The sequence below is a fragment of the Streptomyces sp. NPDC102406 genome (assembly GCF_044765725.1).
Taxonomy (GTDB): Bacteria; Actinomycetota; Actinomycetes; order Streptomycetales; family Streptomycetaceae; genus Streptomyces.
Map to the genome: position 1 here is coordinate 748841 of NZ_JBIWKP010000002.1, position 56486 is coordinate 805326.

General features: G+C 72.6%; 49 protein-coding genes and 1 riboswitch (1 of these 50 cut by a window edge). Of the genes, 18 read left to right on the top strand and 31 right to left on the bottom strand.

Going from position 1 to position 56486, the window contains the following annotated elements; translation table 11 throughout:
• The first annotated feature begins 323 nt into the window (after positions 1-323).
• The 7 genes from rhaI (at position 324) to ACIRF8_RS12050 (ending at position 9310) form a co-directional block, all read left to right on the top strand.
• Positions 324-1490 carry an L-rhamnose isomerase gene (gene rhaI, locus ACIRF8_RS12020; protein ID WP_404213630.1) on the top strand — a complete coding sequence of 389 codons (1167 nt, stop codon included), beginning with the start codon at positions 324-326 and terminating at the stop codon, positions 1488-1490.
• Between the two features lie 52 nt (positions 1491-1542).
• Positions 1543-3588: a bifunctional aldolase/short-chain dehydrogenase gene (locus ACIRF8_RS12025; RefSeq protein ID WP_404213632.1), complete on the top strand. Its 2046-nt coding sequence runs from the start codon at positions 1543-1545 to the stop codon at positions 3586-3588.
• 116 nt (positions 3589-3704) lie between these two features.
• On the top strand, positions 3705-5150 hold the full coding sequence (locus ACIRF8_RS12030; RefSeq protein WP_404213634.1) for a rhamnulokinase family protein: 1446 nt from the start codon (positions 3705-3707) through the stop codon (positions 5148-5150).
• 72 nt (positions 5151-5222) lie between these two features.
• Positions 5223-5996: a (Fe-S)-binding protein gene (locus tag ACIRF8_RS12035; protein WP_404213635.1), complete on the top strand. Its 774-nt coding sequence runs from the start codon at positions 5223-5225 to the stop codon at positions 5994-5996.
• Entirely contained in the window at positions 5993-7471 is a 1479-nt protein-coding gene (locus ACIRF8_RS12040) for a LutB/LldF family L-lactate oxidation iron-sulfur protein (protein ID WP_404213637.1), read from the top strand. Before ACIRF8_RS12035 ends, ACIRF8_RS12040 begins: the two co-directional genes overlap by 4 nt.
• Entirely contained in the window at positions 7468-8124 is a 657-nt protein-coding gene (locus ACIRF8_RS12045) for a lactate utilization protein C (protein ID WP_404213639.1), read from the top strand. Before ACIRF8_RS12040 ends, ACIRF8_RS12045 begins: the two co-directional genes overlap by 4 nt.
• Before the next feature lie 22 nt (positions 8125-8146).
• Complete coding sequence (locus ACIRF8_RS12050) at positions 8147-9310, top strand: ABC transporter ATP-binding protein (protein WP_404213640.1); 1164 nt, start codon at positions 8147-8149, stop codon at positions 9308-9310.
• Positions 9311-9381: 71 nt separating this feature from the next.
• On the opposite strand, the gene ACIRF8_RS12055 is transcribed toward ACIRF8_RS12050, so the two are convergent.
• The 4 genes from ACIRF8_RS12055 to ACIRF8_RS12070 form a co-directional block, all read right to left on the bottom strand.
• Positions 9382-10542, bottom strand: coding sequence for an NAD(P)/FAD-dependent oxidoreductase (locus ACIRF8_RS12055; RefSeq protein ID WP_404213642.1), 1161 nt, complete (start codon positions 10540-10542; stop codon positions 9382-9384).
• Between the two features lie 84 nt (positions 10543-10626).
• Positions 10627-11580 carry an ABC transporter substrate-binding protein gene (locus ACIRF8_RS12060; protein WP_404213643.1) on the bottom strand — a complete coding sequence of 318 codons (954 nt, stop codon included), beginning with the start codon at positions 11578-11580 and terminating at the stop codon, positions 10627-10629.
• Positions 11577-12251 carry an ABC transporter permease gene (locus tag ACIRF8_RS12065; RefSeq protein WP_404213645.1) on the bottom strand — a complete coding sequence of 225 codons (675 nt, stop codon included), beginning with the start codon at positions 12249-12251 and terminating at the stop codon, positions 11577-11579. Before ACIRF8_RS12065 ends, ACIRF8_RS12060 begins: the two co-directional genes overlap by 4 nt.
• Positions 12248-12943, bottom strand: a complete 696-nt coding sequence (locus ACIRF8_RS12070) for an ABC transporter permease (RefSeq protein WP_404213647.1) — start codon at positions 12941-12943, stop codon at positions 12248-12250. Before ACIRF8_RS12070 ends, ACIRF8_RS12065 begins: the two co-directional genes overlap by 4 nt.
• Positions 12944-13097: 154 nt before the next feature.
• Here ACIRF8_RS12070 and ACIRF8_RS12075 point away from each other — a divergent pair, with 154 nt between their 5' ends.
• Entirely contained in the window at positions 13098-14063 is a 966-nt protein-coding gene (locus ACIRF8_RS12075; protein ID WP_404213649.1) for a pirin family protein, read from the top strand.
• 68 nt (positions 14064-14131) lie between these two features.
• On the top strand, positions 14132-14821 hold the full coding sequence (locus ACIRF8_RS12080; RefSeq protein WP_404213651.1) for a TetR/AcrR family transcriptional regulator: 690 nt from the start codon (positions 14132-14134) through the stop codon (positions 14819-14821).
• Here ACIRF8_RS12080 and ACIRF8_RS12085 read toward each other — a convergent pair.
• The 7 genes from ACIRF8_RS12085 to ACIRF8_RS12115 form a co-directional block, all read right to left on the bottom strand.
• On the bottom strand, positions 14783-16423 hold the full coding sequence (locus ACIRF8_RS12085) for an FAD-dependent oxidoreductase (protein WP_404213652.1): 1641 nt from the start codon (positions 16421-16423) through the stop codon (positions 14783-14785). The two genes, ACIRF8_RS12080 and ACIRF8_RS12085, sit on opposite strands and share 39 nt — an antisense overlap.
• Positions 16424-16478: 55 nt before the next feature.
• Entirely contained in the window at positions 16479-17447 is a 969-nt protein-coding gene (locus ACIRF8_RS12090) for a diiron oxygenase (RefSeq protein WP_404213653.1), read from the bottom strand.
• Positions 17448-17522: 75 nt separating this feature from the next.
• Positions 17523-19058, bottom strand: a complete 1536-nt coding sequence (locus tag ACIRF8_RS12095) for a flavin-containing monooxygenase (RefSeq protein WP_404213655.1) — start codon at positions 19056-19058, stop codon at positions 17523-17525.
• Between the two features lie 235 nt (positions 19059-19293).
• The gene (locus ACIRF8_RS12100) at positions 19294-20229 is read right to left on the bottom strand and encodes a hypothetical protein (RefSeq protein WP_404213657.1); all 936 of its coding nucleotides are present in this window, start codon (positions 20227-20229) and stop codon (positions 19294-19296) included.
• Complete coding sequence (locus ACIRF8_RS12105) at positions 20226-20633, bottom strand: hypothetical protein (RefSeq protein WP_404213659.1); 408 nt, start codon at positions 20631-20633, stop codon at positions 20226-20228. Before ACIRF8_RS12105 ends, ACIRF8_RS12100 begins: the two co-directional genes overlap by 4 nt.
• Positions 20634-20647: 14 nt before the next feature.
• Positions 20648-23998 carry a CHAT domain-containing protein gene (locus ACIRF8_RS12110; protein WP_404213660.1) on the bottom strand — a complete coding sequence of 1117 codons (3351 nt, stop codon included), beginning with the start codon at positions 23996-23998 and terminating at the stop codon, positions 20648-20650.
• A gap of 166 nt (positions 23999-24164) precedes the next feature.
• Positions 24165-24539, bottom strand: a complete 375-nt coding sequence (locus ACIRF8_RS12115; RefSeq protein ID WP_404213662.1) for an ArsR/SmtB family transcription factor — start codon at positions 24537-24539, stop codon at positions 24165-24167.
• A 94-nt stretch (positions 24540-24633) separates the two neighbouring features.
• On the opposite strand from ACIRF8_RS12115, the gene ACIRF8_RS12120 reads away from it, so the two are divergent.
• Positions 24634-26631 carry a heavy metal translocating P-type ATPase gene (locus ACIRF8_RS12120; RefSeq protein WP_404213664.1) on the top strand — a complete coding sequence of 666 codons (1998 nt, stop codon included), beginning with the start codon at positions 24634-24636 and terminating at the stop codon, positions 26629-26631.
• A 16-nt stretch (positions 26632-26647) separates the two neighbouring features.
• On the opposite strand, the gene ACIRF8_RS12125 is transcribed toward ACIRF8_RS12120, so the two are convergent.
• The 5 genes from ACIRF8_RS12125 to ACIRF8_RS12145 all read right to left on the bottom strand — a co-directional run bounded on the left by ACIRF8_RS12125 (position 26648) and on the right by ACIRF8_RS12145 (position 33934).
• On the bottom strand, positions 26648-27433 hold the full coding sequence (locus tag ACIRF8_RS12125; protein ID WP_404213666.1) for a methyltransferase domain-containing protein: 786 nt from the start codon (positions 27431-27433) through the stop codon (positions 26648-26650).
• Positions 27434-27637: 204 nt separating this feature from the next.
• Entirely contained in the window at positions 27638-28222 is a 585-nt protein-coding gene (locus ACIRF8_RS12130; RefSeq protein ID WP_404213668.1) for a hypothetical protein, read from the bottom strand.
• Between the two features lie 305 nt (positions 28223-28527).
• Positions 28528-32409: a glycoside hydrolase family 2 TIM barrel-domain containing protein gene (locus ACIRF8_RS12135; protein WP_404213670.1), complete on the bottom strand. Its 3882-nt coding sequence runs from the start codon at positions 32407-32409 to the stop codon at positions 28528-28530.
• Positions 32410-32552: 143 nt separating this feature from the next.
• Complete coding sequence (locus tag ACIRF8_RS12140; protein WP_404213672.1) at positions 32553-33203, bottom strand: DUF6226 family protein; 651 nt, start codon at positions 33201-33203, stop codon at positions 32553-32555.
• Positions 33204-33271: 68 nt separating this feature from the next.
• A complete protein-coding gene (locus ACIRF8_RS12145) occupies positions 33272-33934 on the bottom strand; it encodes a TetR/AcrR family transcriptional regulator (RefSeq protein ID WP_404213674.1) in 663 nt (220 codons plus the stop codon).
• A 101-nt stretch (positions 33935-34035) separates the two neighbouring features.
• Here ACIRF8_RS12145 and ACIRF8_RS12150 point away from each other — a divergent pair, with 101 nt between their 5' ends.
• Positions 34036-34599, top strand: coding sequence for an NAD(P)H-dependent oxidoreductase (locus ACIRF8_RS12150; protein WP_404213676.1), 564 nt, complete (start codon positions 34036-34038; stop codon positions 34597-34599).
• A gap of 69 nt (positions 34600-34668) precedes the next feature.
• On the opposite strand, the gene ACIRF8_RS12155 is transcribed toward ACIRF8_RS12150, so the two are convergent.
• The 12 genes from ACIRF8_RS12155 to ACIRF8_RS12210 form a co-directional block, all read right to left on the bottom strand.
• A complete protein-coding gene (locus tag ACIRF8_RS12155; protein WP_404213678.1) occupies positions 34669-35754 on the bottom strand; it encodes an LLM class flavin-dependent oxidoreductase in 1086 nt (361 codons plus the stop codon).
• Positions 35751-36518 (bottom strand): ABC transporter ATP-binding protein, encoded by a 768-nt coding sequence (locus ACIRF8_RS12160; RefSeq protein WP_404213680.1) that lies wholly within the window; start codon positions 36516-36518, stop codon positions 35751-35753. The genes ACIRF8_RS12155 and ACIRF8_RS12160 overlap by 4 nt, the downstream gene beginning before the upstream one ends.
• On the bottom strand, positions 36494-37354 hold the full coding sequence (locus tag ACIRF8_RS12165) for an ABC transporter permease (protein WP_404213681.1): 861 nt from the start codon (positions 37352-37354) through the stop codon (positions 36494-36496). Before ACIRF8_RS12165 ends, ACIRF8_RS12160 begins: the two co-directional genes overlap by 25 nt.
• Positions 37351-38427, bottom strand: coding sequence for an ABC transporter substrate-binding protein (locus tag ACIRF8_RS12170; protein ID WP_404213683.1), 1077 nt, complete (start codon positions 38425-38427; stop codon positions 37351-37353). Before ACIRF8_RS12170 ends, ACIRF8_RS12165 begins: the two co-directional genes overlap by 4 nt.
• Positions 38428-38489: 62 nt before the next feature.
• Entirely contained in the window at positions 38490-39455 is a 966-nt protein-coding gene (locus tag ACIRF8_RS12175; RefSeq protein ID WP_404213685.1) for a TauD/TfdA dioxygenase family protein, read from the bottom strand.
• A gap of 280 nt (positions 39456-39735) precedes the next feature.
• Entirely contained in the window at positions 39736-39861 is a 126-nt protein-coding gene (locus ACIRF8_RS12180; RefSeq protein WP_404213687.1) for a putative leader peptide, read from the bottom strand.
• Between the two features lie 148 nt (positions 39862-40009).
• Positions 40010-41383 carry an NtaA/DmoA family FMN-dependent monooxygenase gene (locus ACIRF8_RS12185; protein ID WP_404213689.1) on the bottom strand — a complete coding sequence of 458 codons (1374 nt, stop codon included), beginning with the start codon at positions 41381-41383 and terminating at the stop codon, positions 40010-40012.
• A gap of 20 nt (positions 41384-41403) precedes the next feature.
• Positions 41404-42639 carry an LLM class flavin-dependent oxidoreductase gene (locus ACIRF8_RS12190; RefSeq protein WP_404213691.1) on the bottom strand — a complete coding sequence of 412 codons (1236 nt, stop codon included), beginning with the start codon at positions 42637-42639 and terminating at the stop codon, positions 41404-41406.
• Positions 42640-42727: 88 nt separating this feature from the next.
• Positions 42728-42838, bottom strand: coding sequence for a putative leader peptide (locus tag ACIRF8_RS12195; protein ID WP_404213693.1), 111 nt, complete (start codon positions 42836-42838; stop codon positions 42728-42730).
• A 156-nt stretch (positions 42839-42994) separates the two neighbouring features.
• Positions 42995-43654, bottom strand: coding sequence for a YceI family protein (locus tag ACIRF8_RS12200; RefSeq protein WP_404213695.1), 660 nt, complete (start codon positions 43652-43654; stop codon positions 42995-42997).
• A gap of 167 nt (positions 43655-43821) precedes the next feature.
• A complete protein-coding gene (locus ACIRF8_RS12205) occupies positions 43822-45003 on the bottom strand; it encodes an amidohydrolase family protein (RefSeq protein WP_404213697.1) in 1182 nt (393 codons plus the stop codon).
• A 91-nt stretch (positions 45004-45094) separates the two neighbouring features.
• Complete coding sequence (locus tag ACIRF8_RS12210; protein ID WP_404213699.1) at positions 45095-46912, bottom strand: flavin-containing monooxygenase; 1818 nt, start codon at positions 46910-46912, stop codon at positions 45095-45097.
• 211 nt (positions 46913-47123) lie between these two features.
• Between ACIRF8_RS12210 and ACIRF8_RS12215 the strand changes: the two genes are divergently transcribed.
• Positions 47124-48182: an SDR family NAD(P)-dependent oxidoreductase gene (locus ACIRF8_RS12215; protein ID WP_404213701.1), complete on the top strand. Its 1059-nt coding sequence runs from the start codon at positions 47124-47126 to the stop codon at positions 48180-48182.
• Positions 48183-48280: 98 nt separating this feature from the next.
• Complete coding sequence (locus ACIRF8_RS12220; protein WP_404214264.1) at positions 48281-49336, top strand: SMP-30/gluconolactonase/LRE family protein; 1056 nt, start codon at positions 48281-48283, stop codon at positions 49334-49336.
• A gap of 4 nt (positions 49337-49340) precedes the next feature.
• Here the strand turns inward: ACIRF8_RS12220 and ACIRF8_RS12225 are convergent, their stop codons facing one another.
• Together ACIRF8_RS12225 and ACIRF8_RS12230 are read right to left on the bottom strand one after the other, a co-directional pair.
• The gene (locus ACIRF8_RS12225) at positions 49341-49961 is read right to left on the bottom strand and encodes a TetR family transcriptional regulator (RefSeq protein ID WP_404213703.1); all 621 of its coding nucleotides are present in this window, start codon (positions 49959-49961) and stop codon (positions 49341-49343) included.
• Between the two features lie 94 nt (positions 49962-50055).
• Positions 50056-50664 carry a TetR family transcriptional regulator gene (locus tag ACIRF8_RS12230; RefSeq protein WP_404213705.1) on the bottom strand — a complete coding sequence of 203 codons (609 nt, stop codon included), beginning with the start codon at positions 50662-50664 and terminating at the stop codon, positions 50056-50058.
• An 85-nt stretch (positions 50665-50749) separates the two neighbouring features.
• Here ACIRF8_RS12230 and ACIRF8_RS12235 point away from each other — a divergent pair, with 85 nt between their 5' ends.
• Positions 50750-51724, top strand: a complete 975-nt coding sequence (locus tag ACIRF8_RS12235; RefSeq protein ID WP_404213707.1) for an oxidoreductase — start codon at positions 50750-50752, stop codon at positions 51722-51724.
• Positions 51725-51751: 27 nt separating this feature from the next.
• On the opposite strand, the gene ACIRF8_RS12240 is transcribed toward ACIRF8_RS12235, so the two are convergent.
• Complete coding sequence (locus tag ACIRF8_RS12240) at positions 51752-52465, bottom strand: class I SAM-dependent methyltransferase (protein ID WP_404213709.1); 714 nt, start codon at positions 52463-52465, stop codon at positions 51752-51754.
• Positions 52466-52818: 353 nt separating this feature from the next.
• Here ACIRF8_RS12240 and rho point away from each other — a divergent pair, with 353 nt between their 5' ends.
• From rho to ACIRF8_RS12260, 4 genes are all read left to right on the top strand, one after another.
• Positions 52819-53988: a transcription termination factor Rho gene (gene rho / locus ACIRF8_RS12245; RefSeq protein ID WP_404213711.1), complete on the top strand. Its 1170-nt coding sequence runs from the start codon at positions 52819-52821 to the stop codon at positions 53986-53988.
• Positions 53989-54017: 29 nt separating this feature from the next.
• Entirely contained in the window at positions 54018-54509 is a 492-nt protein-coding gene (locus tag ACIRF8_RS12250) for a GNAT family N-acetyltransferase (protein WP_404213713.1), read from the top strand.
• 118 nt (positions 54510-54627) lie between these two features.
• Positions 54628-55131, top strand: coding sequence for an inorganic diphosphatase (locus tag ACIRF8_RS12255; RefSeq protein ID WP_404213715.1), 504 nt, complete (start codon positions 54628-54630; stop codon positions 55129-55131).
• A 28-nt stretch (positions 55132-55159) separates the two neighbouring features.
• Positions 55160-55382: riboswitch (cobalamin riboswitch) on the top strand.
• Positions 55383-55413: 31 nt separating this feature from the next.
• Positions 55414-56486: the 5' portion of a HoxN/HupN/NixA family nickel/cobalt transporter gene (locus ACIRF8_RS12260; protein WP_404213717.1), read on the top strand. It continues 49 nt past the right edge of the window; the window shows 1073 of its 1122 coding nt (coding positions 1-1073); the start codon lies at positions 55414-55416; its stop codon lies beyond the right edge, outside the window.

Below are 56486 nucleotides of genomic sequence, written 5' to 3' on the forward strand. Positions count from 1 at the left end.
GGAGTGGCTGGGAGCGCCGGGTGGATCACCGGCGGTGAAATGTTTCAGTGAAGTTGCCCGGAAGCTAGCTCCGTCCTTGAGGAGAGGTCAAGAGGCCGGAGCGGACCCGTTCCACCGGGCTGCGGTCGTTCGCCCCCTTCGCCCGCCCGCCATCCCCGTGAACTGCGAGGAAAAAGCGGAGGAGACCAAGGGCGGGCCGGTAACAGCACGATTGCGTAACGCACTTGACCGCGCCCGATCCGGTGCCGGACCCCTTGACGCCCCGATCGCCCGGGGTTAACTTCCCCAGCGAAGTGAATCGATTCACGCACTCAGAGGTGGACATGCCTGACATCGCTGCCGTGAAGGCCGCACTCGCCAGCCAGCGGATCGAGACGCCGTCCTGGGGCTATGGCAACTCCGGCACCCGGTTCAAGGTGTTCGCCCAGGCCGGCGTGCCGCGCACGCCCCAGGAGAAGCTCGACGACGCGGCGAAGGTGCACGAGTTCACCGGCATCGCCCCCAAGGTGGCGCTGCACATCCCGTGGGACACCGTCGACGACTACGCGGCGCTCGCCGCCTACGCCAAGGAGCGCGGCGTCGAACTCGGCACCGTCAACTCCAACACCTTCCAGGACGACGACTACAAGCTCGGCAGCGTCTGTCACCCGGACCCGAAGGTGCGCCGCAAGGCCGTCGGCCATCTCCTCGCGTGCGTCGACATCATGGACGCCACCGGGTCGAAGGACCTGAAGCTGTGGCTCGCCGACGGCACCAACTACCCCGGCCAGGACGACATCGTGGCCCGCCAGGACCGCCTCGCGGAGTCCCTGGCCGCGGTGTACGAGCGGCTCGGCGACGACCAGCGCCTCCTCCTGGAGTACAAGCTGTTCGAGCCGGCCTTCTACACGACGGACGTCCCGGACTGGGGCACCTCCTACCTCCAGTGCCTGAAGCTGGGCGAGCGCGCCCAGGTCGTCGTGGACACCGGGCACCACGCACCGGGCACCAACATCGAGTTCATCGTGGCGCTGCTGCTGCGCGAGGGGAAGCTCGGCGGCTTCGACTTCAACTCCCGCTTCTACGCGGACGACGACCTGATGGTGGGCTCCGCCGACCCCTTCCAGCTCTTCCGCATCCTGCACGAGGTCGCCAAGAACAAGGGCTTCGAGGCCGGGACGAACGTCGCCTTCATGCTCGACCAGTGCCACAACATCGAGGCGAAGATCCCGGCCGTCATCCGATCCGTGATGAACGTGCAGGAGGCCACGGCCAAGGCGCTCCTCGTCGACCTGGACGCCCTGACCGCGGCCCAGCGCGCGGGCGACGTCCTCGCCGCCAACGCCGTCCTCATGGACGCCTACAACACCGACGTACGACCGCTGCTGCGCGACCTGCGCGAGGAGCAGGGCCTGCACCCCGACCCGGTCGCCGCCTACCACGCCTCGGGGTGGCAGGAGCGGATCGTGGCCGAGCGCGTGGGCGGCGAGCAGGCCGGCTGGGGGGCATGACCGTCCACCCTCCCCGCCCACCCCGCTCACCGAACCGGTAAAGGAACTCGTCATGGCCTCCGCCACCCCTCCCGAAGTCGCCGCGCTCCTGGAGCGCTCGAACCGCCTGGGCGCCGACCCCCGCAACACCAACTACGCAGGCGGCAACACCTCCGCCAAGGGCACCGCCACCGACCCGGTGACCGGTACGGACATCGAGCTGATGTGGGTCAAGGGCTCCGGCGGCGACCTGGGCACCCTCACCGCCGCCGGGCTCGCCGCGCTGCGCCTTGACCGCCTGCGCGCGCTCACCGGCGTGTACCCGGGGGTGGAGCGCGAGGACGAGATGGTCGCCGCGTTCGACTACTGCCTGCACGGCAAGGGCGGCGCGGCGCCGTCCATCGACACCGCCATGCACGGCCTGGTCGACGCCGCCCACGTCGACCACCTGCACCCCGACTCCGGTATCGCGCTCGCCTGCGCCGCCGACGGCGAGAAGCTGACCGCGGAGTGCTTCGGCGAAAAGGTCGTGTGGGTGCCGTGGCGACGCCCCGGATTCCAGCTCGGCCTGGACATCGCCGCGATCAAGGAGGCCCACCCCGAGGCGATCGGCTGCATCCTGGGCGGCCACGGCATCACCGCGTGGGGCGACACCGCCGAGGAGTGCGAGGCCAACTCGCTGTTCATCATCCGCACCGCGGAGACGTTCCTCGCCGAACGCGGCAAGCCGGACCCGTTCGGTCCCGCCATCGAGGGCTACGCGGCCCTCGGCGCGGCCGAGCGCCGGGCGCGGGCCGCCGAACTCGCCCCCCTCGTCCGCGGCCTGGCGTCCACCGACCGCCCCCAGGTCGGGCACTTCGACGACTCGGACACCGTCCTCGACTTCCTGGCGAGCGCCGAGCACCCGCGCCTCGCCGCGCTCGGCACCTCCTGCCCCGACCACTTCCTGCGCACCAAGGTGCGCCCGCTCGTCCTCGACCTCCCGCCCTCCGCCGAACTCGACACCGTCGCGGCCCGGTTGACGGAGCTGCACGCCGAGTACCGCGAGGAGTACGCCGCGTACTACCGGCGGCACGCGGTGGAGGACTCCCCCGCGATGCGCGGCGCGGACCCGGCGATCGTGCTCGTCCCCGGCGTCGGCATGTTCAGCTTCGGCAAGGACAAGCAGACGGCGCGCGTGGCGGGCGAGTTCTACCTCAACGCGATCAACGTGATGCGGGGCGCCGAGGCGGTCTCCTCGTACGCGCCCATCGAGGAGTCCGAGAAGTTCCGCATCGAGTACTGGTCCCTGGAGGAGGCCAAGCTCCGGCGGATGCCGAGGCCCAAGGCGCTGGCTACGCGGGTCGCGCTGGTGACCGGGGCGGGCAGCGGTATCGGCAAGGCCATCGCGCACCGCCTCGCCGCCGAGGGCGCCTGTGTCGTCGTCGCCGACCTCGACGCCGAGGGGGCGGCGGCCGTCGCCGAGGAGCTGGGCGGCCCGGACAAGGCCGTCGCCGTCACCGTGGACGTCACGTCGGAGGAGCAGATCGCGGAGGCGTTCCGCGCCGCGGCGCTCGCCTTCGGCGGCGTCGACCTGGTCGTCAACAACGCGGGCATCTCCATCTCCAAGCCCCTCCTGGAGACGACGGCCAAGGACTGGGACCTCCAGCACGCCATCATGGCCCGCGGCTCCTTCCTCGTCTCCCGCGAGGCGGCCCGCGTCATGCGGCAGCAGGGCATGGGCGGCGACATCGTCTACATCGCCTCCAAGAACGCGGTCTTCGCCGGGCCCAACAACGTCGCCTACTCGGCCACCAAGGCCGACCAGGCCCATCAAGTGCGGCTGCTCGCCGCCGAGTTGGGCGGTGACGGCATCCGCGTCAACGGTGTCAACCCGGACGGCGTCGTGCGCGGCTCCGGCATCTTCGCGGGAGGCTGGGGCGCGCAGCGCGCGGCGACGTACGGCATCGAGGAGGAGAAGCTCGGCGAGTTCTACGCCCAGCGGACCCTGCTCAAGCGCGAGGTGCTGCCCGAGCACGTGGCCAACGCGGTGTTCGCCCTGACCGGCGGCGAACTGACCCACACGACGGGCCTGCACGTGCCGGTGGACGCGGGGGTCGCGGCGGCGTTCCTGCGGTGACGTGAGGCCGGGGCGCCGGGCGACCGGTGCCCCACCGGGGGCGCGGGGAGACCGCGCGACCAGCCACGACGCACCCGCACCCGATCCACCACCCGAACGGCGCGAAGGCGACCCCCATGCCCACCACCCCCTACGCCGCGATCGACCTGGGCGCGTCAAGCGGCCGGGTCATCACGGCCCAGGTCACCCCGACCACCCTGCGCCTCAGCGAGGCGCACCGCTTCCCGAACCGGCCCGTCCGCGCCGGGGGCCACCTCCACTGGGACATCCTCCACCTCTACGCGGGCCTCCTGGACGGCCTGCGCAAGGCGGGCCAGGTCCGTTCCGTGGGCATCGACAGTTGGGCCGTGGACCACGGCCTCCTGGACGCGGACGGCGCCCTCCTCGGCAACCCGTTCCACTACCGGGACAGCCGCACGGACCGGATCGCCGAGCAGGTCTGGGCGAGCGTCCCCCCGGCCGAGCTGTACGCCGCGACCGGCCTCCAGTACGCCCCGTTCAACACCCTGTACCAGCTCGCCGCGGCCCGCGACACCGCTCAACTGCGGTCGGCCCGGCAGGTGTTGCTGATCCCGGACCTGCTCACGTACTGGCTCACGGGGGTGCGGGGCACCGAGCTGACGAACGCCTCCACCACCCAGCTCATCGACCCGCGCACGCGCGACTGGGCCCACGACGTCGCGGCCCGCACCGGCACCGACCTGAACCTCTTCCCCCCGCTGCGCCGCCCCGGCGACCCGGCCGGCGACCTGCTCCCCCACGTCCTCGACGAGACCGGCCTCACCGGACCCGTGCCGGTGACGACGGTGGCCTCGCACGACACCGCGTCGGCCGTCGCCGCCGTACCGGCCGCCGGCGGCGAGAACTTCGCGTACATCTGCACCGGCACCTGGTCCCTCGCCGGACTCGAACTCGACGCGCCCGTCCTCACCGAGGAGAGCCGCGCCGCCAACTTCACCAACGAGCTCGGCGTCGACGGCACCGTCCGCTACCTCCGCAACATCATGGGCCTGTGGCTGCTCCAGGAGTGCCAACGCGCCTGGGGCGAAACAGATCTGACGGGCCTTCTCGACGCGGCCGGACGGGCGGCGGGGCTGCGCTCGGTCGTCGACGCGGGCGACGCCACCTTCCTGCCCCCCGGCGCCATGCCGGAGCGCATCGCCGCCGCCTGCCGCGCCACAGGACAGCCCGAACCCCGCACCCGCGCCGAGACCACCCGCTGCATCCTCGACTCGCTCGCCCTCGCCCACCGCGAGGCCGTCATGGAGGCGGCGCGGCTCGCGGACCGCCCGGTCGACGTCGTGCACATCGTCGGCGGCGGCGCGCGCAACGCCCTGCTGTGCCAGTTGACCGCGGACGCCTGCGGGCTTCCGGTGGTGGCGGGCCCCGCGGAGGCAGCCGCGCTCGGCAACGTCCTCGTGCAGGCCCGCGCCGACGGCGTCCTCGGCGACCGGGCGGCGGCGCGCCGGCTCGTCGCCGGCACCCAGCCGCTGACGCGTTACGAGCCGCGCGGCGACGGTGCCGCCTGGGCGGCGGCCGGGGCCCGTGTCGCCACCCCGTGACCCGCCCTCCCCGGCGACGTACCCTGCACCCGTCCGACGTCCGACCCGAACCTCCCGACCGAAGGGGCCACGATGCGTGTCGCGCTCTTCCTCACCTGTGTCAACGACACGCTCTACCCGGACACCGGCAGGGCCGTGGTGAAACTCCTGACCAGACTGGGCGTCGAGGTCGACTTCCCCGCCGCCCAGACCTGCTGCGGCCAGGCCCACTACAACACCGGCTACCGGCACGAGGCCGAACCCCTCGCCCGTCATTTCTCCGATGTCTTCGGCCCCGGCCTCGGCTCGGGCGAGTACGACGCGATCATCACGCCGTCCGGCTCGTGCGCGGCGATGGTGCGCGAGCTGTACCCGCGCATGGGTGAACGGGCCCGCGCGGAGGGCCGCGGCACCGGTCTCGCGAGGACACTCGCGCCGGTGGTCCCGAAGACGTACGAACTGACCGAGTTCCTGGTCGACGTCCTGAAGGTGACCGATGTCGGCGCGTACTACCCGCACAAGGTGACCTACCACCCCACCTGCCACGGCCTGCGCGCCCTCGGACTCGGCGACCGGCCCACCCGGCTCCTGCGCGCCGTCCGGGGACTCGAACTGATGGAGCTGCCGGGAGCGCAGGAGTGCTGCGGCTTCGGCGGCACGTTCGCCGTGAAGAACTCCGACGTCTCGGCGGCGATGGGCGCCGACAAGGTCCGCAACGCCGAGTCGACGGGCGCGGACGTCCTGTGCGCCGCCGACAACTCGTGCCTCATGCACATCGGCGGCACGATGAGCCGGCTGCGCACGGCGCTGCGGCCGGTCCACATCGCGGAGATCCTGGCGAGCACCGAAGAGGAGCCCCTGTCATGAGCGGCACGTATCTCGGCATGCCCGCCTTCCCCAAGGCCGCGCACGACGCCGTACGCGACACCACCCTGCGCGCCAACCTGCGGCACGCCACCCACACCATCCGCGACAAGCGGGCCCGCGCGGTCGCCGAGCTCGACGACTGGGCGGGCCTGCGCGAGGCGGGCAAACAGATCAAGGACCACACGCTCCGCCATCTCGACCACTACCTCGTCCAGTTGGAGGAGTCGGTGACGGCGGCCGGCGGCACCGTGCACTGGGCGGCCGACGCCGACGAGGCCAACCGGATCGTGACCCGGCTCGTCAAGGAGACGGGCGAGTCGGAGGTCGTCAAGGTCAAGTCGATGGCCACGCAGGAGATCGGTCTCAACGAAGCACTGGAGGAGGCCGGGATCGCCGCGTACGAGACCGATCTCGCCGAACTCATCGTGCAGCTCGGCAAGGACCGCCCCTCGCACATCCTGGTCCCGGCGATCCACCGCAACCGGGGTGAGATCCGCGCCATCTTCGAGAAGGAGATGGGCCGCCTGGGCCGCCCGGCCCCGGACGGGCTCACCGACACCCCCGCCGAACTGGCGGAGGCCGCTCGCCTCCACCTGCGCGAGAAGTTCCTGCGCGCCAAGGTCGGCGTCTCCGGCGCGAACTTCATGGTCGCCGAGACCGGCACCCTCGTCGTCGTCGAGTCCGAGGGCAACGGCCGGATGTGCCTGACCCTGCCCGAGACGCTGATCTCCGTCGTCGGCATCGAGAAGATCGTGCCGACCTGGCGCGACCTGGAGGTCTTCCTCCAGACCCTGCCGCGCTCCTCGACGGCGGAGCGCATGAACCCGTACACCTCCACCTGGACCGGCACGAGCGACTCCGACGGCCCGCGCGCCTTCCACCTCGTCCTGCTCGACAACGGCCGCACCGACGCCCTCGCCGACGAGGTGGGCCGCCAGGCGCTGCGCTGCATCCGCTGCTCGGCGTGTTTGAACGTCTGCCCGGTCTACGAACGGGCCGGCGGCCACGCCTACGGCTCGGTCTACCCCGGCCCGATCGGCGCCATCCTCAGCCCCCAACTGCGGGGCACACAGAGCGAGATCGATGCCTCGCTGCCCTACGCCTCCTCGCTCTGCGGCGCCTGCTACGAGGTCTGCCCGGTCGCCATCGACATCCCCGAGGTGCTGGTGCACCTGCGGGAGCGGGTCGTCCAGGGCGGCGAGGTGACGCGGCGCGGCGCGAAGGTGACGCTGCGCCCGGCGAAGGGGCACGCGGCGGAGCGGGCCGCGATGCGCGCCGCCCGCTGGGCGTTCACCCGCCCCGGCGTGCTCGGCACCGGCCAGCGTCTCGCCTCCCGCACCCGCCGCCTCCACCCGCGTACGGTGCCGGGCCCCGGCCGCGCGTGGACGGCGACACGGGACCTGCCGCGGGTACCGGCGGAACCGTTCCGCGACTGGTGGCAGCGGACCGGCGGCGGAAAGGACGGGAACAAGTGAGCAGCAGGGACGTGATCCTGGGCCGGGTGCGACGCGCGCTCGGCGGCCCGGCCGGGGCCCCGGCGGCGTACGCCACGGCCGTCGACCGCGGCTATCTGCGCGAGCACGGGGACCGGGGCGTCGAGGAGACGGTCGCACTGCTCGCCGAGAACCTGGCGGACTACCGGGCGCTCGTGCACCGCACGACGTCCGCGGAGCTGAGCGGGAAGATCGCGCGTCTGCTGGCCGAGCGCGGCTCGCGGACGGTCGTGGTGCCGCCGGGGCTGCCGCCGGAGTGGCTGGCCGGGGCCGACGCGACCCGCGTCCACGACCGGGCCGCGAACACCCCCGCCGAACTCGACGGAGTCGACAGCGTCGTCACGGCCTGCGCCGTCGCGATCGCCGAGACCGGCACGCTCGTCCTCGACGGTTCGCCCGACCAGGGCCGCCGCCGCATCACGCTCGTCCCCGACCACCACATCTGCGTCGTACGCGTCCCCGACCAGGTCGTCTCCTCCGTGCCGCAGGCCCTCGAACGGCTCGATCCGGCGCGTCCGCTCACCTGGATCTCGGGTCCCTCCGCGACCAGCGACATCGAACTCGACCGGGTCGAGGGGGTGCACGGTCCGCGCACCCTGGAGGTGGTTCTGGTGAGCCCGGTGAGCGAGGAGTGACGGGCGCGGTTAGCGTGAGGCCATGATCCGCTTCGATCAGGTCACCAAGCGCTACGCGGACGGCACGACGGCGGTGGACGGCCTCTCGTTCGAGGTGAACGAGGGCGAACTGGTCACGCTCGTCGGGCCGTCCGGCTGCGGCAAGACCACGACGATGATGATGGTCAACCGGCTCATCGAACCGACGTCCGGCCGCATCCACGTCGACGGCGAGGACATCGCCACGCTCGACCCGGTCAGGCTGCGCCGCCGCATCGGCTACGTCATCCAGCAGGTCGGCCTCTTCCCGCACCGCACGATCCTCGACAACACGGCGACCGTGCCCGCGCTGATCGGCTGGAAGAAGGCGAAGGCGCGGGCCCGCGCCGCCGAGCTGCTCGATCTGGTGGGCCTGGACCCGAAGACGTACGGCGACCGCTATCCGCAGCAGCTCTCGGGCGGTCAGCGCCAGCGCGTCGGGGTGGCCAGGGCGCTGGCCGCGGACCCGCCGGTGCTGCTGATGGACGAGCCGTTCGGCGCCGTCGACCCGGTGGTGCGCGAGCAGTTGCAGGACGAGTTCCTGCGGATGCAGGCGGCGGTCCGCAAGACCGTGCTGCTCGTCACGCACGACATCGAGGAGGCCGTCCGGCTCGGTGACCGGATCGCGGTGTACGGGCAGGGCCGCATCGAGCAGTACGACACGCCGGGGGCGGTCCTCGGCACACCCGCGACGCCGTACGTCGCCGAGTTCGTCGGCGCGGACCGCGGCCTGAAGCGGCTGTCGGTCACCGCGATCGAGGCGGACGATCTGGAGCAGCCCGCGGTGGTCCGCCTGGACGAGGCGCCCGCGCGGGCCGCGGCCCGGATGCGGGAGGAGGCGGCGCGCTGGGCCGTGGTCCTGGACGGCAGCGGTGATCTGCACGGCTGGGTCGGCGTCGACGAGGCCACCCTGGCCGGTCCGGGCGGCCGGGTCGCGGATCTGGCGCACCGGATGGACGCCTGGGTGCCGGTCGGCGCCCCGCTCAAGCAGGCGTTCGGCGTGATGCTCCAGCACGACGCGGGCTGGGTGGCGGTCCTCGACGGCTCCCGCTTCCTCGGTGTCCTCACCCCGGCCAAGCTGCACGAGGCGCTGCGCCGCTCGGTCGACGCGGACGCGCGGGGCATCGGCCGCGACGAGGTGCGGTTCGACTCGGTCGCCGACGCCTGAGCGGCCCCGCTCCTCCCCTTCCCTTCCTTGCCCTTCCTTCCCTTCCCTTCCCCTGACTCTCACCCTGAGGTTCAGGGTGAGGCAGCGGGCCGCCGTCGGTCCATCGCGCGCAGGTTCTCGTCCTGCACGCCGCCGGGGACGGCCCGGTCCGGGCGGTAGGGGGCGAGCTCTGTGGCGGGCCGTCCGGTGGTGATCTCCCGCGCGGCGAGTCGGCCGAGGACCGGGGCCAGGGTGACCGCGCTGTGCGAGACGAGGTGGTACAGACCGGGCGCCCTGGGCATCGCGCCCACCAGGGGCAGTCCGTCGCGGGGCACGGGCCGCACACCGATCCTGGCGTCCTCGATGCGGGTCCGGGCCAGCCCCGGCAGGACCGCTCCGGCGCGCCGGTGCAGCTCCCGTGGGGCCCCGTCGGTGGCGTCGGCGCCGTCGAGCCGGGCGTCCACGTCCCAGGACAGGGCGAGGACCCCGCCGCCCGGGGTGGGCCGCAGGTCGATGTCCGGGGCGGCGACGATCGCGGTGAGCGGGGTCCCCGGCAGCGGATCGGTCTCGGTGACGAGGCCAGGGACCCGCCGCAGGGGCAGCCGCACCCCCGCGAAGGAGGCGATCCGGTCGGCCCCGGGCCCCGCGCAGTTCACGACCACGTCGGCGCTCCAGGAACGGGCTACCGCCACGACACCGGTGACCCTGCCGCCCGCCCGCGTCAGACCGGTGACGGCGACGCCGTAGTGGGCCTCGGCCCCGTGCCGCCCGGCGGCGTCGAGCAGGGTGCGCACGAAGCGCGGCGCGTCGAACCAGGCGGCGCTGTCGTACACGACGACCTCGTCCGCGGCGCAGGCGGCGGGGTCCACGGCGGGCGCCAGTTCACGCAGGACGGAGGGTGCGGCGAAGCGGCAGTCGTGGCCCCAGCCCATGGCGCGCAGGGCCCGTTCGCGCAGCGCCCGGTGTGCCGCGTCGCCGTCGGCCCACTGCACGAGCGGTGCGGGGTGCCGCCAGGCCGGTCCGTCGAGGGTCTCGGACAGCAGGCGGTGCTCCTCGGCGCCCTGCCGGTTCAGGCGGTAATAGGTGTACGGCGTCTTCAGGTGGGTCACGTCCGTGGAGAACGTGGCGCCCGACGTACCGCCGGCGGGCCGTACCCCTTCCTCCACGACGACGACCCGGACGCCCGCGCGGGCGAGGTGATGGCTGACGCAGGCGCCGAGCACGCCCGCGCCGACGACGACGGCTGAATCCATGGGCGGTCCTGTACCGGGGGGCTGGGAGCGGCGGGGCGTTCCGGGTTCCCTCGTTCCCGCCCCCGCACACCCTCGCGTACCGGTCTACTTCAGGAGCCCCTTGTCCTCCAGGTAACTCCGCGCGACGTCCTCGGGCAGTCGGCGCCAACTGTCGACCTGCTGGTTCATGGCGGCCAGGTCCCCGGTGGTGAGCACGGAGTTGAGGGCGCCGAGCGCCTTGGCGACCGAGGCGCTGCCCGCCCGCGACCGGTTGACGACGGGCACGATGTAGTCGGCGTTCTGGAGATGCTTGTCGTCGGCGAGCAGCGCGAGCCCGAAGTCGGACAGGGTCGCGTCGGTGCTCGTCGTCAGCACCATCTGGGCCTGCCCGTTCTGCACGGCCTTCTTGGACTGGGTGGTGCCGACGCCCTTCGGGTCGACGCCGGTCACGTCGATCCCGTACACCTTCTTCAATCCCGGTGCGCAGTACGGTCGTCGCACGCATTCGTCGCCCGCCGCGAGCCGTACCGCCAGACCGGCGGCGCCGAGATCGCTGAGGGTCTTCAGCCGGTGTTTCTCCGCGTACGGACCGGCGACGGCGAAGGCGTTCTGGTCGACGGCCTTGCCGGGGTCGAGGACATCGAGGCCGCGCGGCCGGGCGAGCGCGCGCAGGGCTTTCATGGTGGCGTCGAGATCGGGCGAGCCGACGGGCTCCGCGTCGGCGCCGTGGGTCTTGGCGCCCAACCAGTCGGCGAACGTGGCCGCGTACTCGGGGACGACGTCGATCTGGCCGGATTCCAGGGCGGGTTCGTACAGTTCGCGGTTGGCGACGGTCAGAATCTCGGTCCCGTGTCCGGCGTCCTTCAGCAGCAGCGCGTACATGGTCGCGAGCAGGTCGCTCTCGGTGAACCCGGCGGAGCCGACGACGAGGTGCTTGCTGTCGCCGGGCGGCGCGGTGACCTCGCCCCGGTTCTCCAGGGCGGGCCCGGTGGCGCACCCGGCGGCGAGCAGCACGAGCCCCAGGGCGGCCACGAGCCGGGTGCGCGCCCGGGCGCTCATCCGGTCCGCCCCCTGGCCCAGGCGGGCGTGAGCCGTTCGGCGATCTCGAACAGCCCCTCCACCAGGAGCGCGAACACGGCGACGAGGACAGCGCCCGCGACGACCTGGGGGGTGCTGGCGAGGTTGAACCCGGCGGTGATGATGCGCCCGAGTCCGCCGCCGCCCGCGAGGGCGGCGATGGTGGCGGTGGCCACGAGCTGCACGGCGGCGAGCCGCACCCCGTTGACGATCATCGGCAGGGCGAGCGGCGCCTCCACCCGCAGCAGCATCTGCCGCCCGGTCATGCCCATGCCGCGCGCGGCCCGGACGACCTCGCGGTCGACGCCGCGCATGCCCACGTACGCGTTGGTGAGCAGCGGCGGCACGGCGAACAGGACCAGGGCGACGACGGTGGGCCCTTCGCCGTACCGCCCGAGCGGGGTGAGGAGCAGGAGCACGAGGACGGCGAAGGTGGGCACGGCCCGCCCCACGTTGGAGATGTTGACGGCGAGCGCCCCGCCCTTGCCCAGGTGGCCGAGGACGAGGGCGAGGGGCAGGGCGATCAGGCAACTGACGACGAGGCAGACGACGGTGAGGACGAGATGCTGGCCGAGCCGGTGCCAGATGCCGTCGTCGCCCGCCCAGTGCGCGGGGTCGGCGAGCCAGTCCCAGGCGTCGGAGAGGGTCTTCACGCGCGGCTCGCTCTCGTCCAGGGGGTGAGGAGCCGGCCCACGCCGAGCAGCACCACGTCCGCGGCGACGGCGATGACGACGCACAGCACGGAGGCGGTCAGCACCTGCGCCTTGAAGTAGGTGTTCATCCCGGCGTAGATCAGGTTGCCGAGGCCGCCGTGGCCGACGATGGCGCCGACGGTCACCAGGGACACGGCCGACACGGTCGCGATGCGCAGACCGGCCAGGGCGGCGGGCAGCGCGAGGGGCAGTTCGACGGTGAGCAGCAGCCGGACAGGACCGTAACCCATGCCGCGGGCGGCCTGCCGGGTCTCCTCGGGCACGGCGCGCAGCCCGGCGAGGATGTTCCGCACGAGCAGGGTCAGGGAGTACAGCACCAGACCGGCGACGACGAGTGTGGCGGAGAGGCCGTAGGCGGGCAGCAGCAGCGAGAACATGGCCAGGGACGGGATCGTGTAGAGCACGGTGGTCAGGGCGAGCACGGGCCCCGCGGCCCACCCCCAGCGGCGGGCGACGACGGCCAGCGGTACGGCGATGACCAGGGCGATCGCCACGGCGACGAGGGTGATCCGCAGATGCTGCGCGACAGCGTCGAGGAGGATGTGCCGGCGCGTGCTCAGATAGGCGCCGCAGATCCAGTCGTTGCGGGCGAGGCAGTCGTCCGGCGGTGGGACGGCGGGCGCGGCGGTCATGAGGGGCACCCGTCCATTGCAGTGGCCGCGGCGCCGTGCGGCGCGCTGGGCTGACCCGTACGGGCGGCGGACGCCCGGGCCCCCGCGCCGCCCGTCGGGGGGACTTCCCGCCACGGGCCTGACGGGCCGCGGCGGCGCGACTAGGTTGTCCGGCATGAGCAATCTTGACCGGGCGCCCGTCCCGTCCGTGTGCGGTGGCCGTGGCTTCGTCGTCGCGGAGCCCGTCCGCGAGCTCCTCAGCCCACGCCGGGTCCGGCTCGGCGCGTCCACGGAGGTGCGCAGGCTGCTGCCGAATCTGGGCCGCAGGATGGTCGGCGCCTGGGCGTTCGTCGACCACTACGGTCCGGACGACATCGCGGACGAGCCGGGCATGCAGGTGCCGCCGCACCCGCACATGGGTCTCCAGACGGTGAGCTGGCTGCACGACGGGGAGGTGCTGCACCGCGATTCGACGGGCAGCCTCCGGACGATCCGGCCCGGCGAACTCGGCCTGATGACGTCGGGCCGCGCGATCTCCCACTCCGAACAGAGCCCGAGCTCCCACGCCCGGTTCCTGCACGGCGCCCAGCTCTGGGTGGCCCTTCCGGACACCCACCGCCACACGGACCCGCGTTTCGAGCACCACACGGAGCTGCCCCGGGTGACGGCCCCCGGCCTGAGCGCGACGGTGCTCCTCGGCACCCTCGACGGAGCGACGTCCCCCGGTACGGCCTACACCCCGATCGTCGGCGCGGACCTCGCCCTGACGCGCGGCGCCGACGCCCGTGTCCCCCTGGACCCCGACTTCGAGTACGCGGTCCTGTCGATGTCCGGCGAGGCCCATGTCGACGGTGTCCCGCTCCTGCCCGGCTCGATGCTCTACCTCGGCTGCGGCCGGACCGAACTGCCCCTGCGGGCGGAGTCGGACGCGGGCCTGATGCTGCTGGGCGGCGAGCCGTTCGGGGAGGAGCTGGTCATGTGGTGGAACTTCGTCGGGCGGTCGCAGGAGGAGATCGCCCGGGCGCGGGAGGACTGGATGACGGGGACGCGGTTCGGTGAGGTGAAGGGCTACGACGGGGAGCCGTTGCCCGCGCCCGAACTTCCGTCGGTGCCGCTGAAGCCGCGGGGCCGGGTGCGCTGATCACCGGGGGTCCGTGACGGAGCGGCGCGGGCCGTCGTCTCGTACACGTGTCCCGATATCCTGGCGGAATGGCGGACAGAACCGGCGGCGAGCCGCAGATCGACAGGCGCTCCACCCGCTGGGACGAGCACAAGGCGCAGCGTCAGGTCCAGTTGGTGGACGCCGCGGTCGCGCTCATCGAGGAGGAGGGCGCGCGCTTTCGGGTGCAGAGTCTGGCGGAGCGGGTGGGGCTGCCGCGGTCGGTGCTGTACCGGCACTTCAAGGACCGCGCCCATCTGGACGAGTTGGTCCGGCGCCGGGTGGTGGAGTCGTTCATGCGCCGGATGGAGCCCACACTCACCTTCGAGGGGACGATCGAGGAAGCCGTCGAGCGTGTGGTCGGCGCGCATCTGGGCTGGGTGGCGCAGCATCCGCGCCTGTACGCCTACATGGGCGTCGGGGAGCACGCGATGGGTGACGGGTCGCTGGTGGCGGACACCAAGACGGCCATCGCGCTGATGCTCGGCGAGCGGTTCGGCGACGTGCTCACGGCGCTCGGGGTGCGGGGGGCGCCGATCCGTTCGGTCGCGGTCGGGATCGTGGGGTTCGTCGACACGGCGGTCAACCAGTGGGTGCGCGATCCCCGACGTGAGCTGTCCGAGGAGGAGTTGCGCGCGATGCTGTGCCGTTCGGTGTGGGCGGTGCTGGACGCGACCCTGCGGGATCTGGGCGTGGAGCTGTCACCGCGGCAGCGGGTGACGGACCTGGAGCGGGCCTGAGGACGCGGTCCTGGCCGCCCGGTGCAGGGACTCGGTGTCGGTGAACTTGACGCGGGGGCGGCCCTGGGCGTCGCCCGCGGCTCGTTCCGCGCGGTCGATCGCGCGCCAGGCGTCCAGGCCGAGATCGTCCGAGCCGTCGGTGCGTCTGCGGACGTCGCGCGCCGGGGGTGTGAGACGGCCCGCGGCGAAGTCGTCCAGGAGGGACTCGACCGTCTCGTGCGCGCAGGTCTTGTTCGTCCCGATGAAGCCGGTCGGTCCGCGCTTGATCCAGCCCGCGACGTAGACGCCGGGTTCGACCCGGCCGCGCTCGTGGGGCACGGTCGCGGTGACCTCGTCGAAGGGCAGGCCGGGAACGGGCCGGGCGCGGTAGCCGACGGAGCGCAGGACGAGGCCGGTCTCCAGGGTTCGCGGGTCGCCGGTGGGCACGGCGCGGACGGTGCCGTCCTCGTCGGTGTGGAGGGCGGTGTCGGTGATCTCCAGAGCTCGTACGGTGCCGTCGCCGATGAGCCGCACCGGGCTGGTCAGGAAGCGCAGAACGATACGGCGCCGCCCCTCGACCGGTGTGCGGGCGGCCAGCCGTGACAGGAGCCGGGTCTTCTCCGTGGCGTCGGCTGCCAGGTCATCGGGCCAGCCCTCCACGCTCACGTCCACGTCCTTCAGGGCGGACAGGGCGAGGAGTTCGGGCACGGTGAACGCCGCCTGTGCGGGTCCGCGCCGCCCCAGGAGGACGACCTCGCGGACCTTGCTGCCGCGGAGCGCGGCGAGGGCGCGGTCGGAGATGTCGGTGCGGGCCAGGGCGTCCGGGTCGGCGGTGAGGATGCGGGCGACGTCGAGGGCGACGTTGCCGTTGCCGATGACGACGGCGCGTGCGGTGTCCAGGGCGGGCGCGTCGTCCGCATGGTCGGGGTGGCCGTTGTACCAGGCGACGAAGTCCGTCGCGGAGGCGCTGCCGCGCAGGTCCTCGCCCTCGATGCCGAGGCGTTTGTCGGTCGCGGCGCCGACGGCGTAGAGCACCGCGTGGTGCTCGCGCAGGAGGTCGGCGTGGGTGACGTGGGTGCCGACCTCGACGCCGAGCCGGTAGTTGAAGCCGGGCTGGGACTCGATGGTCCGGAACAGCTCGGCGACCTGCTTGGTGTCCTGGTGGTCGGGGGCGACGCCGGCCCGCGCGAGACCGTACGGCGTCGGGAGCCGGTCGAGAACGGTGACGCGCACGCCCGGGTGGCGCAGCAGTGCGTCGGCGGCGAAGAGTCCGGCGGGACCGGCTCCGACGATCGCCACCGACAACTGGCCCGCCGGGATCGCGCGTTGCCGGGGCACGACGTACATGGGCGTGCGGTCGGAGTGCGGGTTCTCCTTGTAGTAGGAGGCGTTGAGTTCGATGAACGGCAACTCCGCCTCGCCGAGGGCCGTGTGGGGCTTGAGCGCGTCGACCGGGCAGGCCGTCGTGCAGGCGCCGCAGTCCACGCAGGTACGCGGATCGACGTACAGCATCTCGGCCGTCCCGAAGCCGGGCTCGCCAGGGGCGGGGTGGATGCAGTTGACCGGGCAGGCCAGCACGCAGGAGGCGTCGGCGCAGCAGGATCGGGTGACGACGTACGGCACGGCGGGCTGGTCTCCGTTCGGGCGTTCGGTGAGAAGGCGGTGCGGGGGCGCGTGCTCAGTCGGTGAGCGCGGCGGGCTCGCCGCGGAAGCGCGCCGGGCGGCCGTCGATGCGCAGGGCCCTCCACACCGTGCGGGACGCCTTGTTCATCAGGCCGATGTCCTCGGCGAGCATCCGTACGTCGGAGAAGAGGTCGTGGAGCATCTTGCGGCCGGCGTCGGACTTCCAGAACACGTCCTTGACGACCCAGGCGGGGATGCCGACCTCGGCGGCGGACTTCCGGTCGGGGATCATGATGACGTCGCACAGGACCCGCATGATCAGCGGGAAGAGGACGGAGAGGGCGGCGCGGCGGGTCTTGCCGAAGCGCGGGACGCGCAGGCGCAGGAACTCGTGGGCGAAGGAGATGTGCCGGGCCTCCTCGGCGATGTGGATCTGCATGATGCGCTGCGGGAGGGGATGGACCGGCTCCCCGCTGCGCAGGGCCGCCTTCTGCAGGTGGTCGATGGGCTCCTCGCCCGCCAGGATGCCGGTGAAGAACGCCTCGGGGTAGAGGGAGCCCGCCAGCGGCAGGAAACGGCTGACCTTGCGGAACCAGCGCTTCCCGCCGGCGGTGTTCACGCCGGTGCGGTTCACCAGCTCCTGGAACATCTGGGTGTGGTGGGTCTCCTCGGTGATCTCGTGCGTGAGATACCTGAACTCCGGGTTGCGGTTGTCCAGTTCGTAGAGGTAGTCCAGCGCGCCGCGCATGAGGATGTTCTCGAACTGCATGCCCACCTTGGCGATCACCGCCCACCGCCAGATCCCGATGCGGATCTGCGTCTCCAGCGGCTGCTCCCGGTACCAGGGGTGGGCGCCGAGGGCGTCCGCGGTGGTGAGGACCCAGCGGGGGTCGTTCTCGTCCACGGCGAACGCGGGGTCGTCCCACTTGATGTCGGTGAAGGCGTTGAAGTTGACGTTGACGGAGCCCTCGGACAGAGTCCGCAGGCGCTCGTCGTAGAGCTTCCTGGTCAGGTTCGCGGTCATCTTCGTCCTCGGTTGGGGTGGCGTACGGGACGGGCTGGTCCTGCCGGTCGATCGGGAAGGCTGGTCGGCTGACGGTCAGGCGGCGCGGGGCGGTTCCTGGGCGTCGGCGACGACGTCCGTACCGGCAGGGCGTACGGAGCCCGGCGCGCCCGCCGTGTCGAAGCGCAGGGGGCCGTCCTCGATGGGGGCGTCCTGGAGCATGGCGCGGTCGCGGTAGTAGTTGTTCCACAGCCGCCAGGGGTCGCGGGTGCCCTGGCGCGGCATGACCTCGTCGGCCCGGGCGATGTAGCCGGAGGTCAGCGCCTCGCCCATGACGGAGAACTCCGAGCGGTCGCCGTCCGCCGCCACCGGGGTGGCGATGTCGTGCCCGTGGCGCCTCATGTGCGCGAGCAGCCGGGCCGTGTAGTCGGCCGCGAGGTCCGCCTTCAGCGTCCAGGAGGCGTTGGTGTAGCCGATGACGAGGGAGAGGTTGGGCACGCCCTCCAGCAGGACGGCCTTGTAGAGCACGCGGTCGGTGATGTCGACCGGGCGGCCGTCGACGGAGAGCGCCATGCCGCCCAGGAGGCGGACGTTGAGGCCCGTGGCGGTGATGACGACGTCGGCCTTCAGCTCGTCGCCGGACTTCAGGCGGATGCCGTCGGCGGTGAAGGTGTCGATGTGGTCGGTGGCGATCGACGCCTTGCCGCTCTTGAGCACCTTGAACAGGTCGCCACCGGGGACGACGCACAGGCGCTGGTCCCAGGGCTTGTAGCGCGGGCTGAAGTGGCGCATGTCGATGCCCTTGCCGGCCCGGGCCCGCACCAGGCCGAGGAGCACCTTGCGGGCGAGGCGGGGGTACTTGCGGCAGAAGGCGTAACTCCCGCGCTGCAACGCGATGTTGCGGGCCCGGACGATTGTGTGCGTCAGACGGGCGGGGGCGCGCAGCTTGTGCAGGGCCGAGGTGAGCGGATCGGTCACGGGCAGCGAGAGGAGGTAGGTGGGCGAGCGCTGGAGCATGGTGATGTGCGCGACGTGGTCGGCCATCGCGGGCAGCAAGGTGATGGCGGTGGCGCCGGACCCGATGACGACCACGCGCTTGCCGGTGCAGTCGAGCTCCTTCGGCCAGTGCTGCGGATGCACGAGGGTCCCCCGGTAGTCCTCCTCGCCGGGGAACCGTGGCCGGTAGGGGGCGTCGTAGTCGTAGTAGCCGGTCGCCCCGACGAGGTAGCCGGCGCTGTAGGACTCGCGCTCCCCGGTGGCCTCGTCCTCGACCTCGACGGTCCAACGGCCGGTGGCGTGCGAGAAGTCGGCGCTGATCGCCCGACGACCGAAGCGGGTGCGTTCCAGTACGCCCTCGTCGGCCGCGGCGTCCTCGACGTACCGCCGGATCTCCGCGCCACCGGCGAGGATGCGGGCGTCGCGCCAGGGACGGAAGCCGAATCCGAAGGTGGTCATGTCGGAGTCGGAGCGGATCCCGGGGTACTGGAACAGGTCCCAGGTGCCGCCGACACGGGCGCGCCGCTCGATCACGACGAGCGAAGCGCCCGGGTTGCCGCGCAGGACGTGGCGCGCGGCGCTGATGCCGGATATGCCGGCGCCGACGACCAGGACGTCGATGTGCTGCTGCTCCATCGCGGAGGGTCCTCACTCTCGCTCGCCGGCCCCCCGGGGAGACAGGGGCGGGGGGCCCGCCGCCGCTCGGAGGCGCCCACGGTTGTCCAGATACGTGGTTCCACATCTGCGTGTTATCGCAACTTACCTGCGACACAGTGTTTCAGATACCCTAGGTAACATGATGTAAGTCACTGAGAAGTGATGACGAAGTGGACATAGCGCGTGAGAAAGCGCACATTCCTCCGAGCGTCGGTCAGCCGGGGGGATCGGAGTGGCCGTCGTGGTCGTACCGCAGGGAGAGATCGCCTTCCTGCCGCCACATCAGGCACACCTCCGCGCTCAGCGCGCGTTCCGCTCCCGCGCCGGGCGGCAGCGGCAGGTGGAGCTGGCGCAGCAGGTCGAAGCGGTGCAGGTCGAATGCGACCTCGACGGCCCTTCCGTAGGCCATTGCCGTCTGCACGGCGCCGACGTACGCCGCCCGGGCGATGCCGGCGGGGCCGACGGCCAGCAGCATCCACCAACCCGACGCGTACAGCAGCAACGTTGTCAGGATCGCGGTGACGGCCGAGCAGACCGAAAGGCGGGCCAGCGTGTCCAGCCGTTCCCGTTGGCCGTCCACCACAAAGCGCACCTCGGACGAGAGCAACGGGTAGAGGCGCGGCCATGCCACAACGGCGTCCCATCCGTACGGCAGGCCCGCACGGTCCTCCATGGCCGCCAGCGTGTTGCCGAGCGCTGTCGGGCGGGGCGGCTCCGAGTCCCTGGCGAATCGGCGGCGCAGCAACTCCCCCGCTTCTCCGGCCCGTTGCACCTGGACGCCCGACGGAGTCGAACCGGTCATCAGGCGCCTCGCGCCCGCGAGTACGTCACGGCGTGCGCGTTGCCGGCCGGCGGACCATCTGGACAGCCGGGCGAGGCTCCTCGGCCACTCCCCCTCCAGCAGGCGCACGAGTCTGAGTTGCAGCGGATCGAGCAGCAGAGCCGCCACGATCAGGCCCAGGACGAGCAGAGCGGTTTCGCCGGCGCCCACGCCTGCGAGGGCGCGCCGGAGTCGTCCCGCGTCGGGCGGAGCGCCCGGAGCCCCGGAAACGATGATGAGCATCACGAAGGTCGCGCAAGCGACGACGGGAAGAAGTGAAGCCAGTCGGCCGGAAAGTCGCAAGGCGCCCAGCAGCGCTGTGGTGGTCATGGGCCGTAGGCGAGGGGACCATGCCCGTTCGGACACATGGGGCTGCGGTCGGGAACGATGACATGCCATTCGACGGTGGGGCATTCCGGTGTGGAGCAGGTGTACGTGAGAAGGGTGTACTGCGTCGACGCGCCAGGCAGTTGTGCCCCGTCGCCCTCCGCGACAGCCCGCCATTCGTCGGTGAGGTCCAGCAGGCGTCGGCGCCCCACCGCGCCGATCGTGGCCCCGCCGACCTTGAGCGACACGACGTCCGGGGTTCGACGATCGAGAAACAGCGAGCGCAGCAGGAATGCCAGGGCGTCCGCGTCCAGGTCGGTGGCGGGATCGATGTCGGCGGGCAGCACCAGGGACACCGGGGTCCTGGGCTGCTCGGTTCCCCTCAGGAGGAAGACGTAGGCGTCCACGGGCCGGTCCGGATTCATCGGCCCACCCCGATGTGGACGAAGGATGCCCACGAGCTGTACAGGTCGGGAGCCCGGGCGCGTAACTCCAGCGCGGCCAGATGCAGGGCGGTCGCCACGTGGCGGGAATCCGGCTCGCCGCTTCGCAGCAGGTGTGCGTAGAGGGCTTCGACGACCTGCGCCGCCGACCTGTCGCCGACCCTCCAGAGAGTGGCCACGACGTCGGGGCATCCCGCGACGTGCATCGCCCCTCCGAGATAGAGCCCCTCGTCCATGAGCGTGATGCCGCTGGTGGCGGTTTCGCAGGCGGACAGCACGGCGAGGCGGCTGCCGCGGAGGTCCAGGTGACGGATCCCGCTCACGTCCAGGGCCCCGTCGTACAGGTACAGACGTGAGGAGGCCGGGTGGCTCGGCACCTGGCCGGCGTGACAGGCGAAGTGCAGCCAGTGATGGTGCGGGAGGGCGGCTCTGACCGCGGACACCGTGGCCGCCTCCTCGGTCAGCAACGTGCGTTCGTGTTCGGGGAACGCGCGGCTGACGGTCGCCATCTCCACGGGCACGTGTTTCAGCGGCTGGTTGGGCAGTCCTGAGGGGTCGGAGACGCCGACGGCGAGGAGCCGCGGGGAACGCTCGCGGGCCTTGTGACGGTCGATGTCGGCGTTGTGCCCTGCCAAGAGCCGCAGCGAAGGTGCGTACGAGGACACCACATGGTCCATGGCGCCGTGCCCGGCGCCTTCCGCGGCGGCGTGGAGCGGGAAGTGCGAGAAGAGACCGCTGGGGCTCCACCAGAGGTGCGGCCGGTGGTGCGGGTCGTCATGGCGCCGCGGGGCGAGCAGTCCGAGTGCGTCGAGCGTGGGCCGCACCGTTCCGTGCCAGAGCCAGGTGAGCATGCGGGCGAGCCCCTCCTCCGCCTCCTGCCGCCGCCGCAGTGTCGAGCCCGGCCGCAAGGCGTGAAGGACCTCCCGGTAGCGGTTGACGTGCTCCAGGACCTCGTCCTGCGTCACCTGGAGGGGAAGCGACCTGATGCCTTCGTCGGTCAGCAGGAGCACGTCGCACCGGTCGGGGCTCGCGAGGGGCACTGCCGCCGGGCCCGCGTCGGCCGCCCGGCGAAGCCTGTCGAAGCGGGCAGGGGCGAGGAACCATTCGAAGCCGGGTGCTTCGCGGACCTGGGCCACGGTTCGCTGCCACGTACGGGCCGCGGCCTCCCGCCCGAGGCGCCGTTCCTGGGAGCCCTTTCGGACCACGGTGATCCCGAGCGGCAGGCAGGCGACGTCAGGGCCGTGCTCGCTCTCGGCCAGCCCCCGTTGCGCGGCGTCCACTTGTGCGGCCAGGTCGGGTCGGCGCTGCCGGAGTGCGTCGACATCGCCGATGGCCGTACCCGCGCCCGGCGCCGTCAACAGACGGACCCCTTCGACCAGTTCCAGCGCTCTTTCCGGCCGGCCGGCGGCGACGGCGCACGTGGCGGCCATGGTGGGGGTACGGCTCCACTCCTCCGCCCGCCGCATCCGGTCGCCCTCGGCCAGCTCGACGGGCGCGACCTCCGGCAACAGGGCGAGCATCGCGTCGTAGCCCTCCAGCGCCTCGTCGTAGCGCTGTGCCCGGTGCATGACGCGGCCCCAACTGCGTGCCGCGGTCATCCGGGCGACGGGACCCTCGCCGGTGTCGGCGGAGATCGCCCGGTAGATCTCCATCGCCCAACGACGGTCGTCCTCCCGCTCCGGATGACGCTCCAGCCGTTCGGCCAGCTTCTCGGCGAGCCCGAGTCGCGCCACCGTCTCCTCGGGGGACCCCGAGAGCGCTGTGGCCACGGCCCGGCGACACAGCTCGACGGCCTCGTCGAGGTCTGCTTCCTGGCCGGACGCCCGGTAGCGGTGATGAAAGGCGATGGCGCGCTTGCGCAGCGATTCGGCGCGCTCGGACGGTCCCGTGGCCGCCGCGAAGGCCGAGCCGTACGCGTCGATCGCCTCGGAGAGCAGCTCGGGACGGTCGTCGGTGTCCGCACCGCCGACGAGGGCGTCGCCGAGGCCGCGGAGGGCGAGATGCTGCTGGGGGTGCCCGGGAGGTGTCAGATCGACGCACCGCCGCAGATGACGCAGCGCATGGTCCAGGTCAGTCGGTCGTGGCACACCGATGCCGAGAGCGTGCGCCGTGCGGGTCTCCTGTTCGTGGCGTTCCATGAGGGCGTCGGCGAGCACACGCAGGGCGGGCACCTGGCGCTCGTCCTCGTCGGACAGGGCCTCCACCGCTGCGCGGGCCAGGTCCAGGGCGGACAGCAGGTCCATCGAGTCCCCGTCCTGCTTGTACCGGTGGAGAGTGACGAACGCGGTGTTGACCTGGAGGTCCTGCACCCTGCCGTCCTCCGCCGGCAGTCCGCCGAGCGCGGCCCGCCCGGCCTCGATGAGGTCCGACTTGTCGACGAGCGAGTCGTCAGGGGAGAAGCACGCCTGAAGGAGGACGAAGCGGTCGACGAGAGTTTGGGGCTTTTCGTGCAGGTCCCCGGCGGCACCGGGTGGCAACTGCCGTACAGCCTCCCGGCGATCGGCGGCGTCGTGCCGCTCGTCGAACCGGCGCAGCAGGGCCTTGGCCAGCAGCAGCCGTATCTCGGCCGCCACCACCTGACTTCCTCTCCACGCCGCGACGCGCGAGCGCCGCGTCTCCACCAGATCGTCCAGGATCACCGGGTCGCCGGTGCGCTCGAGCTGCCCGGCGAACAACGAGTCGAGCAGGGCCCAGTAGTCGGCCGCCGTCGCGGAACCGGGTTCCGCCACCTCCACGGCCGCTCGGGCCCACGCGATGGCTGCTTCGAGGTTTTCCGGAGCGCCGGTCCACTCGTGGCGGTCCCGGCACCGGTGGCTCAACGCGGCGTAATAGTGCGGCATGCGCGCGCTCTTCGGGTCGAGGGTCAGCAGCCTCGTCGCCAGAGCGATCGATTCGTCCAGCAGCGTGAGATCCCGATCGGCTCGGGACCGCTCGTAGACCTCCTCGGCCCGCGTGGCCAGCGACAACTCCTCCAGCACGCGCAAACCCTTGTGCTCCGTGGGATCGGCGAGGATCTCGTCGCGGATCTCCTCGGGCACGCAGCTCGGCGCGGTGGCCATCAGCGCCCGGAAGTAGACGGTGCACTCCTCCCTGTCGCGCGCGGCGGCGGCCGGGGGCTGGAGACCGGACCGGAGCCAGTAGAAGAGGCCGAGGGCGTAGCCGTCCTGGATGTCCATCCGGGTGATGCCCTCGTAGGGGTTGTCGGTCCGCCCCCGGAGAGCTGTCGCCGCACGCTCCGCGGCTGGTTCGAGCAGAGTGTCCGGGTCGCGCTCGGACAGGAAGAGACCGACCCGGCGAAGGATCTCGTCACGCGATCCGGAATCGGCCATGGTTCTCCCCCGGAACTCGCCTCGGTGCGCACCGGATGTGCCGGCGCTCGCGGTCTTTCTGCTCCTCCGCTCTAGCAGGGCAGCGCCGTGGGCGGTATGTCCCGCACGAGAGTTACGCAGAAATGGGGACCGGCGCGGGAAAACGGGAGCAGGCCGGGCCCACCACTCAGGCGTCCGACCCGTCCGCCCGCTGGTCGCTCACCCCGAGCCGCAGGTGCTCCACGTGGTACAGCGCCTGGTCGAGCAGTTCGGCGACGTGGTTGTCGTAGAGCGCGTAGATGATCGAGCGGCCCTGGCGGTCTCCGGTGACCAGGCCCAGGTTGCGCAGCAGGCGCAGTTGGTGGGAGCAGGCGGACGCCTCCATGTCGACGGCCGTCGCGAGGTCGCCCACCGAGCACGGGCCCTCCTGGAGGCGGGCGAGGATGCGCAGGCGCGAGGGGGCGGCGAGGGCCTGGAGGGTGGCGGCGACGTCGGCGATGCCGACGGCGTCGAGGCGCTCTCGCGTGGACGCGCTGCTGGTCGTGACGGCTCCGTGACCCATACGGGCATCATACTCTCGACACTTGAAGACCTGTTCATATGAACCTGTATGGTGAGGACGATCGCCTCGTCCCCTCCCGAAGGGTTGTTCCGTCATGCCGACCGTCCTTGCCCAGCAGCCGCCGGTACGGGACGGCGGCGCGACCCCACCCGCCACCGCGCCCGGCCGTACGCGGCTGCTGGCGCTGCCCGAGGCGCGCTGGGCGCTGGCGGCGCTGGTGTCGTTCCTCGTCGCGCTCGCGCTCGATCTGTCGGGCACCCCGGGCTGGTCGTGGGGCCCGCTGTACGGCGTCGCCTATGTGACCGGCGGGTGGGAGCCCGGCTGGGAGGGGCTGAAGGCCCTGCGCGACAAGACGCTCGACGTCGACCTGTTGATGGTCGTCGCGGCGCTGGGGGCCGCCGCCATCGGGCAGTTCCTCGACGGCGCGCTGCTCATCGTCATCTTCGCCACCTCGGGGGCGCTGGAGGCCGTCGCCACCGCGCGTACCGCCGACTCGGTGCGCGGGCTGCTCGACCTCGCTCCCCGCACCGCCACCCGGATCGGGGCCGACGGCGGTGAGGAGACCGTGCCCGTGGAGCGGCTCGGTGTGGGCGATGTCGTGCTCGTGCGGCCGGGCGAGCGCATCGGCGGGGACGGACGGGTCGTGGCCGGGGCGAGCGACGTCGACCAGGCAACCATCACGGGTGAACCGCTGCCCGTGACCAAGCACGCCGGGGACGAGGTGTTCGCCGGGACGCTGAACGGCACGGGCGCGCTGCGGGTGCGGATCGCACGCGACCCGGCCGACTCCGTGCTCGCCCGGATCGTGCGCATGGTCGAGGAAGCGGCCCGGACGAAGGCGCCGACACAACTCTTCATCGAGAAGGTCGAGCAGCGCTACAGCCTGGGGATGGTCGCCGCCACCCTGCTGATCTTCGTGGTGCCGCTGCTGGCCGGTTCGGGGGTGCGGGACGCCCTGCTGCGGGCGATGACCTTCATGATCGTCGCCTCGCCCTGCGCCGTGGTCCTGGCGACGATGCCGCCGCTGCTGTCCGCCATGGCGAACGCGGGACGGCACGGCGTCCTCATCAAGTCCGCTGTCGTCATGGAGCGGTTGGGGCAGATCGACGCGGTCGCGTCGGACAAGACGGGGACGCTCACCGAGGGCGCGCCGCGCGTCGTCGACGTGTGCCCGACGGACGGATCCGGGGTGGACGAGGACGCGTTGCTGCGCTGGGCCGGGGCCGCCGAGCACCCCAGCGAGCATCCGCTGGCCCGCGCCGTCGTCGACGCCGCGCGGACGCGGGGACCGGCGCCCCTGCCCGCCGCCGTCGACTTCGTCGCCCGGCCGGGCATCGGCGTCGAGGCCACGGTCGACGGCGCCCGCGTGGCCGTGGGCGCTCCCCACCGGCTCGTCCCCGCCGGGCACCCCGCGGCGGCCGAGGCCGCCCGCCTGGAGGAGGAGGGGCGCACCGCCGTCCTGGTCACCCTCGACGGGGTGCCCATCGGTCTGCTCGGCATCGCCGACCGGCCCCGCCCCGACGCCGCCGAGGCGACCCGCGCCCTCACCGCCCTCACCGGTTCTGCGCCCGTGCTGCTGACCGGCGACAATCCGCGCGCGGCACGGCAGTTGGCCGCGGGGCTCGGCATCACGGACGTACGGGCGGAGCTGTTGCCCGAGGACAAGGTGGCCGCCGTACGGGACCTGGAGCGGGCCGGGCGCAAGGTGCTCGTCGTGGGCGACGGTGTCAACGACGCCCCGGCGCTCGCCGCCGCGCACACCGGCGTCGCGATGGGCCGGGCCGGGTCCGATCTGGCGCTGGACGCCGCCGACGCGGTGGTGGTCCGCGACGAACTCGCCGCCATCCCGACGGCCGTCGCCCTGTCCCGCCGCGGCCGCCGCCTCGTGGTGCAGAACCTGGCGGTCGCGGGAGGCTTCATCGCCGTACTCGTCGCCTGGGACCTGTGCGGCACGCTGCCGCTGCCGCTGGGTGTCGCCGGACACGAGGGGTCCACGGTGATCGTGGGCCTCAACGGCCTGCGACTGCTGACCGACCGGGCCTGGCGCCGTGCCGGGCGCGAGGCGATCGGCGGGGCGGTGCCCGGCCGCTGACGCGGTGGGCGGCGGGTCAGCCGGGGCGGACCGCGGCCGTCTTCTCGAAGACCAGCACCTCCGTGGAGGCGACGCCCATCGGCGCGAGGAAACTCGCCTCCAGGCGGCAGCCGAGCGCGGTGAAGAGGTCCACGCAGGTGGCGCGGGGCATGGCGGCCGGGTAGGAGTCGTGGCCCGCGCCGCCCCGCGTCGCCCAGGCGCGCATCGTGGCCGGGTCCAGGCAGGTCTCGGTCATCACGTCGAAGACGATCCGGCCGCCGGGCCGCGTGACGCGTGCCATCTCGAAGAAGTAGCGGGTGGTGCCGAGGAACGTCAGGGTGTTGAAGACCTTGTGGGCCTGGACGAGGTCGACGCTGTTGTCCGGTGTCGGGGCCAGGCTGGATCCGGCGGTCGGCCGGGCGAGCACACCGAAGGTGTCCACCAGATAGGTGGCCCAGGGCGCCGCCGTCTCGTAGATCTCGTAGCGCTCCGGTGCGCACTCCTTCAGCGTCTTCTCCAGGTAGCGCCCGGAACCGGGGCCGATCTCCAGCACGCTGCTCGGGCCGAGGGCGAAGACGCCGAGGGCGCTCAGTTCGCCGATGGTGGCCCGGGTGGCGCCCGGCGTGCCGTTCATGACCTCGTCGATGTAGTCGCCGACCGGCAGACCGGCCGCCCGCGCGGCTCGCATCGTGGCCTCGAACGGGATGAAGTCGTCCACTCCGCCGCGCTGGTCGGTGCTGCGCACGATGTCGAACCCGGTACGGCCCACCAGCCGCTTGAGGCCCGACTTCCATACGGACGTTTTCCTGCCCGGTGTCCTCATCGGCTCCGCCCCTCCCCCCGGACGGTGTGCTGGGCGGCGGGCAGGCCGCATGGGCCCGCCCCGGACTCGACGGCGGGCGCGGCGGCGCGCGCCGTGCGGGACGTACAGGACATGCGGATTTCCCCCCTGGGGCGGTGCTCTCGCGGAGCCCGCACCCCGGTATGGACGTAGGGCGTGCGGTGCCGGGCCTCGCCCGGAGTCGGCTCAGCCGACGAGCGGTGGCGGGACGAGTGGCGGCCCGCGGCGCACCACCGTGCCGACCAGGACGGTTCTCGTGGGCGGCGCGCGTCCCGGCCCCGGGCTCGTGCGCCACACCGCGCCGAGCGCGGTCAGGTCCAGCGGGGTGCGGACGGGTCCGGACAGGCACCGCAGCAGCGCCCGCAGTGCCTGCCACTGTCGTCCGGCGGCGACGAGGATCCCCCGGCGGCCGGCGTCGGCCCCGTGCAGCATCACCGCGCACAGCACGGTCAGCACGACATGGGCGGCCACGACGGGCCACACGGCGTGCATCGCCGCGGGCGCCCGCGTGTGCACGGGGACGGACACCTGGTCGTCGGTGGCCACGAGCCAGAGCCCGATCGCCGCCTGGGAGCCGAGGGCCAGCAGCACCTGGCGTCTCAGCGGTTTGTCGTGTCCCGCCCCCGGCAGCGCGGCCGCGAACAGCAGGAGCGCGGCGAGCACATGGGCCGCCCATGGCGGGCCGGAGCCGAACGCGAGGTGGTGGACGGTGACGGACACGGAGGTCCCGAGGACGGCGAAGAGTCCGGCGCGGGCAGCGGCGACCGGCACCGGCCGCGGCACACTGCCGCGGCGGCGCAAACGGGACGCACGTGTCGATCCCCCCATGTCCCCACCATGATGGGGCGTAAGCCGCCTGCGTGTCAGCAGGGCTTCGGGCCGGGCGCGGGGCCGCCGCCGGCCGCCGGGCCGAGGACGGCGGCCCCACCAAGGGGTTCGGCCCGGCCTGCGTACGCGGGCCGGGCCGTGCCCGGCACCCGGGCCGAGCCGTGCGTCGCGGTGCGGGATACGGACGGTGACGGAGGCTCAGGGCCCGAGTCGGCGTACGTCGGTGCCAACCTGCCGAGCGGAGCCGGTCACTCCACCGCTGTCGGCCGCCGGGTCAGCCGCACCGCGTCCGCCACGTCCGTGATAGGCCGCAGCCGGTAGGTGTAGGCGTAGTCCCGGTCGGCGAGCAGTTTGTACGCGTCGTGCGTGTGCGCGCCCCAACTGTTGTCGCCGCCGACGCCCATCTGCCGGTGGTTGACGCGCAGGACCACCTCGTCGCGCGGGGTGAGCTGGTAGTCGTGGCGGGCGCCGACGGAGAGGTCCTCCGGGGTGAAGTGCGAGGCGTTGACCTCCAGGAGTTCCTCGCCCCACACGAGCAGGCCGCGCCCGTGCCGGTCGGTGAGCGCCGCCCAGCGCACATCGGTCTTGTTGCCGTTCTCCTGCGGCCGGATGTACGGGGTCCACTGGTCGCGCACGGTGGAGGCGTAACGGCCCACGTCCGTCCCGTCGTTGCGGTCCCAGTGGTTCTCCTCGGGACCGCGGCCGTAGTAGTGCAGCCGCTCCAGGGCGGCGGGCAGGTGCAGGATCGTGCCGACCTCGGGGAGGTAGGGCAGGCCGGGGGCGCCCGGGTGGAGGGTGTTGTCGACCTTGATCTCACCGTTGCCGAAGACGGTGTAGGTCGTGCTGTACGCCGACGCGGTGGTGGTGGGCAGGGTGCCCTCGACCGCGATCTCGACGGCCCGGCCGCCCCGGGCGCGCACGGTCACGCCCGTCACCTCGCGCCGCGCGCCCGCGTCCCGCCAGGTCTGGTTGCGGGTGTGCTGGCCGTTGCCGCGGTCGTTGTCGGTCGGGGCGCGCCAGAAGTTGGGGACGGCGCCCGCGAGAAGGAGCCGTGCGCCACCCGCCTCGTACGTCGTGATGAGCCCGGTCGACTTGTCGACGACGACCTTCAGCCCCTTTCCGGTGACGGTCACGGCCGCGTCGCCGTCCTCGTAGGAGAGCGTCGGGACCTGCGCGAGCGGGACGGGGACGACGGCGGGGCTGCCCGCGTCGAGGGGCAGTTGTACGCGCGCCACCTCGAAGCCCGCGTCCGCCCAGGGGGTGCGCTCCCTGGTCGTGAAGGAGAGCTGGAGGAAGTACTCGGCGCCGGGGGCGGGGTCGCGGGGCAGCGTCACCGGCAGGGTGATGTCCTTGCTGCTTCGCGGGGCGACGTCGAGCTGGGCGCGGCTGAGACGGCCGCGCCGTGTCACCTGCCCGTCGACGGCCAGCTCCCAGGTGGCGTTCCAGGCGCGGAGGTCGGTGAACAGGTTCTCGTTGGTGAGGGTGATCTCGCCGGGGGCGCCGCCCTTCTTGTGGGCCGCGCCGATCGTCTGGTAGATCCGCTTGACCTCGGCGGCCTTGCCGGTGTGGCCGCGGTCGGGCAGGACGATGCCGTCGCCGCTGAAGGCGCCGTCGTTGGGGTTGTCGCCCCAGTCGCCGCCGTACGCGGCAAACGTCCTGGCGCGGGCCTTCTTCGCCTCGTGTCCGGCCGTGCGCGCGTCGAACCAGAAGCGGACGCCGTCGCCGTCCGGGCCGCGGCCGGCGTCGGCGAGTTCACCGGCGGTCAGTGCGCGGGCGTAGACCCGGGCCTGCCGGATCGTGCCGCTGAACTCCCTTGTCGGGTTGTCGATCTCGCCGCCGAGGGACAGGGACGCGGTGTTGCCGGAGGGCTTGCGGGTAGTCGTCTTCGTCGCTTTCACCGCGCCGTCCACGTACAGGGTCAGCGTCCCGGCGTCCGCGTCGAAGACGCCCGCGACATGGTGCTCCTTCCCTGTCCAGCCGTCGTCCGGTGTGGTCCAGGACGCCGTGATCCACTGGCCCTCGGAGTAGAGGAAGAACTCCAGAGTCCTGCCCGACTGCTTCAGGGCGTACTGGGTGTCGCCCTTCGCCAGGATCGGCTGGTCGTAGCCGCGGTGACGCGGGGTGATCCAGGCCTCCAGGGTGAGGGAGCCCCGCAGGTCGAGGCGGTCGTCGCGGGTGAAGACGGTCGCCCCGCCGACGCCCTTGTCGCGGCTGAACGTGCCCGACGGGTTGATGACCTCGCCCTTGAGGCGCGCGGGGCCCGACTCGGTGAGCACCTGCCGTTCCGGGGTCGGCCAGTTCAGCGCCTGGTCGACGAAGTCCCAGATCCAGCCGCCCTGGAGGACGTCATGGCGGCGGACGACGTCCCAGTACTCCTTGAAGTTGCCGGTGGAGTTCCCCATCGAGTGGGCGTACTCCACCATCACGTAGGGGCGGGTGTCGGTGGTGTCCCGGGCGCGGGCCTCCACCCTGCTCGGCGACTCGTACATCTTGGAGCGGATGTCGCTGATGCCCGGCCGGTCGTCGCCCTCGTACTGGATGACGCGGGTCGGGTCGTAGCCGTGGATCCAGTCGTACATGGCGCGGAAGGAGGAGCCGCTGCCCGCCTCGTTGCCGAGCGACCAGATCACGACGCTCGCGTGGTTCTTGTCGCGGTGGACCATGTTCTGGGCGCGGGCCACGCAGGCGGTGGTCCAGTCGGCGCGGTCGCCGGGGTAGGAGTCGCGGATGCCGTGGGTCTCCAGGTTGGTCTCGTCGACGAGGTACAGCCCGTACTCGTCGGCGAGTTCGAGCCACAGCGGGTTGTTGGGGTAGTGCGAGGTGCGGACGGAGTTGATGTTGAGCCGCTTGATGAGCGTGATGTCCTGGACCAGGTCGGCGCGGCTGAGCGCCGAACCGCGGTCCGGGTGCATCTCGTGGCGGTTGGTGCCGCGCAGGGAGACGGGCTGCCCGTTGATCCGCATCAGCCCGTCCTTCAGGGCGAACTCGCGCAGGCCGACGCGGTGCGACAGCGTCTCGACGACCTTGCCCGCGGGATCGCGCAGGCGCAGGACCGCGGTGTAGAGGTAGGGGTCCTCGGCGGACCAGAGCCGCGGCGCGGGTATGGACCTGGCGGCCCGTACGCTCACCTCGGACGCGGTGAGGGCGGCCGGGCGCGTCAGCGGCCGGGCCCAGACGGCGTGGCCGTCGGCGTCGTAGAGCTGCGTCTCGACGGTGTAGGCCGCCCCGCCGGCGTCGCCCGCGTAGTCCCGCACGCTCGCCGTGAGCGACAGCTCGGCCGAGGTGTACCCGTCGCCGAGCGGTGTCTCGATCTTGAAGTCGCGCAGATGGACCGTGGGCGTGGAGAACAGGTAGACGGAGCGGAAGATGCCGCTCAGCCGGATCATGTCCTGGTCCTGCATCCAGTCGCCGTCCGAGTAGCGGTAGACCTCGACGGCGACCTGGTTGGTGCCCTTCTTCAGGTAGGGCGTGATGTCGTACTCGGCGGGGGTGTACGAGTCCTCGTGGTAACCGGCCAACTGCCCGTTGACCCAGACGTAATGGGCCGCCTTGACGCCCTCGAAGTGCAGGAAGGTCCGCCTGCCCGACCAGTTTCCCGGCACGGTGAACGTCCGCCGGTACTGGCCGACGGGGTTGTACCGGGTCGGCGCGGCGGGCGGCTGGGCCTCCTCGCCGTGCCCGTTGGGCCCCCACCACGGGTAGGTGATGTTGACGTAGATCGGCACGTCGTGGCCGTGCAGTTGCCACGCCGACGGGACCGGGACGGTCTCCCAGCCGGAGTCGTCGAGGTCGGTGCGGTAGAAGTCGTCGAGCTTGTCGGCGGGCCGCTCCACGTACGCGAACTTCCAGTCGCCGTCGAGGCTCTGCCGGTACGGGGATCTGGTGCGGTCGGCGGCGAGGGCCTGCCGCACGCTCTCGTACGGCATCAGGGTGGTGTGGGCGGGCTCGGTGCCGAGGCGGAACAGGTCGATGTGCCCGTTCCACTCAGCGCCGTCGCGGGTGACGTCCTCAGGGGCGGCGAAGGCCCGGGCGCCGGGGAGTACGCCGGGCAGCGCGAGTGCGCCGAGCACGGCCGCACCCGCTTCCAGGAGACGACGACGGCTTACGTACACGCGGTGCGGGTGCGGCATGGCTGTGCCCTTCGTCCGTGCGGTGACGTGCAACTGGTGAGGCGGGGAACACCTGTTGAGCCGCGACCACCCTAAGAAGAGAACACAACCGAGACAATATCGACGTCAGATTCTGTTGCTTCCTGAGTGCTGTGCCCGCCGGGTCACCCCCAGGCCAGTCCGCTCACGACCTCGTGCGGTGACCCGCCCGCCCGCGCCGTGGCGATCGTGTCCTCGACCGGCTCCCGCGCCTCGTCCCAGTCGCTCGCCGACCAGCCGTCCCCCGTGGCGACGATCGCGCGGCCCCGCCCGGCGTCGACGTGCACGAACTCGCCGGTGACCACGGCGATCACGAGGTCGTCGACCGCTTCGAGCAGGGAGGCCGATCCGTCGTCACAGGCGTCGCAGCCGCAGTCCGGCAGCACCCCGAGCATGCCGGCGGGCTCCCCCGCCCCGACCAGGACGATGGTGCGCTCCACCTCCTCCACCGCGCCGAACCCGAACACCAGCGGCACGGCGCCCGCGCGCACCGGCCGCAGCCGCACCGCGCTGCCGAGGGAGATCTCCGGGGGCCGCCGCCACAGCGCGGCGGGTTCGTCGGCCGTCTCGGTCCCGGCCCATCCCAGCTCGCACAGCGTCCGCGTCCACGCCTCGGCGCGGGCGGCGATGATGCGGTACTTCTCCGGCCTCAGGCAGCGCGAGTACTCCTCGTCGGACACCTCGCGATCGGCGTGCGGGTCGGGCCAGGGCGGCGTGTCCGCGCCGGTGACGAGGAAGGCCTCGTCGACTGCCCTGCGTAGCTCCATGTGATCCATGCGAGGGACTTTACGCACGTCACAGCGGGTCTCCGAACGGTTTTGCGGGCGGCTGCCGACCTGGCCGCTCAGTCGGGCCGCTCGGTGCGGGTGACCCGGGAGACCAGGTCGATCCAGCCCGCTTCCAGCCGCTCAAGCGGCATGGAGCACTGCCGGGTCAGGTAGTGGAGCAGGGCGGGGTCGAGGTAGCCCATCAGGGCCTGGGCCTGGAGCGCGCAGTCCGCCTCGGGCACGAGTTCCCGCAGGAGGATCGTGACGTGGGTGACGAGCAGCCGGTGCGTGGGGTGGGCGAGGCGGCGCTCGGGTTCCGGCTGCGCGGCCAGGTGCAGTTCGAGCTGCTCGGTCGAGCGGCGCAGGATCTCGACGCCGAAGGCGCGCAGCCGGTCGGCGGGCGGGGCGCCGGGCCCGAGCGGGGGCGGCCCGCCGATCAGGTCGGCCTGCAACTGTTTCGTGGTGTGGTCCAGCAACGCGGTCAGCAGTCCCGCGCGGTCGCCGAAGCGGCGGAAGACGGTGCCTTTTCCGACGCGGGCCGCGGCGGCCACGGCCTCCATGGTGACGCCGCCCGGGCCGTGCTCGGCGACCAGCCGTCCGGCGGCCTCCAGGAGCCGGGCGCGGTTGCGCGCGGCGTCCGCCCGCAGACCGCTCCCGGGCCCGTCGTCCGCGACGGTACCGATCGTGTGCAACCGCGGGAGCTGCGGCGGGCTGCTGGACATGAACTCAGCGTAAAGCATCTCCGAGAAAACTGGACCGCGGTCCGCTTAGGGTGGTAGACAGTTAAACGGACCTCGGTCCGGATAGTGGAAGAGCGATGACTCAGCACCCTGGAGCCCCCATGTCTGTCCGTATTCTCGCCCTCGTCGGCAGCCTGCGCGCCGGTTCGCACAACCGTCAGCTCGCCGAGGCGGCCGTCAAGCTGGCCCCCGAGGGCGCCGAGGTCGAGCTGTTCGAGGGGCTGGCCGACATCCCCTTCTACAACGAGGACGTCGACGTCGAAGGCAGCGTCCCGGCCGCCGCGGCCAAGCTCCGCGCCGCCGCGCAGAGCGCCGACGCGTTCCTGTTCTTCACCCCCGAGTACAACGGCACGATCCCGGCCGTCCTGAAGAACGCCATCGACTGGCTGTCCCGCCCGTACGGCGCCGGTTCCTTCGCCGGCAAGCCCGTCGCCGTGGCCGGTACCGCCTTCGGCCAGTACGGCGGCGTGTGGGCGCAGGACGAGGTCCGCAAGTCCGTGGGCATCGCCGGCGGCAAGGTGCTGGAGGACGTGAAGCTCTCCATCCCCGGCTCCCTGACCCGCTTCGCCGAGACGCACCCCGCCGACGACACCGAGGTCGCGGCCCAGCTCACCGAGGTCGTCTCCCGGCTCCACGGCCACGCGGGCGAGACCGTCGCCGCCTGATCCGCACCGCAGTCGTATCCGTGCGGCGGCCCGGGCCTCTTCGGTCCGGGCCGCTTCGCGCGTCGTGGGTCAGGCCGCCGCCCCGGCCGCGAACTCCCGCAGCCGCGGCAGCAGTTGGTCACCCACGCGCCCCGTCTCCTCCCGGTACGGGGTGTCGGACAGCACGAAGTGCGTGACACCGAGCTCGCGGTAGGCGCGCAGCGCCGCGGCCACCTCGTCCGGCGACCCGACGAGCCAGGTCGTCGCCGCTCCCCCGCCGCCGAACCTGCCCGGGGTGGTGTACAGGCACGTGTCGAGCACTTCGCCGCGCTCGACGAGGTCGAGGAGGCGGCGCTGCCCGACCGCCGTCCGCTGCCGCTGCGACCAGGTCGGCTCGGTGTCCTTCGCCGCCATCCCGGCGACCTTCTCCTCCGCCGCACGCCACGCCTCCTCCGTGCTGTCGCGTACCACCGTGGTGATCCGCAGCCCGAACTCCAGCGGCTTGTGGCGCCGGTCCACCTCGGCGCTCAACTTCCGCAGCCGCTCGACGCGTTCGGCGATCCCGTCCAGCGGCTCGCCCCAGAAAAGCTGTACGTCCGCCTCGGCCGCCGCCACCCGTTCCGCGGCCGGGGAGGCGCCGCCGAAGTAGAGCGTGGGATGGGTCCGCTCCCCGGTGACGAGCGGGCGCGGCGCCACCGTCGAGTCGGTGACCTGGAAGTGCTCGCCCTCGAACGTCACCCGCTCCTCGGTCCACAGCCGCCGCACCAGGTGCAGGAACTCCTGGGTACGGGCGTAGCGCCGGGCGGGGTCGACGGTGGTGTCGCCGTACGCGGCCGGATTGTCCAGGCCGCTGACGATGTTGACCAGGACACGGCCGCGGCTGAGCTGGTCGAGCGTGGCGGCGGCGCCGGCGAAGTGGGCGGGCTGCCAGTACCCGGGGCGCACCGCGACCAGGGGCTTGAACGTGGTGGTGCGCGCGGCCAGCGCCGTGGCGACGGTGAAGGTGTCGGGGCGGCCCCAGCCGGTGCCGAGGAGGGCACCGCCCCAGCCGTGGGCCTCCGCCGCCAGGGCGAGTTCGGTGGAGTACTCGATCGAGCCCCACCCGTCGGTCGTGTCGTCACCGCGGTGCCCCGGTTCGACGGTGTTGGGGATGTACCAGAGGAATTCCTGGCTCATCGGTTCTCCTCCTGGGTGGGTGCCACGCCGAGGCGGGTGAGCAGACGGTCGCGCAGAGCCGCGTACGCGGGACTGGCGGGGCGGCGCGGCGCGGGCAGGTCCACCGGGAGGGAGAACGTGATGCGGCCCTCTTCGAGGACGGCCACCCGGTCCGCCAGGGCGATGGCCTCGTCGACGTCGTGGGTGACGAGCAGGACGGCGGGGCGGTGGCGCTCGCACAGGTGCCGCAGCAGGGTGTGCATACGGATGCGGGTGAGCGCGTCGAGCGCGCCGAACGGCTCGTCAGCGAGCAGGAGCCGGGGCTCGCGGACGAGGGAGCGGGCGAGGGAGACGCGCTGCTGCTCACCGCCGGACAGTTCGACGGGCCAGGCCCGCTCGCGGCCTTCGAGCCCGACCTCGGCGAGCGCGGTGCGGCCCCGTTCCACGGCGTCCGGTCCGCTCAGGCCGAGGATCACGTTGTCGAGGACGCGTTTCCACGGCAGCAGCCGCGCGTCCTGGAAGACCACCGACACGTCGTCGGGGGCGACCAGTTCACCGCTGCCGGTGACGTCGTGGTCGAGGCGGGCGAGCGCCCGCAGCAGGGTGCTCTTGCCGGAGCCGCTGCGCCCCAGGAGCGCCACGAACTCGCCCGGTGCGATGTCCAGTTCGAGCCCGTCGAGGACCCGGCGGCCCCCGAGGACGCGTACCAAATTCTCGATGCGGACCGTCGCGGTGTCGGCGGCCGGGTGGGCGGGCGCGGTCAGCCCGCCAGTGTGCGTCGCCATGACAGGGTCCTCCTCTCCACGAGTCGTACGAGGGCGTCGGAGACGAGGCCGAGGAGGCCGTAGACGACGAGGCCGACGATGATGACGTCCGTCTGTCCGTAGGTCCGGGCCAGTTCCATCATGTAGCCGATGCCGCTGGTGGCGTTGACCTGTTCGACGACGACCAGCGCCAGCCAGGCGGCGGTCACACCGAAGCGCAGCCCCAGCAGGAAGCCGGGCAGGGCTCCCGGCAGGACGACGTGGCGGACGAACTGGAGCCTGCTCAGACGCACCGTCTCGGCGAGTTCGGCGTAGCGGTTGTCGATGGTGCGCAGCCCGTTGTGGGTGTGGATGTAGATCGGGACGAAGACACCGAGGGCGATCGTGATGACCTTCATCGTCTCGCCGATGCCGAACCACAGGACGAGGAGGGGGATCAGCGCGAGCGAGGGGATCGCCCTCTTGATCTGCACCGGTCCGTCGACGATCCCCTCGCCCAGGCGGCTCAGACCGGCGACGAGGGCGAGCAGCAGTCCGGCCGCGGTGCCGAACACCAGGCCGAGCAGGGCGCGTTGGGCGGAGGTCGCGAAGTGGGACTGGAGCCTGCCGTCGGCGACGAGGTCGCCCGCGGTGGCGGCGATGGTCCAGGGGGCGGGCAGGCTGCGGGCGTCGATGAGTCCGGCGGCCGAGCCGGCCGCCCAGACCGCGAGCAGCAGGAGCGGGCCGAGCGCCCAGCCGTAGGGGACGGGGCGGCCGGGGCCCAGTTTCCTGCGCGGTCGCGGGCGGGGGGTGGGGCGCGCGCTCTCGCCGGTCGCCGCCGCGCTCGCCGTCCGTCGGGAGAGGGCCGTGCTGCTCATGGTGTCTTCCTTTCACCGGCCGTGGCGTCGGCGGCGACGCGCTCGTAGCGCCGGTCGAAGAGTGTCCCCGCGTCGAACGTCTTGTGTTTCTGCTCCTTCGCCAGGAGGTCGACGGTCTGCTGCTGGCGTTCGATGGCGTCGGTCCAGTCGGCCGGGAACACGGGGTGGCCGGACCGTTTCACCAGGTACGCGCCGTCCTCGTGGCTCAGCCCCTGGTCCTTGACGTAGTAGCCGTCGATCCACTGCCGCGGGTGGGTGTCGACCCAGATCTGGGCGCGGGCCCAGAAGGCGATGAGCTCGCGGACGGCCGCGGACTTCTGCGCGTCGGCGACGGAATCGGTGAGGGCCCACAGGTGCGCGGGGTCGTCGCGGAGTCCGTGCCGGATGGTCGTGCCGCCGTCGCCCCCGTACTTCGTCAGATAGCGCTTGACGTTGACGTCGGCGATGGGCGCGGCGTCCACCTGGCGGTTTCCCAGGGCGGTGGGGTAGACGTCGCCGGTGCTGGCCAGTTCGACGAGGTGGACGTCCTTCTGCGTGAGGTGGGCCTTCTTCAGGATGCGCAGGACGAGCGCGCCCTGGGCCTGGCCCGGGCTGTAGGCGATCTTCTTGCCCCGCAGGTCCGCGAGGGACCGTATCCGGGCGCCCGGCGCGATCCCCAGCTCGTAGATGGGGTCGGCGATCGGGTCCTCGCGGTACCTGGCCGCGACGAGTTTGGTGTCCAGGCCGGTCCAGTGGGCGTTGATCGACGGGATGTCGGCGGCCGAGCAGACGTCCAGCGCGTGGGCGCGGAACGCCTCGGAGCATTGCGGACCGCCGCTGATGTTGGCCCACTTCACCCTGAACGGGAGTTTGCCGATCTGCCCCGAGAGCTCCAGAGCGACCTTGAGGTCGGGCGCTCCGACGGTGAGGGTGGTGTCCGCGGAGACCTTCGCCGGGATCTTCTTCGCGGCGATGTCGGCGCTGGTCGCCGTGGACTGCGCGTTGCTCACGCACGAGGTGAGCAGCAGGGACGCGGCGACAGCGGCCAGGGCGCCGACGCGCGGGAGAGGGGGACGGGCGGTACGAGGCATCATTCGGGCCTTCACGGAAGGTGGGGTGTGAGTGGGTGACGTGGGTGTGTGGGCCGAGGGGTGTGTCAGGCGGCGACCACGACCCGGTGGTCGGCCGTGAAGGGCTTGCCGGAGATCCGCTCGGAGGCGCGTCCGTCCGGTCCGACCGGGACCTCACCGATCAGCGTGACGCGGTGCAGCGTGCGCTCCACGTCGAGGTGGTCGAGGTCGTCGGGGGCGAGGTGGGCGGTGGCGCGGTTGTCCCAGAACGCCACGCTGCCCGGCTCCCAGCGGAACCGCACCGTGTACGCGGGCCGGGTCAGCTCCTCGTAGAGCAGGTGGAGCAGGGCGCGGCTCTCGCGCGGGGTCACGTCGAGGATGTGGCTGACGAAGCCGGGGGACACGAACAGCGCGCGCTCGCCGGTCTCCGGGTGGACGCGTACCACCGGGTGGTGGGCGACGAGCAGGTTGTCGTTGACGCGGCGGGCGTAGTCGCTGTCGCCCGTCGGTGCCTCGTCGCCGCCGTAGCGGTGTTCGGCCCGCAGCCCGTCGACGAAGGCACGCACCGGCGCCGACAGTCCTTCGTACGCGGCGACGGTGTTGGTCCACGTGGTGTCGCCGCCGTACTCGGGGACCGTCTCGGCCCGCAGGATCGAGGCGGCCGGCGGGTTGACGGCCGGGGTGACATCCGTGTGCCAGCCGCCGAAGTAGCTGTACTTGCGCCTGCGCCGTTGGCGTTGGAGGCCGTCCTTGTAGCGCTGCTCGAAGCGCTTGGGGTCGATCGTGTAGATCTCCGGATACCCCTCGGGCGGAGCCTCGTCGTGCGGGTGGGCGTACGTCAGGTCGCCGAACTGGCGGGCGAAGGCGATCTGCGCGGCGTGGTCGAGGCGTTGTTCCCGGAAGAAGACCACCTTCCAGCGGAGCAGGGCGTCGCGGATGACGCCGACCTCCTCGGGCGACTGCGGGCGGGAGAGGTCGGCGCCGATGATGTCGGCGCCGATGTGCCCGGCGACGGGCCGGACGGTGAGAGCGCTGGTGACGGATGCGGACATGGGTGATCTCCGGGTGTCAGGTGTGAGGGAGCACGAGCCCTGTTCAGGGGGCCGGTGTCATGAGCCGGGGCTGGGCGTGCGGCCCTGGCGGCGGGCACATCGTGAGGCGCCCATCGGGGTGTGCACACGTGTGCTGCCGGGAGGAGGGCTTGAGGCGGGCCGGGCGCACGTGGGACGCGCGGCGGCGAGCGGTGCGGGCCCGTCTCGGCGCGGGTGAGAGCGAGGACTGGCGCTCAGGAGCGGACGGTCCGGCCGGCCCGGAAGGAGCCGGCCGGAGGCGTCAGACGCGGCGACAGATGGCGGTGGCGACGCGGCGCAGGTCGATGTGGATGCGCGCGGCCAGGTGTGCGTCGCGGGGCGCGACGGGGGCGGTGACGGACGCGGCGGCCGGTCGGCGGATCCGCATCGTGACTCCCCTCGCTGCGTGGCGGACGACTCCGCCGGTTTCGTGTACGTGATGCTGCCAACGATGATCGGGGCCAGGGGCACCCACCGTCAACAGCCCTGTGTTGCCGCCCTGTTGCAATGTCGTGTAGGCGGATGGGGTGAGAACGTCACGAGGCGGCCTGCTCCTTTGGGGCGTCGTCGGGGTGGGCGAGGCCGAGGTGGTGGCGCAGGGTGGGGCCCTCGTACTCGGTGCGGAAGACGCCGCGTTCCTGGAGGAGCGGGACGACCCGGTCGGCGAAGGTGTCGAGGCCGCCGGGGGTGATGTGCGGGACGAGGATGAAGCCGTCGCTGGCGTCGGCCTGGACGAGTTCGTCGATGGCGCTCGCGACGGTGGCCGGGGAGCCGACGAAGGACTGCCGGTTGCCCGTGTTGATGACCAGGTCGCGGATGGACCAGCCGTTGGCGGCGGCGAGTTCGCGCCATTCGCGGGCGGTGGCCAGCGGGTCGCGGTACATGCGGACCTGGGCGCGGCCCTCGGCGATGTGGCGGTCGCTGACGTCCGGGTCGATGTCGGGGAGCGGCCCCTCCGGGTCGTACCCGCTCAGGTCGCGGTTCCAGACGAATTCGAGGTGTTTGATCGCGGTGGCCCCGCTGACCTGCCGGCGGCGCACGTCGCGGGCGAGTTCCTCGGCCTCGGCGTCGGTGTCGCCGAGCACGAAGGTGGCGGCGGGCAGGATCTTGAGCTGGTCGGGGGTGCGGCCGTAGGCGGCGAGGCGGCGCTTGACGTCCGCGTAGAAGGCCTGGCCCTCCTTGAGGGTGGCGTACCGGCTGAAGATCGCGTCGGCGCTGGACGCGGCGAACTCGCGGCCTTCCTCGGAGTCCCCGGCCTGGAAGATCACCGGGCGGCCCTGGGGGGACCTCGGGACGTTGAACTGGCCGTGGATGTCGAAGTGTCGGCCGGTGTGGACGAAGGAGCCCGCTTTCGCGTCGCTCAGGAAGGTGCCGGTGGCCGGGTCGGCGACGATCTCGTCGCCGCGCCAGGAGTCGAAGAGTTCACCGGCCGTGGCCAGGAACTCCTGCGCCCGCGAATAGCGCTCCTCCTGCGGGAGGAAGCCGCCGCGGCGGAAGTTCTCGCCGGTGAAGGCGTCCCAGGAGGTGACGACGTTCCAGGCGGCGCGGCCGTCGGAGAGGTGGTCGAGGCTGGCGAACTGGCGGGCCACCTCGTAGGGCTCGTTGAAGGTGGAGTTGATGGTGCCGGTCAGTCCGAGGCGGTCGGTGACGGCGGCGAGCGCGGCGAGGACGGTGAAGGTGTCGGGGCGGCCGACGACGTCCAGGTCGTATATCTTTCCGCCCTGTTCGCGCAGCCTCAGCCCTTCGGCGAGGAAGAGGAAGTCGAACTTGGCGCGTTCGGCGGTCCGCGCGAAGTGCGCGAACGAGCTGAACTCGATGTGACTTCCGGCGTTCGGGTCGCTCCACACGGTGGTGTTGTTGACGCCGGGGAAGTGGGCGGCCAGATGGATCTGCTTCAGGGGCTTGCTCATGTCTGCGTTCTCCGTCCGGCTCAGGCGGTCGCGGTGGCTGCGTAGCGGTTGGCGGGGCGCGCGAGGCCGAGGAGGCCGCGCAGGGTGTCGGCCTCGTAGGCGCGGCGGAAGGCGCCCCGGCGCTGGAGTTCGGGGATGAGGCCGCGGGTGATCGCCGGCAGGTCGTGGCCGAGGACGGCGGGCCGCAGCCGGAACCCGGTCAACCCCCCTGCCCGCAACTCCTGCAGCAAGTCGGCGAGTTGCGCGGGCGTGCCGGCGAAGACGCGCGCGTCGCTGGTGTACGGGGTGCCGGCCAGGTCGTCGAGGCGGGCGAGGCGGGCGCGCGCGGCGGCCGGGTCCTCGTCGAGCAGGACGACGAGGTCACCGAAGACGTGCAGGGGCTCCTGCGCACGGCCCGCCTCCCGCTGTTCGGCACGGATCTCGTCGACGATCGCGCGGGCCTCGTCGGCGTCGTGCGGGGTGACGTAGCCGATGTCGGCCTGCCGGGCGACCAGCCGGAACGGGATGGTCTGGTGGGCGAGAGCGGTGACGACGGGCTGGCCCTGGGGAGGCCGGGGTGTGATCGAGGGGCCCTTCACGCTGAAGTGGGGCCCTTCGAAGTCGATGTAGTGCAGTTTGCCGCGGTCGACGAAGCGGCCGGTCGCCTCGTCCCTGATCTCGGCGTCGTCCTCCCAACTGTCCCAGAGGCGGCGGACGACCTCCACGTAGTCGGCGGCCTCGTCGAAGAGTCCGGACGCCAGCGCCCACTGCTCGGGCAGCCGCTCCGGGTCGATGCGGGGGATGGTGCGGCGGCCGAAGTGGGCGGCCTCGTTCGGACGGGCGGAGATCTGCACGCGCAGCCCGGCGCGCCCGGTGCTCACGTAGTCGAGGGTCGCGATGGCCTTGGAGAGGTGGAAGGGCTCCGTGTGGGTGACCACCGCGGTCGGCACCAGGCCGATGTGGCGGGTGAGCGGTGCGATGCGGGCGGCGAGCAGGACGGCGTCGAGACGGCCGCGGACCTGGTCGCCGCGGCCGTCGGGTTCGAAGGGGTGGGAGGACTGGAGGCCGAGCCCGTCCTCGAAGGTGACGAAGTCGAGCAGCCCGCGCTCGGCCTCGGCGACCAGGTCCGCCCAGTACCCGGCGGTGAACAGGTCGCGCGGCCGGGCCACCGGCTCACGCCAGGAGGCCGGGTGCCAGCCGGTGCCGTCGAGGGCGACGGCCAGGTGCAGCGCGGGGATCGATGCTGAGGACACGGGTGTGCCTTCCTGAGAGTTCATGACGGAACGCCGCCCGGCGCGTGTGCAGCGCGGGACGGGCGCGGACGCGGCGGTGGAAGCGGGCGTCCGGCGAGAGAGCTGAGGTCGCTCAGGGACGACAGAGCGCGGTGGCGACGCGCCGCAGGTCGATGTACGGCCGCGAGTGGAGGCGGACGCGGCGGCGGGGGTTCAGCGTGCGCGGGCAGTGTTCGCGTCGCATGCCCCACCTCCGTCCGTCGTACCGGGCCAAGGACCATGTCTAGCAGGGAGATGAACGATAAATCGTTGCAGACGCATGAAATTTCGCGGAGGACACTCCACATGCCGGCGCCCTCCGCCGACCGGGGTCGGGGAGGGCGCCGGGGGACGTCAGGTGCTACGACAGGGGCGTGGCCCGGATCGCGGAGATGTCGAACTGGAGCCGGACCTTCTCGCTCACCATGGTGCCGCCGGCCTCCAGCCGCTGGTTGTAGACGAGGCCCCAGTCGGTGCGGTCGATGGTGGTGGTGCCGTCGAAACCGGCTCGCTCGAAGCCGAACGGGTCCAGGACCGAGCCCAGGTAGTCGAGGTGCAGCTCGACGGGGCGGGTGACGCCCTTGATGGTCAGGTCGCCCGTCATCCGGAACGTCTCGCCGCCCTCGTGGACCGTGGCGGTGCTGCGGAACACCATCTCCGGGTGGCGCCGCGCGTCGAAGAAGTCCTTGCCGACGAGGTGTGCGTCGCGCTGCTCCACACCCGTGTCGACGCTGGCGACCCTGATGACGATTTCGGCCCGCGAGCGTTCGGGCCGGGCGCCGTCGAAGTACAGCGTGCTGTCGTAGTCGGCGAAGGCGCCGCGCACCGTCGTGACCATCGCGTGCCGTACGGAGAATCCGACGCGGCTGTGCGGACGGTCGATGGTCCACTCGCCGGTCAGCGCGCGCAGCGCCGGGTCGAGCGCGACACCGGCGGCCTCGGCGGCCGGGAACGGCGTGCCGGGACCGGCGACGGGCGTCGGTTCGAGGGTCGCGGTCGGGCGACGGCTGAAGATACCCATGATGTCGTCGTCTCCTTCGAGTCTGATCACTCCGTGCTATCACGCGGACGCCCTGCGCCCGGTAGCGAGATGGGACGCCTCGTCCGGGTTCCATGGAGCGGCCTGCAAAGATGCACACGATCAGCACGTATGTGGATGCACGACCAGTGGCCGGCTCTCACGCACGGTCACGAGGGCGACAGGTGCCTGCCCGCCGCCACCACGGCCTCCACGGAGCCGAGCGCGCCGAGGTCGGCGAGCGGGTCCCCGTCGACCACGAGCAGGTCGGCGCGGTAGCCGGCGGTGAGCTGACCCGTCTCGGCGCCGAGCCCCAGCGCGTCCGCGGCCTCCGTCGTGGCCATGCCGAGGACGCGGTCGGTCGGCACACCCAGGTGCGTGTAGAAGGCGAGACTCGACGCGAGACCGTCGAAGCCCGCGCGCTGCACCCCCGCGTCGGTGCCCGCGACGAGCCGCGCGCCCGCCTCCGCCATCCGTCGTACGGCGCCGAACAGGGCCTCGGCGCGCTCGGCGCCGAAGATCCGCGGCAGCGTCCGCCAGTGCGGGCTGACCGTCGGGCACACGTGGATGCCCCGCTCGACGATCCGGGCGAGCACGTCCTCGCGGAGGTCGGTGCCGGTGGCCGTCATCCAGGTGCAGTGCTCGATCGTGTCGACACCGGCCTCGACCGCGGCGGCGATGCCGTCGGTGCCGTGGGCGTGGGCGGCGACCGGCAGCCCGGCGCGGTGCGCCTCGTCGACGACCGCCGCCAACTCCCCCGCGCCGAACTGGGTCTGCCAGCTCTCGGCGCCGCCCTCGGTGAGGCGGCCCCCGGTGGCCATGACCTTGATGACCTGGGCTCCGGCCTCGATGTTGCGGCGCACGAGACGGCGTACCTCGTCGGTGCCCGCGGCCTCGCCGCCGAGGAACCAGCAGTGCCCGCCGGGCGGGGTGAGCGGTGCCGTGGCGGAGACGATCCGCGGGCCGGGTGTCTCGCCCGCGGCGACGGACGCGGCGAGGCGCACCGCGAGGCCGCCCCGGTCGCCGAGGTCGCGGACGGTGGTGACACCGGCGCCGACGAGTTGCCGGGCGCGCTCCTTCATGGCGGTGAACAGTGCCTCGTCGTCCTGCTGCCGCAGGGTGGCGACCGGTTCGGTGCCACCGTCGAAGCACAGGTGCACGTGCGCGTCGATGAGGCCGGGCAGCAGCGTTCCCGCGGGGAAGGCGAGCCGGGGTTCGCCGGGCCGGGCGTGGCGCTGGACCTCCTCGCGCGGCCCGACGCAGGCGATGGCGCCGTCGCGGACGAGCACGGCCCCGTCGGGGAGAGGGTGCCGGTCGGGCCCGGCCAGGACGTGAGCGGCGGTGAGGAGCATGACGGCTCTCTTTCCTTGCGCGGCAGGGCTGTTGTCGGGCAGCCATGACGGAACGTACCGCCTCGCTCACGCACCCCGCTGGGGCACGCGGCTACCGGGGCGCCGCGGAGGACCTGGCCCGGAGAGCCTCGTCGATGTTCTCCGCGCGCCAGCGGCGCAGCAGCTCGTGGAAGGCGACGGCGCCGTGCGGGTAGGCGGTGGGACCGTTCGGTCGGCCGCGGCCCTCGGCGTTGTAGTAGCCGGGGGTGCACTCGGCGTGGAACCAGGCGTGGTCCGGGGCGCCCTGCGCGCAGAGGCCGACCCAGGCGTCCTCGGCCTCGGGCGCCGGTTCGACGACGGCGCCCCTCTCCTCCGCGGCGACGATCAGGGCGGCGGCGTGCACGGCCTGTTCGTCGAGGATGTGGGTGAAGTTGACGCTGCTGGCGTTCTGGAGGGGACCCATCCGGATCAGGTTCGGGAAGCCGTGGCCGGTGAAGCCGTGCAGGGAGCGCGGGCCCCGCCGCGCCCACTCGTCCAGGAGCCGAACACCGCCGCGGCCGGTCACGGGGAGCTTCCCCGAGGTGATGCCGGAGACGCCCACGGAGAACCCGGTGGCGAAGATCAGGCAGTCGACCTCGTACTCCGCCGCGCCCACGACGACGCCGCGCTTCGTCATGCGTTCGATGCCGTGGGTGGCGGCGGTGTCGACGAGGGTGACGTTGTCGCGGTTGAACGCGGGCAGGTACAGGTCGGAGAAGGTGGGCCGCTTGCACGCGTACCGGTACCAGGGCTGGAGGGCCGCGGCCGTGTCCGGGTCGGTGACCTCGGTGGCGACCCGCTGCCGTATCCGGTTCATGGTGGCGTGGTCGGCGGCCTCGTACGCCTCCTCGAAGCCGGGTTCGCCGTCGCGGCGGAAGCTGGGCAGCAGCTTCTCCAGGAGGGCGGCCGACTCCGTCCAGCCGTCGTCGACCAGGTCCTGGCCGGCGCCCTCCCCGGAGACGATCCGCAGGAAGTTCTCGCGGCGCTCGGCCGCCCAGCCGGGACGGTCCGCCCCGACCTCGTCCGGTGTCGTGCGCCGCTGGCCGCGCACGTCGACGGCGGAGGGGGTGCGCTGGAAGACGTACAACTGCCGGGCGGACTCGGCCAGCACGGGGATGACCTGCACGCCGGTCGCGCCGGTGCCGACGACACCGACCCGCTTGCCCGCGAGCCCCGTCAGGCCGCCCTCGGGGCCGCCGCCGGTGTACCCGTAGTCCCAGCGGGAGGTGTGGAAGGTGTGGCCCGCGTACTCCTCGATGCCGGGGATGCCGGGCAGCTTGGGCTCGGTGAGCGTGCCGGTGGCGGTGACGACGTAGGTGGCGCGGAACGCGTCGCCGCGGTCGGTGCCGACCACCCACTGCTCGGCCGCGTCGTCCCAGTCCAGGGAGGTGACGGCGGTGGAGAACAGGGCGTGCTCGTACAGGTCCGCGTGCGCGGCGACGCGCACCGCGTGCCGGCGGATCTCCTCGCCGGGGGCGTACTTCCACTCGGGTACGTACCCGGTCTCGTCCAGCATCGGCAGGTAGACGTGCGACTCGATGTCGCAGTGCACGCCCGGGTACCGGTTCCAGTACCAGGTGCCGCCGAAGTCGCCGCCCTGCTCGACGACGCGGACCCTGGCCACGCCCTGTGCGCGCAGCCGTGCACCCGCCAGGATCCCGCCGAAGCCGCCGCCGACGATCGCGACGTCCACCGTGTCGCGCAGCGGTGCGCGCTCAGCGATCTCGCCGACGTAGGGGTCCGCGGCGAAGTAGCCGAACTCCGCGTTGGTGGACCGGTATTGGCGGGGTCCCTCGGGTCGCACGCGGCGGTCCCGCTCCGCGCGGTAGCGCTCGCGCAGCGCGGCCGTCTCCTGCGGGGTGGGCGGGTTGTCGCAGTGCGGCAGGGCCATCGGGCGGTTCCTTCCGTGGGGGTGGACGCAGAGGCCGCGTGGGTGGGGGGCGGTGCCCGGTCGAGCGTCCCGCACGGCTCCGGGTACCGTAACCCCACAACCGGACACTGTTGTCCGGTTGTGGCGGGATCGCTGCGTCGCGGCCCCGCGCACCCCCGCGTCGACCCGCACCTGACCGGACCGGGTCGGCCCCGGACCCGAAAGGCCCGCGATGTCGGACGTCACCCCCGCCTCCCCGCTGCGCGACTGGCTGGCGGATCCCGCCGCCGGACAGGTCCTGCGCGGCATGCTCGCCGCCCAGGGCCAGAGCGAGGACGCCCTCTCCCCCGCTCTCGGCCTGCCGCTGGAACAGCTCGTGCGGTTGGCCGGTGAGACGTTTCCGCCCGGACTCATGGAGGTCCTGGTGACCGCCGCCGAGACCGGTGTGGTCCCCGAGGAACTGCCGATCGCTCCCCCGGCGGCCACCGCGCCCGCGGCGGAGCCCGCGGCGAGCGTCGAGATCGGCACCCCTGAACCGTGGACCGAGCAGGTCACGCCCGGCCGCTTCGACGGCCGGACCGTCGTCGTCACCGGTGCCGCCTCCGGCATCGGCAGGGCGGTCGCCGCCCGCATCGTGCGGGAAGGGGGCCGGGTGGTCGCCGTCGACGTGTCCGAGCGCGTCGCGGACCTCGCCGCCGACCTGGGCGGCTCCGTCGTCCCGGTCACCGCGGACATCACCGCGCCCGCGTCGGCGCAGGCCGTCCTGAGCGCGGCGGGCGGCCGGGTGGACGGCCTGGCCAACGTCGCGGGCGTGATGGACGACGACGCCGCCGTCCACGAGGTCGACGACGAGATCTGGGACCGGGTCATGCGGGTCAACGTCGACGGTCCCATGCGGCTGATGCGCGCCGTCCTGCCCGGCATGCTCGCCGCGGGCGGCGGCCGGATCGTCAACGTCGTCTCGGAGGCCGCCCTGCGCGGTTCGGCGGCCGGCGCCGCCTACACGACCTCCAAGCACGCCCTCGTGGGCCTGACCAGGTCGTCGGCCTACCAGTACGCGGGCACCGGGGTACGCGTCAACGCCGTCGCCCCGGGCGCGGTCGCCACCGGCATACCGGTGCCCGCCCCCGCGCCGTACGGTTCGGCCCGTACCGCGAGGATGCGCGTCGCGATCCCCGGCCTGGCCATGGCCGAGGAGCTGGCGGCGTCGATCACGTTCCTGCTCAGCGAGGACTCCGTCAACATCAATGGCGCGATCCTGCCGTCCGACGGCGGATGGTCGGTCGCCTGAGCCCCGGCGCCCGCTCCCGGACAGCAAGCACGTCCCCCGCACGCCGCCCCGACGTCCGGCTCTCCCGGACGACAGGAAGGAGCACATCGCGTATGACCATGCATCGCGCGTCCCGCACCCTGGCGGGTCTGATCGCCGTCGGCGCCCTGACGCTGACGGCCTGTGGCACGCAGTCCGCCGGGAGCGGGCCCGCCGACCCCCGGCCCGTCGCCGCCTCGGCCGGGAAGCCCGTCCCGTCCGGCGAGGGCAGAGGCATCCGGGCCGCCCGGGTCGCCCACGTGAGCGACGTCCACGAGGCGACCGGCATGACGCTCCTGGAGGGCCCCGTCCTCGACGGGCACGGCCACCTCTGGCTCGTGGACGTCACCGCGCCCGCGGGCGAGCCCAAGGTCATCTCCGTCGACCTGGCCACCGGCAGGCACCGGGGCCTCTACACGGACAAGACGGGGGCGTACACCTCCGCGCAGGTCAGCCCGTACGACGGCCGTATGTACCTGTCCGACTTCGCCACGGGCGCCGTCGTCAGCATCGCGCGGGACGGCACGGACCCGCGCACGTTCTTCTCCGGCGCGGTCGACGGGGCGCGGATGACGCCGGACGACATCGCCTTCGACGACGACGGCAACCTGTACATCAGCGACGCGCACGGTACGGAGCCGGACGAGACCGACGGCCGTGTCGTGCGCGTCGACCGCGACGGGAGGAAGGCCACCGTCCTGGCCGACGGGCTGGCCCAGCCCAACGGCATCATGTTCGACCCGGAGCTGCGCGGGCTGTGGATCAGCGAGCTCGCCGAGGACACCGTCTCCTACCTCCTGCTGGACGCCGAACGGACGACGGTGACCTCCCGGCACGAGGCGATCCACGTCGACGGCGGGCTCGCCCAGACCGACTCCCTCGCCGTGGACGCCGGCGGCAACCTCTACCAGGCGCTGCACGGCCGCCCCGCGCTCGCCGTCTACAACAAGTACGGGGCGCGCCTGGCCACCGTCGAGGTCCCCGCCGAGGACGCCGGGGGCCTGCGGTCGGCCACCAATGTGGCGATCACGCCGGGCGGCACCGCGGCCTACATGACCGTCAGCGGTCCCGCCGGCGGATACGTCTACGGGTTCACCGCCCCGGGCAAGGGCATCCGCCAGTCCAACGGCGGCTGACCCCTCACCCCTCGACGGCCGCCGCCGGGGGCCGCAACGGCCCCACCTCGACGCCGAGCAACCGCCACGCGCGCAGGGCGACCCGCTCACGCTCCGCCGGGGTGGGGCCGTGCACGGCCCCGGAGACCATCGCGACGGCGAGCATCAGGTCGTCGGCGCCGAGCCCGTGGCTCGCGGGCCGGCACCGGGCGAGGACGCTGTGGACACGCGCGGCCAGCGCCCGGCCCTCCGCGCTGTCACCGCGGATCCGCAGCAGGTCGACGAAGGCCGTCGAACGCGTCATGTGCCAGGTCACCACGCCCAGGACGCTCGGGAGGCCCGCGCCGGGTTCGGCGGCGGCCCGTTCGATGTCCCGCACGTTCTCGTCCAGGACGGCGGAGGCCAGCGCTACCCGGTCCGCGAAGTGCCGGTAGAGACTGCCCTGCCCCACTCCCGCGCGGCGCGCGACGGCGGACAGCGGGGCGTTCAGGCCCTGCTCGGCGAAGACCTCGCGGGCGGCGGCGACGAGGGCGGCCCTGTTGCGGGCAGCGACCCGCGGCCCCTGGTTGGCCGGGCGACCGCCCCCCGCGGCGCCCGCGCGCGGGACGGCCGACTGTGGTTCCTGGGACCCCGCGGGCTTCGTCACCGGGGCAGCCTAGTACGCGGCCCGCGCACCGTCCGGGCAGGTCGGGCCGGGCGCGCAGGGGCCTGCGAGGTACGTATCCCGGGCGTGTGCGCCCTCACCCGGGCGCGTCCAGGGAGCGGGAGATCGACGCGAACGCCCGGTCGAGGAGGGCGACCGGGTCCTGGGCCGCGTCGCTCGCGCTCCAGCGTTGCAGGACGACGTGGAAGGCGTTGAGCGCCGTGCCCGTGGCGAGCCGCGGGTAGAGGTCGGTCCGCGGGTCGAGGCCGACGCGGGCCGCCAGTTCCTCCGCGAGGTCGTCGCGCCACTGGACCTGGCGCTCCAGGAACCGGGCGTGCAGCGCCGGGGTGCGGAGGATCAACTGGACGACGCGCAGCGCGCGTTCGGAGTCGGCGGCGCAGGTGGTGACGGGCACCCGCACCGCGTGCAGCAGGGCCTCGGCCGGCGACTCGTCCGCCGGGCGCTCCGCGAGAGCGGCCCGCATGTCCGCGCCCATGTCGGCCAGGAACTGGACGACGACGTCCTCCTTGGACGCGAAGTACCGGAAGAAGGTCCGCTTGGAGACACCGGCGGCCGCGACGATCTCGTCGACGGTGACGGTGTCGAAGCCCTTGAGCGCGAGCAACTGGAGCGCCGCCTCGGTCAGTTCGTCCGAGACGAGCTGCCGCTTGCGCTGGGCCAGGCTCAGAGGAGGTCGGGTACTCACACCCCCAGCCTACATGCATCCCATGCCTTGTTTGACACTCAGACGCATCTTGACACCAAGTGCCATCGAAGTCAGGCTGTGCCGCATGGACGAGAAGACACCAGAGCAGCGGAACCGTCCGGTGACGCCCCGGGAACCGTGGACGGCTGACCGGATCCCGGACCAGGCGGGGCGCGTGGTCGTCGTCACGGGGGCGGGCAGCGGTCTCGGCCTGGCGACCGCCCGCGCCCTCGCCCACCGGGGCGCACACGTGGTCCTGGCCGTGCGGGACCCGGACAAGGGGCGTACGGCCGCCGCGTCGATCACCGCCGCGCGGCCGGACGCGCGGGTCGAGGTGCGCCGGCTGGACCTCACCGACCTCGCCTCGGTCGGCGCCTTCACCGACGGGCTGCGCGCCGACCACCCGCACCTCGACGTCCTGGTCAACAACGCCGGGGTGATGGCGCCGCCCCGCACCCTCAGCGCGCAGGGCCACGAGTCGCAGTTCGCGACGAACCATCTCGGGCACTTCGCGCTCACCGGGCTGCTGCTCGACCTGCTGGCGCAGGCGCCCGATCCGCGGGTGGTGACGGTGAGCTCGCTCGAACACCGCAAGGGGCGCATCGACTTCGACGACCTGAGCGGTGAACGCCGCTATGTCCCGATGGAGTTCTACCGGCGGTCGAAGCTGGCCAACACCCTGTTCGGTCTCGAACTGCACCGGCGGCTGAGCGCGGCCGGTTCCCCGCTGCGCAGCGTGCTCGCGCATCCCGGCTACAGCGCGACCGGCCTCCAGACGAACGGTACGGCCTGGGTGCCGCGGCTGGTCTTCGGCTGTCTCGCGAGGCCGCTGGCGCAGTCCGCGGACCGCGGCGCGCTGCCGCAGGTGTACGCGGCGACCGAACCCGGCGTGCGGGGCGGGGAGTTCATCGGCCCGGACGGCAAGGGCGAGCTGCGCGGCGCCCCGACCCGGGTCCGGCCGGCGCCGGGCGCCCTGGACACCGAGGTGGCGCGGCGCCTGTGGGAGGTGTCGGAGGAGCTGACCCGGGTGCGCTTCCCGCTCCCCGATCCGGTGCGCTGAACGCGGCGGGGCGGGGCGGGGCGGGCCCTATCCGGGCCGGGTGGCCACGACGAGCCGGCAGCGCGGACTCCCGTCGGGCCGCTCGCCCAGTTCGGGCAGCGCCCGCAGCGTGACCTCGAACCCGGCCCGCCCCAACTCCCCGCGCACGTCGCCGAGTCGGAACGGCCGGTAGTACATGACGAACGGGGGCCGCCACACGGCGTTGCGCACCCGCATCACCCCGTCGAAGCCGAGCATCGCCCAGTACCCGCGCGATCCGGGCGACGGGGGCGCGGGCAGCGGGAACACGAACTGCCCGCCCGGCCGCAGCACGCGGCGGACCTGGCCGAACAGGTCCGGGTACTGCCCCGGCAGGAAGTGGCCGAACGCGCCGAAGCTCACCACCAGGTCGAAGACGGGGCCGAAGGGCAGCGCGAGGGCGTCCCCGCGCACGTAGGAGGCCGCGGGTTCGCCGCGGCGGGCGACGTCGAGCATGCCCGCGCTGAAGTCGACGCCCACGGTCCGCCCCGCGCACACCTCCCGCAGCACGCCGAGCCCCGCCCCGGTCCCGCAGCACAGGTCGAGCCCGGTGCCGTAGGGGCCCAGGTCGCGCAGGGCCCGCGTGACCGGTCCGAGCAGCAGATCGGGCGTGCGGAACGGCGTGTGGTCGAACTTCGGCGCGAGCAGGTCGTAGCCGCGCTCGACCGACGACAGCGCCTGGACGGCCAGCTCGCGGAGGGTGGGGCCCTGGGGGGTGAACATGGCGGATCAGCATAGGGCGGTGGGCCGCCGGACATCGCTCTTGCCGCACCCCCGGGGTCGGGTGGTAGTGTCTGGGTGGCACTTGTGTACGCCCCTTCCGAGGCGCCGGTGCCGATTCCCTTCCTCCAGCACCTGCGCGCACCGGTCGTCCGGTCCGCTCCGCAGTGTGCGTCTTCCCTGGTGAGCAGGTTCCCGGCGGGTTCTCCCCCGCCCCCGCTCCGCCAGGTTCCCTCCCGGCCACGGGCTGTCCTGCCCGTCTCCACGGGGCGTGATGTTCCGCCCCTTCTCCCGCCGGATCCCACCCCGCTTCTTCTCCGCGTACCCACAGCGTCCGTGAAAGGACCGTGATCGACATGACCAGCACCACTCTGGAAAAGCCCGGCACCACCGCACAAAGGCCCCGCGCCTCCGCCGCGCCCAGGCCTCCCGTCCGGGCCGCCGGCATCCTCGACATCGGCGCGAACGGGGCGGGCTCCCTGCGCACGGGCGACCTGTCGCCGACCTCCCGAGACGTCCAGGTCCCCGCCGCGCTCATCCGCCAGAACGGCCTGCGCAAGGGCGACGTGGTGACGGGGACGTGTACCGGGCCGCACACCCTCACCCTCGTCGAGAGCGTCGGCGGGGCGCCCGTCGGCACGGTGCGCAACCGCCCCCGGTTCGCCGACCTCACCCCGCTCCACCCCACCGCGCGGCTGCGCCTGGAAAGCCGGGCGAGCGGCCTCGGGGGCCGCGTCGTCGACCTGTTCGCCCCTGTCGGCAAGGGCCAGCGCGGCCTGATCGTCGCCCCGCCGAAGACCGGCAAGACCGTTCTGCTGCAACAGATCGCCGCCGCCGTCGCCGAGAACCACCCCGAGGCCCATCTGATGGTGGTGCTCGTCGACGAACGCCCCGAGGAAGTCACCGACATGCGGCGCTCCGTGCGCGGCGAGGTGTACGCCTCCACGTTCGACCAGCCCGCCAAGGCGCACGTCGCACTCGCCGAGCTCGCCGTCGAACGCGCCAAGCGCCTCGTCGAGCAGGGCCGCGACGTGGTGATCCTGCTCGACTCGCTCACCCGGCTGTGCCGCGCCCACAACAACGCGGCGTCCTCGGGCGGCCGGACCCTGTCGGGCGGCGTCGACGCCGCCGCGCTCACCGGCCCCAAACGCCTGTTCGGCGCGGCCCGCAACACCGAGGAGGCGGGCTCGTTGACGATCCTCGCCACCGCCCTCGTGGACACGGGCTCCCGCGCCGACGACTACTTCTTCGAGGAGCTCAAGGGCACCGGCAACATGGAACTGCGCCTGGACCGCGTCCTCGCCGACCGCCGCGTCCACCCGGCCGTCGACGTCACCCCGTCCGGCACCCGACGCGAGGAACTGCTGCTGTCCGCCCCGGAGTTGTCGGCCCTGCGCGGTCTGCGCCGGGCCCTCCAGGGCAGGGAGGGCCAGTCCTCCTACGAGACGCTGCTCGACACCCTGCGCCGCACCCCCGACAACGCGGCGTTCCTGCGCCAGGTCCACTCGACGGTCCCCGCGCGCTGACACGATCTCCGATGCGTAATACTCACTGTATGAGCCCGAGTATTACGCGCCCCGGTGGCGACCCGGCCGTCACCGTGCGGCGGGCCACGACGCGCGACGCGAGACGCCTGACCCGGCTCGTGCGCGGCTCCCGCGCCTACGAAGGCCCGTACGCCTCGATGGTCGCGGACTACCGGGTGGGCCCCGACTACATCGAGGCGCACCGGGTCTTCGTCGCCGTCGGCCGCGCGGACGACCGGGTCCTCGGGTTCTACTCCCTGGTGCTCGCCCCGCCCGAGCTGGACCTGATGTTCGTCGCCGACGACGCGCAGGGCCTGGGCATCGGGCGCCTGCTCGTCGCGCACATGCGTGAGGAAGCCGGTTCCGCGGGGCTCGACCAGGTCCGCGTCGTCTCGCATCCGCCCGCCGAGGGCTTCTACCGCAGCATGGGCGCCCTGCGCACCGGCACCGACCTCGCCCACCCGCCGGCCGTCGCCTGGGACCGCCCCGAACTCGTCTTCCCCATCACCCCCACGGGCTGAGCGCGGCCCCTTCCCCCGGGCCCGGGCCTCCGCCACGGTCGCAGGGGTTCCGCCCGCGCCGCGCACAGCGCACACTCGGTGGCATTCGAGCGGGCGGCAATGCGGCAAGGAGGCCACATTGGGCGGCAGCGAGACGCGCGGCGACGCGTTCGACGTGATCGTGGAGATCCCGCAGGGCTCCCGGAACAAGTACGAGATGGACCACGAACTCGGGCGGATCCGGCTCGACCGGATGCTGTTCACCTCGACCCAGTACCCCGCGGACTACGGCTACGTCGACGGCACGCTCGGCGGTGACGGCGACCCGCTGGACGCGCTCGTCCTGACCGGCGACGCAACCTTCCCCGGCTGCACCATCGAATGCCGGGCCATCGGCATGTTCGTGATGAGCGACGAGAAGGGCCCGGACGAGAAGATCCTCTGCGTCCCCGCCCACGACCCGCGCCACGCCTCGACCCGGGACATCGAGGACATCCCCGAGTTCGACCGCCTGGAGATCACCCACTTCTTCGAGGTCTACAAGGACCTGGAGCCCGGCAAGTCGGTGGAGGGCTCGCACTGGGAAGGCCGGGACAAGGCGTACGAGGAGATCGCGCGGGCGCGGGAGCGCCGGGAGCGGTAGCCGCTCGCGGCGCCGGGGAGCGCGTCGTCTATGGTGGGCGGGCCGTGGTGCTCGGGAAGACCGGTGACGGCCCGTGAGGGCCAAGTCCGGAGCGGCCCTCGCCACTGTGATCGGGTTTTCCGCCGGCCCCCGGGGCCGGTGGGAACCGCGCCGCTCCACCGAGCCACTGGCTGCCGCGAGGCAACTGGGAAGGCAGGAGCGGCGGGGCACGCCCGTAAGCCAGGAGACCGGCCACGGCATCTCACGAAGTGTTTCCACGAGGTGCTGGAGCGTGATCAAGGCATGACCCTGCCCGTGAACTCCCCCGCGCGGCCGACAGGTGCGCACCCCCCTGCCCCCTTCCGCTGGCGCCGCGAGGACACCGTGCGCACGGCGGGTCTCGTCGCGGTGATCGCGGCGCTGCACGTCGTCGCGTTCGGTGTGCTGTTCCTCCTCGTCGTCCCCCGCCACTACGAGGTCGGCGACAAGGCCTTCGGCATCGGCCTGGGCGTGACCGCGTACACGCTCGGCATGCGGCACGCCTTCGACGCCGACCACATCGCCGCGATCGACAACACGACCCGCAAGCTGATGGCGGACGGCAAGCGCCCCGTCTCCGTGGGCTTCTGGTTCGCGCTCGGCCACTCCAGCGTGGTCGTCGCGATGGCCGCCCTGGTCGCGGGCGGCGCCGCCCTCGCGGGCATCCTGCTGAACGACGACTCCCGCACCCACCAGGTGCTCGGCGTCGTCGGCACCACCGTCTCGGGTACGTTCCTGTACCTCATCGCCGCGCTCAACCTCGTTGCCCTGCTGGGCATCCTGAAGGTCTTCCGGGCGATGCGCGAGGGCACGTACGACGAGCGGCAGCTCGAACAGCACCTGGACTCGCGGGGGTTCATGAACCGCGTCCTCGGCCGGTTCACCCGGTCGATCACCCGCCCGGGGCAGATGTTCCCGCTCGGTTTCCTCTTCGGGCTCGGCTTCGACACGGCGACCGAGGTGACGTTGATGGTGATGGCCGGCAGCGGCGCGGCGGCGGGTCTTCCCTGGTACGCGATCCTGTGTCTGCCGCTGCTGTTCGCCGCGGGCATGAGCCTGTTCGACACGCTCGACGGGACGTTCATGAACTTCGCGTACCAGTGGGCGTTCTCCAACCCGGTGCGCAAGGTGTTCTACAACCTCACCATCACCGGTCTGTCGATCGCGGTCGCCTTCTTCATCGGCACGATCGAACTCGTCGGTGTCCTGCACGAGAAGCTGTCCCTGAGCGACGCGGTGACCGGCTGGATAGCCGGGCTCGACCTGGACAACGTCGGCTATGTCATCGTCGGCCTGTTCGTGGTCGTGTGGGCGGCGGCCATCGCCTACTGGCGGCT

What these genes read in the sequence shown, in the direction of transcription:
- ACIRF8_RS12055 (WP_404213642.1), bottom strand. Translation starts at nt 10,542, where the DNA reads ATGGATTCAGCCGTCGTCGTCGGCGCGGGCGTGCTCGGCGCCTGCGTC.
- ACIRF8_RS12035 (WP_404213635.1), top strand. Translation starts at nt 5,223, where the DNA reads ATGCGTGTCGCGCTCTTCCTCACCTGTGTCAACGACACGCTCTACCCG.
- ACIRF8_RS12190 (WP_404213691.1), bottom strand. Translation starts at nt 42,639, where the DNA reads ATGAACTCTCAGGAAGGCACACCCGTGTCCTCAGCATCGATCCCCGCG.
- rho (WP_404213711.1), top strand. Translation starts at nt 52,819, where the DNA reads ATGACCAGCACCACTCTGGAAAAGCCCGGCACCACCGCACAAAGGCCC.
- ACIRF8_RS12140 (WP_404213672.1), bottom strand. Translation starts at nt 33,203, where the DNA reads ATGGATCACATGGAGCTACGCAGGGCAGTCGACGAGGCCTTCCTCGTC.
- ACIRF8_RS12095 (WP_404213655.1), bottom strand. Translation starts at nt 19,058, where the DNA reads ATGGAGCAGCAGCACATCGACGTCCTGGTCGTCGGCGCCGGCATATCC.
- ACIRF8_RS12100 (WP_404213657.1), bottom strand. Translation starts at nt 20,229, where the DNA reads ATGACCACCACAGCGCTGCTGGGCGCCTTGCGACTTTCCGGCCGACTG.
- ACIRF8_RS12200 (WP_404213695.1), bottom strand. Translation starts at nt 43,654, where the DNA reads ATGGGTATCTTCAGCCGTCGCCCGACCGCGACCCTCGAACCGACGCCC.
- ACIRF8_RS12080 (WP_404213651.1), top strand. Translation starts at nt 14,132, where the DNA reads ATGGCGGACAGAACCGGCGGCGAGCCGCAGATCGACAGGCGCTCCACC.
- ACIRF8_RS12250 (WP_404213713.1), top strand. Translation starts at nt 54,018, where the DNA reads ATGAGCCCGAGTATTACGCGCCCCGGTGGCGACCCGGCCGTCACCGTG.
- ACIRF8_RS12090 (WP_404213653.1), bottom strand. Translation starts at nt 17,447, where the DNA reads ATGACCGCGAACCTGACCAGGAAGCTCTACGACGAGCGCCTGCGGACT.
- ACIRF8_RS12030 (WP_404213634.1), top strand. Translation starts at nt 3,705, where the DNA reads ATGCCCACCACCCCCTACGCCGCGATCGACCTGGGCGCGTCAAGCGGC.
- ACIRF8_RS12180 (WP_404213687.1), bottom strand. Translation starts at nt 39,861, where the DNA reads ATGCGGATCCGCCGACCGGCCGCCGCGTCCGTCACCGCCCCCGTCGCG.
- ACIRF8_RS12060 (WP_404213643.1), bottom strand. Translation starts at nt 11,580, where the DNA reads ATGAGCGCCCGGGCGCGCACCCGGCTCGTGGCCGCCCTGGGGCTCGTG.
- ACIRF8_RS12165 (WP_404213681.1), bottom strand. Translation starts at nt 37,354, where the DNA reads ATGAGCAGCACGGCCCTCTCCCGACGGACGGCGAGCGCGGCGGCGACC.
- ACIRF8_RS12070 (WP_404213647.1), bottom strand. Translation starts at nt 12,943, where the DNA reads ATGACCGCCGCGCCCGCCGTCCCACCGCCGGACGACTGCCTCGCCCGC.
- ACIRF8_RS12110 (WP_404213660.1), bottom strand. Translation starts at nt 23,998, where the DNA reads ATGGCCGATTCCGGATCGCGTGACGAGATCCTTCGCCGGGTCGGTCTC.
- ACIRF8_RS12040 (WP_404213637.1), top strand. Translation starts at nt 5,993, where the DNA reads ATGAGCGGCACGTATCTCGGCATGCCCGCCTTCCCCAAGGCCGCGCAC.
- ACIRF8_RS12145 (WP_404213674.1), bottom strand. Translation starts at nt 33,934, where the DNA reads ATGCTTTACGCTGAGTTCATGTCCAGCAGCCCGCCGCAGCTCCCGCGG.
- ACIRF8_RS12175 (WP_404213685.1), bottom strand. Translation starts at nt 39,455, where the DNA reads ATGTCCGCATCCGTCACCAGCGCTCTCACCGTCCGGCCCGTCGCCGGG.
- ACIRF8_RS12235 (WP_404213707.1), top strand. Translation starts at nt 50,750, where the DNA reads ATGGACGAGAAGACACCAGAGCAGCGGAACCGTCCGGTGACGCCCCGG.
- ACIRF8_RS12240 (WP_404213709.1), bottom strand. Translation starts at nt 52,465, where the DNA reads ATGTTCACCCCCCAGGGCCCCACCCTCCGCGAGCTGGCCGTCCAGGCG.
- ACIRF8_RS12025 (WP_404213632.1), top strand. Translation starts at nt 1,543, where the DNA reads ATGGCCTCCGCCACCCCTCCCGAAGTCGCCGCGCTCCTGGAGCGCTCG.
- ACIRF8_RS12170 (WP_404213683.1), bottom strand. Translation starts at nt 38,427, where the DNA reads ATGATGCCTCGTACCGCCCGTCCCCCTCTCCCGCGCGTCGGCGCCCTG.
- ACIRF8_RS12120 (WP_404213664.1), top strand. Translation starts at nt 24,634, where the DNA reads ATGCCGACCGTCCTTGCCCAGCAGCCGCCGGTACGGGACGGCGGCGCG.
- ACIRF8_RS12220 (WP_404214264.1), top strand. Translation starts at nt 48,281, where the DNA reads ATGCATCGCGCGTCCCGCACCCTGGCGGGTCTGATCGCCGTCGGCGCC.
- ACIRF8_RS12210 (WP_404213699.1), bottom strand. Translation starts at nt 46,912, where the DNA reads ATGGCCCTGCCGCACTGCGACAACCCGCCCACCCCGCAGGAGACGGCC.
- ACIRF8_RS12150 (WP_404213676.1), top strand. Translation starts at nt 34,036, where the DNA reads ATGTCTGTCCGTATTCTCGCCCTCGTCGGCAGCCTGCGCGCCGGTTCG.
- ACIRF8_RS12155 (WP_404213678.1), bottom strand. Translation starts at nt 35,754, where the DNA reads ATGAGCCAGGAATTCCTCTGGTACATCCCCAACACCGTCGAACCGGGG.
- rhaI (WP_404213630.1), top strand. Translation starts at nt 324, where the DNA reads ATGCCTGACATCGCTGCCGTGAAGGCCGCACTCGCCAGCCAGCGGATC.
- ACIRF8_RS12160 (WP_404213680.1), bottom strand. Translation starts at nt 36,518, where the DNA reads ATGGCGACGCACACTGGCGGGCTGACCGCGCCCGCCCACCCGGCCGCC.
- ACIRF8_RS12115 (WP_404213662.1), bottom strand. Translation starts at nt 24,539, where the DNA reads ATGGGTCACGGAGCCGTCACGACCAGCAGCGCGTCCACGCGAGAGCGC.
- ACIRF8_RS12075 (WP_404213649.1), top strand. Translation starts at nt 13,098, where the DNA reads ATGAGCAATCTTGACCGGGCGCCCGTCCCGTCCGTGTGCGGTGGCCGT.
- ACIRF8_RS12125 (WP_404213666.1), bottom strand. Translation starts at nt 27,433, where the DNA reads ATGAGGACACCGGGCAGGAAAACGTCCGTATGGAAGTCGGGCCTCAAG.
- ACIRF8_RS12135 (WP_404213670.1), bottom strand. Translation starts at nt 32,409, where the DNA reads ATGCCGCACCCGCACCGCGTGTACGTAAGCCGTCGTCGTCTCCTGGAA.
- ACIRF8_RS12205 (WP_404213697.1), bottom strand. Translation starts at nt 45,003, where the DNA reads ATGCTCCTCACCGCCGCTCACGTCCTGGCCGGGCCCGACCGGCACCCT.
- ACIRF8_RS12050 (WP_404213640.1), top strand. Translation starts at nt 8,147, where the DNA reads ATGATCCGCTTCGATCAGGTCACCAAGCGCTACGCGGACGGCACGACG.
- ACIRF8_RS12185 (WP_404213689.1), bottom strand. Translation starts at nt 41,383, where the DNA reads ATGAGCAAGCCCCTGAAGCAGATCCATCTGGCCGCCCACTTCCCCGGC.
- ACIRF8_RS12195 (WP_404213693.1), bottom strand. Translation starts at nt 42,838, where the DNA reads ATGCGACGCGAACACTGCCCGCGCACGCTGAACCCCCGCCGCCGCGTC.
- ACIRF8_RS12215 (WP_404213701.1), top strand. Translation starts at nt 47,124, where the DNA reads ATGTCGGACGTCACCCCCGCCTCCCCGCTGCGCGACTGGCTGGCGGAT.